Origin of the sequence: Mycobacterium sp. (assembly GCF_046091765.1) — a bacterium.
Lineage (GTDB): Bacteria > Actinomycetota > Actinomycetes > Mycobacteriales > Mycobacteriaceae > Mycobacterium.
The window spans coordinates 1-55,909 of record NZ_JBJTCF010000116.1 but is presented as its reverse complement, the minus strand read 5'-3'; the positions used below and the strand labels follow the sequence as shown (position 1 = coordinate 55,909).

55 protein-coding genes, 1 tRNA gene and 1 pseudogene (1 of these 57 cut by a window edge) are annotated in these 55,909 nt (G+C 69.1%); 27 read left to right on the top strand and 30 right to left on the bottom strand.

Features of this window, described 5'->3' with window-relative positions:
- The 3 genes in view from ACKOB8_RS13235 to cobC are tightly spaced (each overlapping or abutting the next) and all read right to left on the bottom strand, a layout consistent with a single transcriptional unit that may run on beyond the window.
- Positions 1–67, bottom strand: the beginning of a protein-coding gene (locus ACKOB8_RS13235) for a zinc ribbon domain-containing protein (protein WP_526377954.1). Its footprint begins 662 nt before the window's first position; the window shows 67 of its 729 coding nt (coding positions 1–67); it begins with the start codon at positions 65–67; its stop codon lies off the left edge, out of view.
- The gene (locus ACKOB8_RS13230; protein ID WP_526377952.1) at positions 57–893 is read right to left on the bottom strand and encodes a Nif3-like dinuclear metal center hexameric protein; all 837 of its coding nucleotides are present in this window, start codon (positions 891–893) and stop codon (positions 57–59) included. The genes ACKOB8_RS13235 and ACKOB8_RS13230 overlap by 11 nt, the downstream gene beginning before the upstream one ends.
- Positions 890–1,852 (bottom strand): Rv2231c family histidinol phosphate aminotransferase CobC, encoded by a 963-nt coding sequence (gene cobC, locus ACKOB8_RS13225; RefSeq protein WP_526377976.1) that lies wholly within the window; start codon positions 1,850–1,852, stop codon positions 890–892. The genes ACKOB8_RS13230 and cobC overlap by 4 nt, the downstream gene beginning before the upstream one ends.
- Positions 1,853–2,025: 173 nt before the next feature.
- On the opposite strand from cobC, the gene ACKOB8_RS13220 reads away from it, so the two are divergent.
- Genes ACKOB8_RS13220 through ACKOB8_RS13210 form a run of 3 tightly spaced genes read left to right on the top strand, consistent with a single transcriptional unit; the run spans position 2,026 to position 3,990 of the window.
- On the top strand, positions 2,026–2,685 hold the full coding sequence (locus ACKOB8_RS13220) for an HAD-IA family hydrolase (RefSeq protein ID WP_526377974.1): 660 nt from the start codon (positions 2,026–2,028) through the stop codon (positions 2,683–2,685).
- Positions 2,678–3,163 carry a low molecular weight protein-tyrosine-phosphatase gene (locus ACKOB8_RS13215; protein WP_526377950.1) on the top strand — a complete coding sequence of 162 codons (486 nt, stop codon included), beginning with the start codon at positions 2,678–2,680 and terminating at the stop codon, positions 3,161–3,163. The genes ACKOB8_RS13220 and ACKOB8_RS13215 overlap by 8 nt, the downstream gene beginning before the upstream one ends.
- Positions 3,163–3,990 carry an SURF1 family cytochrome oxidase biogenesis protein gene (locus tag ACKOB8_RS13210; RefSeq protein ID WP_526377948.1) on the top strand — a complete coding sequence of 276 codons (828 nt, stop codon included), beginning with the start codon at positions 3,163–3,165 and terminating at the stop codon, positions 3,988–3,990. The genes ACKOB8_RS13215 and ACKOB8_RS13210 overlap by 1 nt, the downstream gene beginning before the upstream one ends.
- Here ACKOB8_RS13210 and ACKOB8_RS13205 read toward each other — a convergent pair.
- The gene (locus ACKOB8_RS13205; protein ID WP_526377946.1) at positions 3,944–4,909 is read right to left on the bottom strand and encodes a cobalamin biosynthesis protein; all 966 of its coding nucleotides are present in this window, start codon (positions 4,907–4,909) and stop codon (positions 3,944–3,946) included. The two genes, ACKOB8_RS13210 and ACKOB8_RS13205, sit on opposite strands and share 47 nt — an antisense overlap.
- Before the next feature lie 86 nt (positions 4,910–4,995).
- Between ACKOB8_RS13205 and ACKOB8_RS13200 the strand changes: the two genes are divergently transcribed.
- The 3 genes from ACKOB8_RS13200 to ACKOB8_RS13190 all read left to right on the top strand — a co-directional run bounded on the left by ACKOB8_RS13200 (position 4,996) and on the right by ACKOB8_RS13190 (position 8,362).
- Positions 4,996–5,199, top strand: coding sequence for a hypothetical protein (locus tag ACKOB8_RS13200; protein WP_526377944.1), 204 nt, complete (start codon positions 4,996–4,998; stop codon positions 5,197–5,199).
- 69 nt (positions 5,200–5,268) lie between these two features.
- Complete coding sequence (locus ACKOB8_RS13195; protein WP_526377942.1) at positions 5,269–7,884, top strand: helix-turn-helix transcriptional regulator; 2,616 nt, start codon at positions 5,269–5,271, stop codon at positions 7,882–7,884.
- A gap of 145 nt (positions 7,885–8,029) precedes the next feature.
- Entirely contained in the window at positions 8,030–8,362 is a 333-nt protein-coding gene (locus tag ACKOB8_RS13190) for a helix-turn-helix transcriptional regulator (RefSeq protein ID WP_526377939.1), read from the top strand.
- 7 nt (positions 8,363–8,369) lie between these two features.
- On the opposite strand, the gene purU is transcribed toward ACKOB8_RS13190, so the two are convergent.
- From purU to ACKOB8_RS13165, 5 genes are all read right to left on the bottom strand, one after another.
- Positions 8,370–9,275, bottom strand: coding sequence for a formyltetrahydrofolate deformylase (gene purU, locus ACKOB8_RS13185; protein ID WP_526377937.1), 906 nt, complete (start codon positions 9,273–9,275; stop codon positions 8,370–8,372).
- A gap of 83 nt (positions 9,276–9,358) precedes the next feature.
- Positions 9,359–9,430 (bottom strand) — tRNA-Val (locus tag ACKOB8_RS13180).
- A 19-nt stretch (positions 9,431–9,449) separates the two neighbouring features.
- Positions 9,450–9,914 (bottom strand): peroxiredoxin, encoded by a 465-nt coding sequence (locus tag ACKOB8_RS13175; RefSeq protein ID WP_526377935.1) that lies wholly within the window; start codon positions 9,912–9,914, stop codon positions 9,450–9,452.
- Entirely contained in the window at positions 9,911–10,342 is a 432-nt protein-coding gene (locus tag ACKOB8_RS13170; protein WP_526377933.1) for a DUF3052 family protein, read from the bottom strand. The genes ACKOB8_RS13175 and ACKOB8_RS13170 overlap by 4 nt, the downstream gene beginning before the upstream one ends.
- A gap of 74 nt (positions 10,343–10,416) precedes the next feature.
- Positions 10,417–10,983 (bottom strand): Rv2240c family protein, encoded by a 567-nt coding sequence (locus tag ACKOB8_RS13165; RefSeq protein WP_526377972.1) that lies wholly within the window; start codon positions 10,981–10,983, stop codon positions 10,417–10,419.
- A 155-nt stretch (positions 10,984–11,138) separates the two neighbouring features.
- Between ACKOB8_RS13165 and aceE the strand changes: the two genes are divergently transcribed.
- A complete protein-coding gene (aceE, locus tag ACKOB8_RS13160; RefSeq protein ID WP_526377931.1) occupies positions 11,139–13,928 on the top strand; it encodes a pyruvate dehydrogenase (acetyl-transferring), homodimeric type in 2,790 nt (929 codons plus the stop codon).
- Here the strand turns inward: aceE and ACKOB8_RS13155 are convergent.
- Positions 13,908–15,263: an HNH endonuclease signature motif containing protein gene (locus tag ACKOB8_RS13155; protein WP_526377929.1), complete on the bottom strand. Its 1,356-nt coding sequence runs from the start codon at positions 15,261–15,263 to the stop codon at positions 13,908–13,910. The genes aceE and ACKOB8_RS13155 overlap by 21 nt on opposite strands.
- Before the next feature lie 94 nt (positions 15,264–15,357).
- On the opposite strand from ACKOB8_RS13155, the gene ACKOB8_RS13150 reads away from it, so the two are divergent.
- The 6 genes from ACKOB8_RS13150 to ACKOB8_RS13125 all read left to right on the top strand — a co-directional run bounded on the left by ACKOB8_RS13150 (position 15,358) and on the right by ACKOB8_RS13125 (position 22,112).
- Positions 15,358–16,695 (top strand): PucR family transcriptional regulator, encoded by a 1,338-nt coding sequence (locus tag ACKOB8_RS13150; protein WP_526377927.1) that lies wholly within the window; start codon positions 15,358–15,360, stop codon positions 16,693–16,695.
- 79 nt (positions 16,696–16,774) lie between these two features.
- Positions 16,775–17,692, top strand: coding sequence for an ACP S-malonyltransferase (locus tag ACKOB8_RS13145; protein ID WP_526377925.1), 918 nt, complete (start codon positions 16,775–16,777; stop codon positions 17,690–17,692).
- Positions 17,693–17,798: 106 nt separating this feature from the next.
- Positions 17,799–18,101, top strand: a complete 303-nt coding sequence (gene acpM, locus ACKOB8_RS13140) for a meromycolate extension acyl carrier protein AcpM (protein ID WP_526248589.1) — start codon at positions 17,799–17,801, stop codon at positions 18,099–18,101.
- Positions 18,098–19,348 carry a 3-oxoacyl-ACP synthase KasA gene (gene kasA / locus ACKOB8_RS13135; RefSeq protein ID WP_526377923.1) on the top strand — a complete coding sequence of 417 codons (1,251 nt, stop codon included), beginning with the start codon at positions 18,098–18,100 and terminating at the stop codon, positions 19,346–19,348. The genes acpM and kasA overlap by 4 nt, the downstream gene beginning before the upstream one ends.
- A gap of 57 nt (positions 19,349–19,405) precedes the next feature.
- Positions 19,406–20,659, top strand: a complete 1,254-nt coding sequence (kasB, locus tag ACKOB8_RS13130; RefSeq protein WP_526377921.1) for a 3-oxoacyl-ACP synthase KasB — start codon at positions 19,406–19,408, stop codon at positions 20,657–20,659.
- Positions 20,660–20,678: 19 nt separating this feature from the next.
- The gene (locus ACKOB8_RS13125; protein WP_526377919.1) at positions 20,679–22,112 is read left to right on the top strand and encodes an acyl-CoA carboxylase subunit beta; all 1,434 of its coding nucleotides are present in this window, start codon (positions 20,679–20,681) and stop codon (positions 22,110–22,112) included.
- A gap of 22 nt (positions 22,113–22,134) precedes the next feature.
- Here the strand turns inward: ACKOB8_RS13125 and ACKOB8_RS13120 are convergent, their stop codons facing one another.
- Complete coding sequence (locus ACKOB8_RS13120) at positions 22,135–23,688, bottom strand: glycerol-3-phosphate dehydrogenase/oxidase (RefSeq protein ID WP_526377917.1); 1,554 nt, start codon at positions 23,686–23,688, stop codon at positions 22,135–22,137.
- Positions 23,689–23,813: 125 nt separating this feature from the next.
- Here ACKOB8_RS13120 and ACKOB8_RS13115 point away from each other — a divergent pair, with 125 nt between their 5' ends.
- On the top strand, positions 23,814–25,391 hold the full coding sequence (locus tag ACKOB8_RS13115; RefSeq protein WP_526377970.1) for an FAD-binding oxidoreductase: 1,578 nt from the start codon (positions 23,814–23,816) through the stop codon (positions 25,389–25,391).
- A complete protein-coding gene (locus ACKOB8_RS13110; RefSeq protein ID WP_526377915.1) occupies positions 25,388–26,311 on the top strand; it encodes a diacylglycerol kinase in 924 nt (307 codons plus the stop codon). Before ACKOB8_RS13115 ends, ACKOB8_RS13110 begins: the two co-directional genes overlap by 4 nt.
- Here ACKOB8_RS13110 and ACKOB8_RS13105 read toward each other — a convergent pair.
- The 3 genes from ACKOB8_RS13105 to ACKOB8_RS13095 all read right to left on the bottom strand — a co-directional run bounded on the left by ACKOB8_RS13105 (position 26,283) and on the right by ACKOB8_RS13095 (position 29,045).
- On the bottom strand, positions 26,283–27,539 hold the full coding sequence (locus ACKOB8_RS13105) for a DUF192 domain-containing protein (protein WP_526377913.1): 1,257 nt from the start codon (positions 27,537–27,539) through the stop codon (positions 26,283–26,285). The two genes, ACKOB8_RS13110 and ACKOB8_RS13105, sit on opposite strands and share 29 nt — an antisense overlap.
- Positions 27,540–27,603: 64 nt before the next feature.
- Entirely contained in the window at positions 27,604–28,116 is a 513-nt protein-coding gene (locus ACKOB8_RS13100; RefSeq protein ID WP_526377911.1) for a DUF3145 family protein, read from the bottom strand.
- A 104-nt stretch (positions 28,117–28,220) separates the two neighbouring features.
- The gene (locus ACKOB8_RS13095; protein ID WP_526377909.1) at positions 28,221–29,045 is read right to left on the bottom strand and encodes a serine hydrolase domain-containing protein; all 825 of its coding nucleotides are present in this window, start codon (positions 29,043–29,045) and stop codon (positions 28,221–28,223) included.
- A 33-nt stretch (positions 29,046–29,078) separates the two neighbouring features.
- Here ACKOB8_RS13095 and ACKOB8_RS13090 point away from each other — a divergent pair, with 33 nt between their 5' ends.
- Positions 29,079–30,164, top strand: coding sequence for an S-(hydroxymethyl)mycothiol dehydrogenase (locus tag ACKOB8_RS13090; protein WP_526377907.1), 1,086 nt, complete (start codon positions 29,079–29,081; stop codon positions 30,162–30,164).
- The gene (locus ACKOB8_RS13085) at positions 30,164–30,799 is read left to right on the top strand and encodes an MBL fold metallo-hydrolase (protein WP_526377905.1); all 636 of its coding nucleotides are present in this window, start codon (positions 30,164–30,166) and stop codon (positions 30,797–30,799) included. Before ACKOB8_RS13090 ends, ACKOB8_RS13085 begins: the two co-directional genes overlap by 1 nt.
- 14 nt (positions 30,800–30,813) lie before the next feature.
- On the opposite strand, the gene ACKOB8_RS13080 is transcribed toward ACKOB8_RS13085, so the two are convergent.
- Both ACKOB8_RS13080 and ACKOB8_RS13075 read right to left on the bottom strand, forming a co-directional pair.
- The gene (locus ACKOB8_RS13080; protein ID WP_526377903.1) at positions 30,814–31,971 is read right to left on the bottom strand and encodes a zinc-binding dehydrogenase; all 1,158 of its coding nucleotides are present in this window, start codon (positions 31,969–31,971) and stop codon (positions 30,814–30,816) included.
- A gap of 18 nt (positions 31,972–31,989) precedes the next feature.
- Complete coding sequence (locus ACKOB8_RS13075) at positions 31,990–32,697, bottom strand: SHOCT domain-containing protein (RefSeq protein ID WP_526377901.1); 708 nt, start codon at positions 32,695–32,697, stop codon at positions 31,990–31,992.
- Positions 32,698–32,788: 91 nt separating this feature from the next.
- Between ACKOB8_RS13075 and ACKOB8_RS13070 the strand changes: the two genes are divergently transcribed.
- The gene (locus ACKOB8_RS13070) at positions 32,789–33,025 is read left to right on the top strand and encodes a DUF1049 domain-containing protein (protein ID WP_526377899.1); all 237 of its coding nucleotides are present in this window, start codon (positions 32,789–32,791) and stop codon (positions 33,023–33,025) included.
- Between the two features lie 9 nt (positions 33,026–33,034).
- Here ACKOB8_RS13070 and ACKOB8_RS13065 read toward each other — a convergent pair whose 3' ends face one another.
- The 8 genes from ACKOB8_RS13065 to crtI are packed head-to-tail and all read right to left on the bottom strand — an operon-like array spanning position 33,035 to position 40,558.
- On the bottom strand, positions 33,035–34,063 hold the full coding sequence (locus ACKOB8_RS13065) for an NAD(P)H-dependent amine dehydrogenase family protein (protein WP_526377968.1): 1,029 nt from the start codon (positions 34,061–34,063) through the stop codon (positions 33,035–33,037).
- A 52-nt stretch (positions 34,064–34,115) separates the two neighbouring features.
- Positions 34,116–35,114, bottom strand: a complete 999-nt coding sequence (locus ACKOB8_RS13060) for a DUF5914 domain-containing protein (protein WP_526377897.1) — start codon at positions 35,112–35,114, stop codon at positions 34,116–34,118.
- Positions 35,114–36,676 (bottom strand): FAD-dependent oxidoreductase, encoded by a 1,563-nt coding sequence (locus ACKOB8_RS13055; RefSeq protein WP_526377895.1) that lies wholly within the window; start codon positions 36,674–36,676, stop codon positions 35,114–35,116. Before ACKOB8_RS13055 ends, ACKOB8_RS13060 begins: the two co-directional genes overlap by 1 nt.
- Entirely contained in the window at positions 36,673–37,398 is a 726-nt protein-coding gene (locus ACKOB8_RS13050; RefSeq protein ID WP_526377893.1) for a class I SAM-dependent methyltransferase, read from the bottom strand. The genes ACKOB8_RS13055 and ACKOB8_RS13050 overlap by 4 nt, the downstream gene beginning before the upstream one ends.
- The gene (locus ACKOB8_RS13045; RefSeq protein ID WP_526377891.1) at positions 37,398–37,736 is read right to left on the bottom strand and encodes a lycopene cyclase domain-containing protein; all 339 of its coding nucleotides are present in this window, start codon (positions 37,734–37,736) and stop codon (positions 37,398–37,400) included. Before ACKOB8_RS13045 ends, ACKOB8_RS13050 begins: the two co-directional genes overlap by 1 nt.
- A complete protein-coding gene (locus ACKOB8_RS13040; protein ID WP_526377966.1) occupies positions 37,733–38,080 on the bottom strand; it encodes a lycopene cyclase domain-containing protein in 348 nt (115 codons plus the stop codon). Before ACKOB8_RS13040 ends, ACKOB8_RS13045 begins: the two co-directional genes overlap by 4 nt.
- A 19-nt stretch (positions 38,081–38,099) precedes the next feature.
- Positions 38,100–39,038, bottom strand: a complete 939-nt coding sequence (locus ACKOB8_RS13035; RefSeq protein ID WP_526377889.1) for a phytoene/squalene synthase family protein — start codon at positions 39,036–39,038, stop codon at positions 38,100–38,102.
- Positions 39,035–40,558: a phytoene desaturase family protein gene (gene crtI / locus ACKOB8_RS13030; RefSeq protein ID WP_526377887.1), complete on the bottom strand. Its 1,524-nt coding sequence runs from the start codon at positions 40,556–40,558 to the stop codon at positions 39,035–39,037. Before crtI ends, ACKOB8_RS13035 begins: the two co-directional genes overlap by 4 nt.
- Before the next feature lie 197 nt (positions 40,559–40,755).
- Between crtI and ACKOB8_RS13025 the strand changes: the two genes are divergently transcribed.
- Positions 40,756–41,496, top strand: coding sequence for an SDR family NAD(P)-dependent oxidoreductase (locus ACKOB8_RS13025; RefSeq protein ID WP_526377885.1), 741 nt, complete (start codon positions 40,756–40,758; stop codon positions 41,494–41,496).
- On the opposite strand, the gene ACKOB8_RS13020 is transcribed toward ACKOB8_RS13025, so the two are convergent.
- Positions 41,493–41,963, bottom strand: a complete 471-nt coding sequence (locus ACKOB8_RS13020) for an SRPBCC family protein (protein WP_526377883.1) — start codon at positions 41,961–41,963, stop codon at positions 41,493–41,495. The genes ACKOB8_RS13025 and ACKOB8_RS13020 overlap by 4 nt on opposite strands.
- A gap of 20 nt (positions 41,964–41,983) precedes the next feature.
- Entirely contained in the window at positions 41,984–42,346 is a 363-nt protein-coding gene (locus ACKOB8_RS13015) for a DUF732 domain-containing protein (protein WP_526377881.1), read from the bottom strand.
- An 82-nt stretch (positions 42,347–42,428) separates the two neighbouring features.
- Between ACKOB8_RS13015 and ACKOB8_RS13010 the strand changes: the two genes are divergently transcribed.
- The 5 genes from ACKOB8_RS13010 (at position 42,429) to ACKOB8_RS12990 (ending at position 49,189) form a co-directional block, all read left to right on the top strand.
- Positions 42,429–45,389, top strand: coding sequence for an MMPL/RND family transporter (locus ACKOB8_RS13010; RefSeq protein WP_526377879.1), 2,961 nt, complete (start codon positions 42,429–42,431; stop codon positions 45,387–45,389).
- Positions 45,386–45,817 carry a DUF5078 domain-containing protein gene (locus ACKOB8_RS13005; protein ID WP_526377877.1) on the top strand — a complete coding sequence of 144 codons (432 nt, stop codon included), beginning with the start codon at positions 45,386–45,388 and terminating at the stop codon, positions 45,815–45,817. Before ACKOB8_RS13010 ends, ACKOB8_RS13005 begins: the two co-directional genes overlap by 4 nt.
- Positions 45,814–46,215, top strand: coding sequence for a nuclear transport factor 2 family protein (locus ACKOB8_RS13000; RefSeq protein ID WP_526377875.1), 402 nt, complete (start codon positions 45,814–45,816; stop codon positions 46,213–46,215). The genes ACKOB8_RS13005 and ACKOB8_RS13000 overlap by 4 nt, the downstream gene beginning before the upstream one ends.
- 162 nt (positions 46,216–46,377) lie before the next feature.
- Positions 46,378–47,991 carry a DUF4185 domain-containing protein gene (locus ACKOB8_RS12995; RefSeq protein ID WP_526377873.1) on the top strand — a complete coding sequence of 538 codons (1,614 nt, stop codon included), beginning with the start codon at positions 46,378–46,380 and terminating at the stop codon, positions 47,989–47,991.
- A 10-nt stretch (positions 47,992–48,001) separates the two neighbouring features.
- A complete protein-coding gene (locus ACKOB8_RS12990) occupies positions 48,002–49,189 on the top strand; it encodes an esterase-like activity of phytase family protein (RefSeq protein ID WP_526377871.1) in 1,188 nt (395 codons plus the stop codon).
- A 2-nt stretch (positions 49,190–49,191) separates the two neighbouring features.
- Here the strand turns inward: ACKOB8_RS12990 and ACKOB8_RS12985 are convergent.
- Both ACKOB8_RS12985 and cax read right to left on the bottom strand, forming a co-directional pair.
- Positions 49,192–49,929, bottom strand: a pseudogene (locus tag ACKOB8_RS12985) (GmrSD restriction endonuclease domain-containing protein); the annotation flags it as partial.
- Positions 49,895–51,040: a calcium/proton exchanger gene (gene cax, locus ACKOB8_RS12980; RefSeq protein ID WP_526377869.1), complete on the bottom strand. Its 1,146-nt coding sequence runs from the start codon at positions 51,038–51,040 to the stop codon at positions 49,895–49,897. The gene cax and the pseudogene ACKOB8_RS12985, both read right to left, overlap by 35 nt.
- A 104-nt stretch (positions 51,041–51,144) precedes the next feature.
- On the opposite strand from cax, the gene ACKOB8_RS12975 reads away from it, so the two are divergent.
- On the top strand, positions 51,145–52,209 hold the full coding sequence (locus ACKOB8_RS12975; RefSeq protein ID WP_526377867.1) for a TIGR03617 family F420-dependent LLM class oxidoreductase: 1,065 nt from the start codon (positions 51,145–51,147) through the stop codon (positions 52,207–52,209).
- On the opposite strand, the gene ACKOB8_RS12970 is transcribed toward ACKOB8_RS12975, so the two are convergent.
- Positions 52,137–52,835, bottom strand: a complete 699-nt coding sequence (locus tag ACKOB8_RS12970) for a mycothiol-dependent nitroreductase Rv2466c family protein (RefSeq protein WP_526377964.1) — start codon at positions 52,833–52,835, stop codon at positions 52,137–52,139. The two genes, ACKOB8_RS12975 and ACKOB8_RS12970, sit on opposite strands and share 73 nt — an antisense overlap.
- A gap of 128 nt (positions 52,836–52,963) precedes the next feature.
- Here ACKOB8_RS12970 and ACKOB8_RS12965 point away from each other — a divergent pair, with 128 nt between their 5' ends.
- Positions 52,964–54,199 carry a cation:proton antiporter gene (locus ACKOB8_RS12965; RefSeq protein ID WP_526377865.1) on the top strand — a complete coding sequence of 412 codons (1,236 nt, stop codon included), beginning with the start codon at positions 52,964–52,966 and terminating at the stop codon, positions 54,197–54,199.
- Here ACKOB8_RS12965 and ACKOB8_RS12960 read toward each other — a convergent pair.
- Entirely contained in the window at positions 54,181–55,137 is a 957-nt protein-coding gene (locus ACKOB8_RS12960; RefSeq protein ID WP_526377863.1) for an ornithine cyclodeaminase family protein, read from the bottom strand. The two genes, ACKOB8_RS12965 and ACKOB8_RS12960, sit on opposite strands and share 19 nt — an antisense overlap.
- Before the next feature lie 111 nt (positions 55,138–55,248).
- On the opposite strand from ACKOB8_RS12960, the gene ACKOB8_RS12955 reads away from it, so the two are divergent.
- The coding region (locus tag ACKOB8_RS12955; RefSeq protein WP_526377861.1) for a cadherin-like domain-containing protein at positions 55,249–55,909 on the top strand (661 nt) is incomplete at its 3' end.

Here is a 55,909-nt window from a genome sequence, read left to right as displayed (position 1 = left end):
GCGACAGCTCAGCGTCGACATCGGCCAACTCCAGCAGCCGGCGTTGCAAAGCCGCGTCAGCTTTCATCACTGCTCCCGGTGACGGCCAGGTTCCACGGATCGGTGCGCAGCGGGCTGACGGTGACCGCCAATGCATCACCGAACCGCGCCCGCAGCAATGCCGCGGCCTGGGTGCACCAGGGGAACTCACTGGCCCAGTGGGCGACGTCGATCAGTCCCACCGCGCTGGCCCGACGGTGCTCGTCGGCAGGATGGTGACGGAGGTCGGCGGTGAGGTAGGCCTGCACGTCGGCGCTCTCAACGGTGGACAGCAGCGAGTCGCCCGCACCGCCGCACACCGCGACCCGCGAAACCGGGCGGTCCGGGTCACCCGCCGCCCGCACGCCCCACGCGGTTGCCGGCAGTGCGGCGGCCACGCGGGCGACGAGATCGGCGAATCGCTCCGGGCGGGGCAGCGAACCGATGCGGCCGATGCCGCAACCGGCGGGCATCGAAGCGCCGCGGTCGGAGGCCGAGTCGAGCACCTCCTCGACGGTGAGTCCCACCGCCTCGGCCAGGGCGTCGGACACGCCGGGGTTCGCCGCATCGGCGTTGGTGTGCGCGGTGAACAGCGCCGCGCCGCTGCGAATCAATCGGTGCACGAGCATCCCTTTCGGATAGTCGGCAGCCACCGAATGCACGCCCCGCAGCAGCAGTGGGTGGTGCGAGAGCAGCAGCCCGCCCCGGCCCACGGCGTCCACGACCTCGGCGGTGGCGTCCACGGCGACCGTCACCGACTCGATCGGCTCGGCGGGGTCTCCGCACACCAGCCCGACCGCGTCCCAGTCGCTGGCCAGGTTCGGCGGGTAGGCCTCATCGAGTACGTCGATGACGTCGGCCAGTCGCACGCTCACCGAAGCCCCTCGGCGATCGCCTCCACGAGCACCGGCCACTCCGGCCGTACCGCGGCACGAAGGTAATCGGGTCCAAGACCCACGAAGGTGTCGCAGCGGCGGATGGCGATTCCGCCGGCCGCGAGCCGTTTGCGCATCAGCGGGGCGTCGGGAACGCCGAACAGCACGAACGGCGCCGTACCGTCGACGACCTCAAGACCCAGCCCGCGCAGGGCGTCGGCCATCCGGGTGCGCTCGGCCGCCAGCACCGCGGCGTCGGCAGCGGCCTCGGCGATCGCGGCGGGCTCGCAGCAGGCGGTGATCGCCTCCAGTTGCAACGTGCCCAGCGGCCAGTGCCCGCGTCCCGCCGCCAGACGGGCCAGGACGTCGGGGGCGCCCAGCGCGTAGCCGACCCGCAGGCCCGCCAGCGACCAGGTCTTGGTCAGACTGCGCAGCACCAGGACATCGGGCAGTCCCAGCCCGGCCAGCGACTCCGGTTCGCCCGGCACCGCGTCGGCGAACGCCTCGTCCACGACGACCAGCCGTCCGGGCCGCCGCAGGGAGAGGATCTCCCGCCGGTCGTGCAGCACGCCGGTGGGGTTCGTCGGGTTGCCCACCACCACCAGGTCGGCCGCCTCGGGAATCACAGCGTCACCCAGACCAAACGGCGGCGGCAGCACCGCGTGGTGGGTCGGCACTCCCGCGGCCTGCAGCACCGCCTCGGGTTCGGTGAACGCCGGCGCGACCAGGACGGCCAGTCGCGCATCCAACCGCGGCAGCAAAGCGAACCCCTCCGAGGCGCCGGCCAGCAGCAGCACCCGGTCCTCGCCGACCGCGTGCCGGCGAGCCACCGCCGACACCGCGGCGTGTTCGTCGGCGGCTGCCGGGTAGGACGCCAGATCCGGCAGCCGATGGGCCAGTCGCGCGAGCAGCCAGGGCGGCGGTTGGGACCGGCGGACGTTGACGGCGAAGTCGAGCATCCCCGGCAGCACGGCCTGGTCGCCGTGATAGCGCGAACCGGGGCGCGGCGTCCCGCTCTCCTGCTGCCCAGTCACGACTAGCACAGTAGTGCGCGGCGGTCGGCCGGGCCTGCGGGTGGCCTTGGTTGCGAACCGATGTTGACACCACAGCTGACGCCGGTGCTAACAATGGTCTGGTGGCCCGCCCCGAGTTGGTGATCTTCGACCTCGACGGAACCCTGACCGATTCCGCCGAGGGCATCGTCGCCAGTTTCCGCCACGCGCTGGCTGCGATCGGCGCCGAAGCCCCCGACGGCGACCTGGCCGACCGCATCGTGGGGCCCCCGATGCACAGCACCCTGGCGGCCATGGGGCTCGGGGCACGCGCCGACGAGGCGATTGCGGCGTACCGGTCGGACTACTCCGAGCGGGGCTGGGCGATGAACGCCCTCTACGACGGCGTAGCCGAGTTGCTCGGCGATCTGCGCTTGGCCGGGGTCCGGCTTGCGGTGGCGACCTCCAAGGCCGAACCCACCGCGCGCCGCATCCTCGACCACTTCGCCCTCGCCCAGCACTTCGAGGTCATCGCCGGAGCCAACCTCGACGGATCCCGCGCGACCAAGGCCGAGGTCCTCGGGCACGCCCTCAACCAGTTACAGCCACTACCCGACGGCATCGTCATGGTCGGCGATCGGGCCCACGACGTGCAGGGTGCCGCCGCGCACGGCATCGCCACCATCGTGGTCGGCTGGGGGTACGGCCGCACGGACTTCGACGACGCCGCGCCCGCCGCACCCCCGCCAATCACGCACGTGCGGACCGTCGCTGATCTCCGGGAGGCACTCGGTGTCTGACGCGACGCTGCATGTGACGTTCGTGTGCTCGGGCAACATCTGCCGATCGCCGATGGCCGAGAAGATGTTCGCCCATCAGATCAGCCAGCGCGGTCTGGCGGAGCGGGTGCGGGTCAGCAGCGCCGGCACCGCCGACTGGCACGCCGGCGCGGCCGCCGACGACCGCGCGGCCCGGGTGCTGCGCGAGCGCGGGTATCCCGACGCCCACCGGGCCGCCCGGGTCGACCGCGACCACCTGGGTGCCGACCTGGTGGTCGCCCTGGGCCGCAACCACTTCCGGATGCTCGCCCAGTGGGGCGTCCCGGCCGAGCGGTTGCGCATGCTGCGGTCGTTCGACCCGCGGACCGGCGAACCCGCACCCGATGTCGAGGACCCCTACTATGGCGACCACACAGACTTCGAGGAGGTGTGCGCCGTCATCGAAGCCGCGCTGCCGGGACTGCACGCCTGGGTCAGCGAACGATTGGCAGCAGACTGATGCGCAGGTGGAGTTTCCTGCTGCGGCCCGGCTGGCTGGCGCTGGCGCTGCTGGTGGTGACCTTCGCCTACCTGTGCCTGACCGTTCTCGCCCCGTGGCAGCTCGGCAAGAACACCGCGACGTCCCGGGAGAACCGGCAGATCCAGGCCGCGCTTGTTCTCGACCCCGTTCCGGTGACAACCTATCTGCCGCAACAGGACTCGTCCGCTCCCGACGCACAGTGGCGGCAGGTCACCGCGAGCGGCCGGTATCTTCCCGACGCGCAGGTACTGGCGCGCCTGCGCGTCGTCGACGGTGCGCCCGCCTACGAGGTTCTCACCCCGTTCGCGGTGCAGGGTGGCCCGACCGTTCTGGTCAATCGCGGCTACGTACGACCCGAGCAGGGCACCGCGGTGCCCGATATTCCCCCGCCGCCGAACACGCCGGTGACGATCACCGCGCGGCTGCGTGACTCAGAGACGGCACCACCGCAGAACAGGACGCCGTTACGCGAGGGTGGCTATCGCCAGGTCTACGCCATCGACACCGGGCAGATCGCCGGACTGACGGGCACCGCACTGACGGGTTCCTACCTGCAACTGGTTGAGAACCAACCCGGCGGCCTGACCGTGCCGCGCCTGCCCAAACTCGACGCCGGCCCCTTCCTGTCCTACGGCATCCAATGGATCGCGTTCGGCATCGTGGCTCCGATCGGTCTGGGCTACCTGATCTTCGCCGAGATCCGGATGCGGCGGCGGGAGGCGGCCGCGCGGGCGAAGTTCGCCGAATCCGCCGCGCCACTCACCGTCGAGGAGAAGCTCGCCGACCGCTACGGCCGACGGAGCTGATCGCCACGGCCGTCGTGGCCGACGCGACCTGAACGGCGCGCGACAGCCGCACCGCGCGACGCAGGTCGTCGACGTCCGGCCGGCGCCCCTCACCCAGGGAGGGCCGGATCTCCAATTCGTGGCGATACTGGGTCGGGCCGCCGAGCTGCACGCCGAGTGCGCCGGCGAACGCGGCTTCGGTGACTCCGGCGTTCGGACTGGGATGACGGGAGGCATCGCGCCGCCACGCGCGCAGCGCTGCGGCGACCGAGCCGCCGGCCAACGGCGCACACAGCGCCACCAGGACCGCCGTCACCCGCGCCGCCGCATAGTTGGCAATGTCGTCGAGTCTGGCTGCGGCCCAGCCGAACCGGAGGTAGCGCGGCGACCGGTGGCCGATCATGGCGTCGAGGGTGTTGATGCCGCGATAGGCCAACACCGCCGGGACTCCCCCGACCGCCGCCCACAGCAGTGGCGCCACGTGCGCATCGGAGGTGTTCTCGGCGACCGATTCCACTGCGGCCCGGGTGAGACCGGGACCATCGAGCGCGGCCGGGTCCCGCCCGCACAGCGCGGGCAGTACACCGCGCGCACCGTCAAGGTCGCCGGCGTCGAGCAGATCCGCCATCGCCGACCCGGTGCGCGCCAGCGTGGTTCCGCCCAGCGCCGTCCACGTCGCGGCCGCGATGATCGCCGCGCGGGGGATCCCCCGGCGCGCCCGTCGCTGCGCCAGCACTCCCCCACCGGCCAGACCGGAAACCAGCACGGCGGTGTACAGCACACCCACACCGCGGTTATCGCGGTAGACACGTTGCTCCAGACCAGCCGCGAGCGCACCGAAGCCGGCCACCGGGTGACCGCGGCGGGGATCGGCGAACACCACGTCGGCGAGGTAGCCGAGGAGAATCCCGGCGGGCCCCGGCCGTCGGAGCGCGGACACCCCGGCAGCCTGCCACACCCGGCCGCTCGATTTTCGGGTAGTCGGCTACCTAGGACCCCGCGTCGGTTGCCGCCGAAGATGAAGGCATGGACCTGACGGACGACCGCGTTGACGCTCACGAGGCCGCCTTGCGCCGGCTACCCGAAACACATTCACTGCTGCTGCGACTACGGCAGGCGGGTGTCGCCGATCCGCTGATCTGCGACTACCTGCACATCGAACCGGAGGGGCTGCACACCCTGCTCGAGGTGGCCGAGCGGAAACTGGCCACCGAACTGGCCCGAGGCTGACCGGCCGGTCCGGATTTCGGAGTCCTGGTTCGGGCCTCCTGCCCGCCGGACAGCCCCTAAAATTTCCCCGTGGGGGACTGGCCACTGATAGGTCGCACCGAGGAGATGAAGGTCGTCGCCGAGGCCCTGGCCGACGGCGGGACCTCCGGCTCCGACGGTGCCGGAATCGTGATCGCCGGTCGCGCCGGCGTCGGCAAGACCCGACTGGCCCGCGAGGCGGTCGAGGCGGCGGAGAGTCGCGGCTGGCTCGTCCGCTCCGTGTCGGGAACCGCGGCCGCGCAGGGGGTCCCGCTGGGCGCGTTCGCGCAGTGGATGGACACGATCGACGCCAACCCGGTCAATGTGGTGGCGGCGGGGATCGCCGCCCTCACCGCCGCGCCCGACCACACCCCGGTGCTGATCTCCGTCGACGACGCCCATCTGCTCGACGAGCTCTCCGCGTTCGTGCTGCACCAACTGGTGCGGCGGCGCGCGGCGGTGGTGGTGGCCACGATTCGCTCCGGCCAGCCCGCGCCCGAGACGGTCACCGCGCTGTGGAAGGACGGCCATCTGCGTCGCCTTGACCTTCAGCCGCTGTCGCGACCCCAGAGCGACACGCTTCTCGACGCCGCGCTCGACGGTGCGCTGGGCTCGGATTCCGCCGCCCGCATGTGGGATCTCACCCGCGGCAACGTGCTTTTCCTGCGCGCGCTGGTCCGCCAGGAACTGCAGTCGGGCCGGCTCGCCGAAGTGGACGGCTCCTGGCGCTGGACGGGCGAGATGGATGCCTCCCCCACCCTGGTGGATCTGGTCGACCTCTACATCGGAGCGGCTCCCGAACCCGTGCTGGAGGTTCTCGACCTGGTGGTCGCCGCCGAGCCTCTCGAGTTCGCCCACCTTCGCGCCCTCGCCGATGCCGACGCCATCGAAGAGGCGGAGCGCCGCGAGTTGATCTCGGTGTCGGACACCTCAGCCGACGGTGTGGTGCGCGTCGCCCATCCGCTCTACGGCGAGGCCCGCCGCGCCCACACCGGTCCGGTGCGGGCCGCCCGGCTGCACGGTCGCGTCGCGTCGGCGATGAACCCCGCCGCGAGCACCGGCGGCCGCCCGCCCGACCCGGTCAGGCTCGCCCTGCTGTGGGCGGACTCGGATCTGCCGGGTGATGCCGGGGTGTTCCTGCCGGGCGCGCAAACGGCGTTCCTGCGCCTTGACCTACCCCTGACCCATCGGCTTGCCGAGGCGGCCGTGGCCGCCGGCGCGGGTGCGGAGGCCGAAGTCCTGCTCGGGATCTCACTGGCCCGGCTCGGCAGGGCCGACGCGGCCGAGCAGGTGATCGACTCGATCGCGACCGACCCCGCGCTGGGCTGGCTGACCGCGACGATTCGGGCGGCGAACATGCTGTTCACCCGCCGCCAGCCGGAGGCGTCCTGGGCGATTCTCGAGGACGCCCTGGCGACCGCCCCGGCCGCGGAGCGCCCGTCGCTGCTGGCCTTCCGAGTGGTGCAGCTGGCGTTCGCCGCTCGACCGGCCGAGGCCGCAGCTCTGGCCGAGACGATCGACCACGACCAGGTGACGGCGTTTCCGGCGACGGTCCTGACCAGCGGGACGACCCTGGCAGCGGGCGATCTGGGCCGCCTGGAGGCGGCCACCACCGCCGCCGCGGAGGGCACCCGGCTGGCGGCCGCTTCGCCGCATGCCGCGTTCCAGGCCGTCGGCCTGAACCTGCTCTACGCGGACGCACTGGTCATGGCCGGCCGCATCGCCGACGCGCTCGCCCTGGCCGGCCACGTCAACGAGCAGTGGGCCGACATCCCCCGGATTCCGACCACCGTCGCCACCGCGATCGACGGAATCGCCGCGCTGGCACACGGCGATGTGCGCGTGGCCCGGGATCGGCTGCGGACGGCGATCGCCGAGAACGAGTTCCGCCAGGACACCAGCGGTCTGGCCTACATGTTGTGGGTGCCCTACACCGAGGCGCTGGCCCGTGGCGGTCAGACCGAGGACGCGGTGGCGGCGCTGGAAACCACGCAGCACAACAGCCACCCCTCCTACCCGTTCCTGGAATCCGCCCGGCTGCGCGCGGCCGCCTGGGTCGCGGCGTCCCGCGGCCGCACGTCCGAGGCTCTCGCGCTGGCCCGGGAGGCCGCGGAGTTCGCCCGCGCCCACGGACAGCACGCGCGCGAGGTGATTTGCCTGCAGACCGCCCTGCAGTTCGGCGACACCCACAGCGCCGACCGGCTGGGCGAACTGGCCGACATCGTCGAGGGGCCGCGCGCCGAACTGGTGGCCCGCTGGGCTGCCCAGCTGGGCGCCCACGACGGCGACGCTCTGCTGGGCATTTCGGCCGAGCTGGAGGAGCTCGGTGACCGGATCGCGGCCGCCGACGCGTCGGCCCAGGCGGCGCTGGCCTTCGAGCGCGACGGCCGCCGGGGGGCGCGGCTGACCGCCTGCGGGCGGGCGACCCGGCTGATCGACGACTGCGCGGCGACGACCCCGGCAACTCAGACGGTTGCCACGCCCCTACCGTTGAGCAGCAGGGAACGTGAGATCGCTGTCCTCGTCAGCGAAGGTATGTCCAACAAACAGATCGCCGATGCCCTCACCATGTCGGTGCGCACCGTCGAGGGCCACATCTACCGCGCCTGCAACAAACTGGGCACCGCCAACCGAACCGAACTGGGCCGCCTGGTCGCGCAGTTCTGAGCGGCGGAAATCGAGTAGTGGACTACGCAGTGCCACAGCCCGGCCCGCTGCCACGCTGAGCATCATGCGCACCGTGTTGTCGGAACCCGTCGCTACCGTTGCCGACGGGGAGGAATCAACGATGACCGAAAATTCGGATGGCCAAGTGGGAGCACGACCGGCGGTCCCGGAGGCCTGGCCGGAATATCTCCGGCGGATCAGCGGAGGCCAGACCCAGGCGCAAATCGCCGCGCGGATCGGGATCGGGCGGCTCTCGGTGTGCAACTGGCTGCACGGCAAGACCCACCCGAAGGCCGAGACCGTGATCGCGGTGGCCCGGGTCTACGGGCGCCCACCGGTGGAGGCGCTGCTGGCGGCGTCCTACCTGCAGGCCGACGAGATCGACCAGCCCGTCGAGGTCCGGGCGTCACTTCGCGAGGTCGCCGACTCCGATCTTGCGACCGAGGTGCGCCGCCGGCTCACCGAAACGCCGGGGTGAGTCGGGCTCAGAAAACGACGGTCTGATTGCCGTCGCGGATGATCCGGTCCTCGCAGTGCCACTGCACCGCGCGGGACAGCACCGCGCGTTCGACGTCGGCACCCAGGCGGACCAGGTCCTCGACGCTGTGCCGGTGGTCGACGCGCACCACGTCCTGCTCGATGATCGGACCCTCGTCGAGGTCCGCGGTGACGTAGTGGGCGGTCGCGCCGACGAGTTTGACCCCCCGCTCCTTGGCGCGGCGGTAGGGCGCCGCCCCGATGAAGGCGGGCAGGAACGAGTGGTGGATGTTGATCAGCGGACAGCCCACCTCGCCGAGGAACGTCGGCGTCAGGATCTGCATGTAGCGGGCGAGCACCACCAGGTCGACATTGCCGCGCAACAGATCGAGCTGGCGCTGCTCGGCCTGCTCGCGGATGTCCTTGGTGGCCGGGATGTGGATGAACGGCACACCGAAGGGGCGGACCTGATCGGCCAGATCGGCGTGGTTGGCGATCACCATCACCACCGACATGTCCAGTTCGCCGCGCCGGTTGCGCCACAGCAGATCCAGCAGGCAGTGGTCCTCGATCGAGGCCATCAGGGCGACCCGCTTGGGTTTGGCCGCCTCGGTCAGCCGGAAGTCGATGCCGAACGGCTCGGCCACCCGCGTGGTGAACTCGCGTTCCAGATCGGCCCGGGCGGCCGCCAGCCCCGGCAGGTGAAAGATCGTGCGCTGCATGAAGACCCCACCGGTCTGCTGGGTGGAGTGCTGGTCGAGCGAAACGATGTTGGCCCCGGCATCGGCGAGGAACGAGGTGATCGCCGCGACCAGCCCGGGCCGGTCGGCACAGCGCAACAGCAGCCGCCCGATGTCCTTGACCGGCAGGGCGGCGTGCCCGCGGGGGTACTCGCCCTCAGCTGGCCCGGGCATCACACAGTCCTTATCCGGTCTGTCGGTGGGTGTTGCGGGTCGACTCTAGCAAACACCGGGGCACGCGCCGTCCCGCACTTCGGTGGGCGCGGAGGGTATCGAACCCCCGACCGCTGGTGTGTAAAACCAGAGCTCTACCACTGAGCTACACGCCCGTCGCCCGCGCAGGTTACCTCAGGACTTCAGGGCGGCCAGCGCCTCGGTCCACAGCTGCTGATCGCGCGGTTCGCCGGGTCCCTTGCACTCGGCGAACCGGATCACCCCGGAGCGGTCGATGACGAAGGTGCCGCGGTTGGCGAAGCCGGCGTCGGGGTTGAACACCCCGTAGGCCTGCGCGACCGCACCGTGCGGCCAGAAGTCGGCCAGCACCGGGAAGGTGAACCCGCTCTGGGTCGCCCAGATCTTGTGGGTGGGCGACGGCCCGACCGACACGGCCAGGGTCGCGGTGTCGCCGTTGTCGAAGTCGGGCAGGTTATCGCGCACCTGGTCGAGCTCACCCTGACAGATGCCGGTGAAGGCCAGCGGGAAGAACACCAGCAGGACGTTCTTCTTGCCGCGGAAGTCGCTGAGGGTCACCGGCTGGCCGTTTTGGTCTTTGAGCGTGAAGTCGGGCGCCGCACTGCCGACCGCAGCGGTCATGACCGCCTCCCGGCCGCTTTGGATTTCGGCTGCACCAGCCGGCTCGCGCTCCAGTCACCCAGATTCGCCGACGACGTCTGCATCAGACCGGCCGTCGGTGCGGACTCGGCGATCTCGGCGGGCAGCACATGGCCCGGCTTGCCCGTCTTGGGCGTCAGCACCCAGATGAACCCGTCCTCGGCCAGTGGGGCGATCGCGTCCATCAACCGGTCCACCAGATCGCCGTCCCCATCGCGCCACCACAGCAGCACCACGTCGATGACGTCGTCGGCGTCCTCGTCGAGCAGTTCACCGCCGCATACCTCCTCGACGTCGGCCCGGATGTCGTCGTCGGTGTCGTCGTCCCAGCCCAGTTCCTGCACGATCTGGTCCCTCTGGATACCCAGCCGCTGGGCGTAGTTGCGCCCACCCTCACCCGCGGCGACCACAGTCGTCGGCCTCCCTTCCTTCTCGTGGGCCTATCGTCGCACGAATCGGCCGGTCTTTCTCCGCGCGGTGCCAGCTATCGGTACGTCGCGTCGCATAGCCGCAAAGCTTCCGACCTGGCGTCGTTCAGATCGCTGATGATGCTGTTGAACTCCGACGGCGGCGCCTCGTTGACGATCGCGTCGGCTGTCGCGTAGGCGCCGTTGACCCAGCCGAACAGCGCGTCCTTGAGTTCCTCCGGGACGACGTCGCTGACGTCGCTCTCGACGGCTCCGGCGCTGTTGTTCAGCGCGTCGACGGCGGGCCCCTCGGTGGAGGCCACGTCGCCGCCCTCGTCGTTGAACGCGGAGACGTAGGCGTTCACGGCGTCGATCGCCTCGGCGCTGGTGGCCGACAAAGTGTCGCAGGCCGACAGCACCGCCTGGGCGGTCAGCGAGGCCTGGCGCTCGGACTCCCGCGCGCTCGAGCTCGCCGCCGCCTGGGACGACGAAACCGACATCGAGCTGCGGTAGGCGGGACCCTCTCCGGCCCTGACGGTCGCGTCGCCGCCCGTGACGCTGGTGCACCCCAGCACACCCATCGCCACCGCGGCAGAGCCGCCGACGAGCAGTCCGCCGACGCGCGCCCTCGACGCCCTTGCCATCAGCACAGACGCAGACGTTACCCGGTGGGGCCCGGGTTTTGCTCGGCGCATGAATTTCACCCAGCGCTCTTCGGCACTCTCCGTCCTGACCGGCCCGAGTGCGGCACGATAGGAGCCGACCCGCAATTCCTGCCCCAGCCGCGAGGAGCCCGAAGGTGACGACCCAGTTCGCCAGCCAAGACCGGACCCAAGGCTCAGGCGGCCCCCACGAATCCGACCGGGTGCGCGTCATCCGTGAGGGCGTCGCCTCCTACCTGCCGGATATCGATCCCGAAGAGACCGCCGAGTGGCTGCAGTCTTTCGACGACCTGCTGTCCCGCTCCGGCCCGGCCCGGGCCCGGTATCTGATGCTGCGGATGCTGGAACGGGCCGGCGAGCAGCGGGTGGCGATACCGGCGTTGACCTCGACCGACTACGTCAACACCATTCCGACCGAGCTGGAGCCGTGGTTCCCCGGCGACGAGGAGGTCGAACGCCGCTACCGGCGCTGGATCCGGTGGAACGCCGCCATCATGGTGCACCGCGCACAGCGTCCCGGCGTCGGCGTCGGCGGGCACATCTCCACCTACGCCTCGTCGGCCTCCCTCTACGAGGTGGGCTTCAATCACTTCTTCCGCGGCAAGTCCCACCCCGGCGGGGGCGACCAGGTGTTCTTCCAGGGGCACGCCTCGCCGGGGATTTACGCCCGGGCCTTCCTGGAGGGCCGGCTCAGCGCCGACCAGCTCGACGGCTTCCGCCAGGAGCACAGTCATCCCGGCGGGGGCCTGCCGTCCTATCCGCATCCGCGGCTGATGCCGCACTTCTGGGAGTTCCCGACGGTGTCGATGGGGCTGGGCCCGATGAACGCCATCTATCAGGCGCGGTTCAATCACTACCTGCACGACCGGGGCATCAAGGACACCTCCGACCAGCACGTGTGGGCGTTCCTCGGCGACGGCGAGATGGACGAGCCGGAGAGCCGCGGGCTGGCCCACGTGGCGGCGCTGGAGGGGCTGGACAACCTCACCTTCGTGGTCAACTGCAACCTGCAGCGCCTCGACGGGCCGGTGCGCGGCAACGGCAAGATCATCCAGGAGCTGGAGTCGTTCTTCCGGGGAGCCGGCTGGAACGTGATCAAGGTCGTCTGGGGTCGAGAATGGGACGCCCTGCTGCACGCCGACAAAGACGGCGCGCTGGTGAACCTGATGAACTCCACCCCCGACGGCGACTTCCAGACCTACAAGGCCAACGACGGCGCCTACGTCCGGGAGCACTTCTTCGGCCGGGATCCGCGCACCAAGGCGCTCGTGCAGAACATGAGCGACAGCCAGATCTGGAACCTCAAGCGAGGAGGCCACGACTACCGCAAGGTCTACGCCGCCTTCCGCGCCGCCATGGAGCACAAGGGCCAACCGACGGTGATCCTGGCCAAGACCATCAAGGGCTACACCCTCGGATCGCACTTCCAGGGCCGCAACGCCACCCACCAGATGAAGAAGCTTGCACTGCAGGATCTCAAGGACTTCCGCGAAGAGATGCGGATCCCGATCAGCGACGCCGAACTGGAGAGCAACCCCTACCTGCCGCCGTACTACCATCCCGGCCCCGAGGCGCCGGAGATCCGCTACCTGCTCGACCGGCGCACCGCGCTGGGCGGGTTCGTCCCGGCCCGCCGCACCACGTCGCGGCCGTTGACACTGCCACCGCGTGAGGTCTACCAGGCCCTCAAGCAGGGTTCGGGTCAGCAGGAGGTCGCCACGACGATGGCGTGCGTGCGGGTGTTCAAGGAGCTGTTGCGCGACAAGAACATCGGTTCGCGCATCGTGCCGATCATCCCCGACGAAGCGCGCACCTTCGGGATGGACTCCTGGTTTCCGACGCTGAAGATCTACAACCGCAACGGACAGCTCTACACGGCAGTGGATGCACAGCTGATGCTGGCCTACAAGGAAAGCGAGACCGGCCAGATCCTCCACGAAGGCATCAACGAGGCGGGCTCGGCGGCCTGCTTCACCGCCGTCGGCTCGTCCTACGCGACGCACGACGAGCCGATGATCCCGCTCTACATCTTCTACTCGATGTTCGGTTTCCAGCGCACCGGCGACAGCTTCTGGGCGGCCGCCGACCAGATGGCGCGCGGGTTCGTGCTGGGCGCGACCGCGGGGCGCACCACCCTGACCGGGGAGGGCCTCCAGCACGCCGACGGTCACTCGCTGCTGCTGGCGTCGACCAATCCCGCCGTGGTGACCTACGACCCCGCGTTCGCCTACGAGATCGCCTACATCGTGGAGAGCGGCCTGAACCGGATGTTCGGTGCGGATCCCGAGAACGTCTTCTTCTACGTGACGATCTACAACGAGCCCTATCCCCAACCGCCGGAGCCGGAGAATCTCGATGTCGAGAGCCTGCTTCGCGGTCTCTACCGCTACCGGGCCGCCAGCGCCAAGCGCAGCAACACCGCCCAGATTCTGGCCTCCGGGGTGGCGATGCCCGAAGCGCTCCGCGCCGCCGACCTGTTGTCCGAGCACTGGGACGTTGCCGCCGACGTGTGGTCGGTGACCAGCTGGGGCGAGCTGCGCCGCGACGGCCTGGCCGCCGACCGCCAGGCCCTGCGCCACCCGGATCGTCCGGCACCGGTGCCCTACGTGACCCAAACCCTCGCCAAGGCGGCCGGCCCGACGGTGGCGGTGTCGGACTGGATGCGTTCGGTCCCCGAGCAGATCCGGCCGTGGGTGCCGGGCAGCTACGTGACGCTGGGCACCGACGGGTTCGGCTTCTCCGACACACGGCCCGCCGCCCGGCGCTACTTCAACACCGACGCCGAATCGGTGGCGGTGGCCGTCCTCGAGGCGTTGGCCCGGGACGGCGAGATCGACCCCGCGGTGCCGGTCGCCGCGGCCAGGGAGTACCGGATCGACGATGTGATGGCCGCCCCGGAGCAGACCTCAGACCCCGGGGTCGCGTAGCACGGCTCGGTCGGCGCGGTGGTAACTGTTGACGCCGCCGATCAGCGGCAGACCCGGCGGCGGTAGCCATGCGGTGGTGCCGTCCTGGTGTTTTCGGGTCAGCCAGCCGCCGTGGGTGATGAAGCGGTTGTGCGGCCCGCAGGCGAGGGCGAGGTCATCGATGTCGGTGACTCCCCCGTCGGCCCAGTCACGCTCGGCGTGGTGAACCTGACACCCGTAGCCGGGCACCGTGCACCCCGGGAACGTGCATCCGCGGTCCCGCTCGTGCAACACGATGCGCTGGTCGGCACTGGCGATGCGCTTGGTCCGGCCCAGCCACAGCGAACGGCCCGACACCCCGTCGAACACGGTCAGGTAGTGATAGCTGTGGCTGGCCATCCGCACCAGGTCGGACATCGGCAGCAGGGTCCCGCCGGCGGTGGTCGCCACCCCGCTCACGGCCTGCAGGTCGCGCAGATCCGCCGAGACGATCACCGTCACGGGCAGGCCCCGATGGCGACCGAGTTTCGGGTTCCCCAGCAGACTGCGCGCCAGTGCGGAGAGCGCATCATGCTGGCGCTGGAGGACGCTGCGGCAGTCGGCGTCGATGCGGGCCTGGCTGGGCTCACCATCGACCAGCGGAGTCTGGTCGGCCGGGTTGCAGCGTCCGGGAGCGGCGAACTTGGCGAACAACGCGTCAAGCTCGGCGCGCAGCGCCGGGGTGGCGCACAGCCGGCCGACGCTCATCCCGTCGGATCGCTGAGGCCCCCAGGAGAACCCGCGGCGCAGTGCCCGGTCCGCGTCGCTGAACACGCCGTCCGGGTTGAGGACCAGGGCCAGCCGCTCGGCCAGCTTGGCCAGCTGGTCGGGGCGCAGTTGCTGGGCCTGCTCGGCCAGGAACGCCTCGGCCTTCTCCCGTTCGCACACCGCGGTGACCATGGGCAGCTCGGCCAGGAAGCGCTGAATGACCCGGACGTGCTCGACGTCACGCTCCCCACCGCGCCATGCCGCCGCGGTGGCGGGCTGACGCGGCGGCAACGGCTCACCCGTCAGCGCCCGACGCGCGGCCAGGGGCTCAGCCTGGTTCAGCCGCCGGCGAGCCTCGGCCGGGGTGATGCGCAACCAATCCGCGAGCACTTTGTGCGCCGCGCCGCCGACCTCGGCGACCGGCCGGCGCTGGACTTCCAGGGCGACGTCCGCGCGCCACACGCTCTGGCGCCGGACCAGCCGCTCCATCCGCCCGGCAAGCCGGACCAGGTCGCCGGCGGGCAGCCCGGCGAGGTCGACCTCAAACAACGCATCGAGTGCGGCGTCGATCTCGCCGAGCAGCGCCGGCGCGGTATCAGTCGAAAACATGTTCGAATAATATCGCCGCGGTCCGACAGGAAACCGTCGCAGCAGGCCGTCACCCGTTGTGAGCCGGCGCCAAAAAGAGGCGTACTTTTTAGCTGTGAGCGACAAGCCGCGACCCGAACCGACGCGCACCAGCCTGCAGTTGCTCGACGACGTCCCCGAGGCGACCCTTCGCCGGATCAAGCAGTACTCCGGCCGGCTGGCCACCGAAGCCGTGCATGTCATGGCCGACCGGCTGCCGTTCTTCCCCGGTCTCGAGGCGTCCCAGCGGGCCAGCGTGCAACTGGTCGTGCAAGCCGCGGTGGTCAACTTCGTCGAGTGGATGCGCGACCCGTCCAGTCAGGTCGGCTACACCGCGCAGGCCTTCGAACTGGTCCCCCAGGATCTGACCCGCAAGATCGCGCTGGCCCAGACCGTCGACATGGTCCGGGTGACGATGGAGTTCTTCGAGGAAGTGGTTCCGCTGCTCGCGCGGACCGACGAGCAGCTGACCGCACTGACCGTGGGCATCCTGCGCTACAGCCGCGACCTGGCCTTCGCCGCCGCGACCGCCTATGCCGACGCGGCCGAGGCCCGCGGTTCCTGGGACAGCCGGATGGAGGCCAGCGTGGTCGACGCCGTCGTGCGCGGCGACACCGGACCGGAGCTGCTCTCCCGCGCTGCCGCGCTGAACTGGGACACCACCGCGCAGACCACCGTCGTGGTGGGTACCCCGCCGCCCGGCCGCGAGGAACTCGCCGGAGAGGACGTGCGCGCCATCGCGGCCCGCCACGACCGAGCAGCGCTGGCCGACGTCCACGGCACCTGGCTGATCGCCATCATCTCGGGTCCGCTGGCGCCCACCGAACGGTTCTTCAACGACCTCCTCGGCGCCTTCGCCGGCGACCCGGTCGTGATCGGGCCGACGGCGCCCATGCTGACCGCGGCCCACCTCAGCGCCGCCGAGGCGCTCGCCGGAATGAACGCCGTCGCGGGCTGGAGTGGCGCGCCGCGGCCGGTCCCGGCCCGGGAACTGCTGCCGGAACGCGCCCTGCTGGGTGACGTCACGGCGGTGGCCGCCCTGTACAACGAGATCACCCGGCCACTCATGGACGCAGGACCCGCGCTTTCGGAAACGCTCGACGCCTATTTGGACAGCGGCGGTGCCATCGAAGCGTGCGCCCGCAAACTGTTCGTTCATCCAAATACGGTCCGCTACCGACTCAAGCGAATCGCCGACTTCACGGGTCGGGATCCGACCGTCCCCCGCGACGCGTACGTCCTGCGGGTCGCCACCACGGTCGGACGCCTCGGTTACCCCGCCCCAACCCAGAGCACGCCAAACGTTGCCCTTGGGCCGGTTTCCCCACCCCTGGTGGGCGACGGGCGCCCGGCCGCGCCGGAGAGCAAATCGCAGAACAATATCGGAGATGTCGCTTCCCGAGCGCTTTTGTAGGTTTCCCACAAAAACATAAGACAAGGTTCATAATCTCGTACACCTCTTCAATTGGCGTTCACAATGTTTTCTTAGAGACGTGCTTGCCATCCTCGCGCCCGGACAGGGTTCGCAGACCCCCGGGATGCTGGATGCCTGGCTGGAGTTGCCCGGCGCCGCCGACCAGATCGCCCGGTGGTCGACGATCAGCGGTCTGGATCTGGCCCGCCTGGGGACCACCGCCACCGCCGAGGAGATCACCGACACCGCCGTCACCCAGCCACTGGTCGTCGCGACGACCCTGCTGGCCCATGCCGAACTCGTCCGACGCGCCCTTCCGGCCGTCGCCGACACCGGGAATCTCGTCGTGGCCGGTCACTCGGTCGGCGAGATCGCGGCCTATGCCATCGCCGGCGTGATCTCCCCCGACGACGCCGTCACACTCGCTGCGGTTCGCGGCGCCGAGATGGCCAAGGCCTGCGCCCTGGAACCGACCGGAATGTCAGCCGTCCTCGGCGGCGAGGAAGCCGACGTTCTGGCCCGGCTCGAAACCCTCGAGCTGATCGCCGCCAACCGCAACGCCGCGGGACAGATCGTGGCAGCCGGATCGCTCGCCGCGCTGGAGAAGCTCGCCGAGGACCCGCCGGAGAAGGCACGGGTGCGCCAGCTCGCCACCGCCGGGGCCTTCCACACCCACTACATGTCGTCGGCGCTGGACGGCTACGCCGCAGCCGCCGCGGCAGTCGACACCGCCGAGCCCACGATCACGCTGCTGTCCAACGCCGACGGAAAGCCGGTGACCTCGGCGGCAGACGCGATGGCCAAACTGATCGCGCAGCTGACCCGCCCGGTCCGCTGGGACCTGTGCACCGAAACGACGCGCGGACTCGGCACCACGGCGGTTCTCGAGTTCCCGCCGGCGGGTGCGCTGAGCGGCATAGCCAAGCGCGAGCTTCGGGGGATTGCGATCCACGCCATCAAGACCCCCGCGGATTTCGACGCGGTCAGCACAACTTAATACGCATCACAAGGTTTACGGCAACACCACAGACGCATCGCAAAACACAGCGACGTGAAACACCGAAGAAGTGCACAAGCACTCCTGATTACGGAAGGAACCACCCGTGCCCGCTAGTGAAGCAGAAATCATCGCCGGCCTCGCCGAGATCATCGAGGAGGTCACCGGTATCGAGCCTTCCGAGGTGACCCCCGAGAAGTCTTTCGTCGACGATCTGGATATCGACTCGCTGTCGATGGTGGAGATCGCGGTGCAGACCGAGGACAAGTACGGCGTGAAGATTCCCGACGAGGATCTGGCCGGCCTGCGCACCGTCGGTGACGTGGTCGCCTACATCCAGAAGCTCGAGGAGGAGAACCCCGAGGCCGCAGCCGCTCTGCGCGAGAAGTTTGCTTCGGAGAACAAGTGACCAGGCCTTCCACTGCTAACGGGGGTTTCCCCAGCGTCGTGGTGACCGCCGTCGAGGCGACCACAGCACTCGGGGCCGACATCGACAGCACGTGGAAGGCCCTGCTGGCCGGTGAAAGCGGCATCCGGGTACTCGAGGACGATTTCGTCACCAAGTGGGACCTGCCGGTGAAGATCGGCGGACACCTCGTCGACCCGATCGACGACCACATGGATCGGCTGGCGATGCGCCGGATGTCCTACGTCCAGCGGATGTCGAAGTATCTCGGCAGACGCATGTGGGATGCCGCCGGTGCGCCCGAGGTCGACCCGGACCGCTTCACGGTCGTGATCGGCACCGGCCTGGGCGGCGGTGAGAAGATCGTCGAGACCTACGACCTGATGAACGAGGGCGGCCCCCGCAAGGTGTCGCCGCTGGCCGTCCAGATGATCATGCCCAACGGCGCGGCGGCGGTCGTCGGTCTCGACCTCGGTGCCCGGGCCGGGGTGATCACCCCGGTCTCGGCATGTTCGTCGGGTTCGGAGGCGATCGCGCACGCCTGGCGTCAGATCGTGATGGGCGACGCCGACATCGCGGTGTGCGGCGGGGTCGAAGGCATGATCGAGGCGCTGCCGATCGCGGCCTTCTCGATGATGCGCGCCATGTCGACCCGCAACGACGATCCGGCAACGGCCTCGCGGCCGTTCGACAAGGACCGGGACGGGTTCGTCTTCGGCGAAGCCGGTGCGCTGATGATCATCGAGACCGAGGAGCACGCCAAGGCTCGCGGAGCCACGCCACTGGCACGGCTGATGGGGGCCGGGATCACCTCGGACGCCTTCCACATGGTTGCGCCCGCCGCCGACGGCGTACGCGCCGGGCGGGCCATGACGCGGGCGATGGAACAGGCGGGGCTGTCCGCCAAGGACATCAACCACGTCAACGCCCACGCCACGGCTACTCCCATCGGCGACACGGCGGAAGCCAACGCCATCCGGGTCGCCGGCGTCGAACACGCGGCGGTCTACGCGCCGAAGTCGGCGCTGGGGCACTCGATCGGTGCGGTCGGGGCGCTGGAGTCGATCCTGACGGTGTTGTCGTTGCGCGACGGGGTCATCCCGCCGACGCTGAACTACCAGACACCGGACCCGGAAATCGACCTCGACGTCGTGGCCGGCGAGGCCCGGTACGGCGATTACCAGTACGCGATCAACAACTCCTTCGGCTTCGGCGGCCACAACGTGGCGCTGACCTTCGGGCGCTACTGAGACCGCTACTGAGACCGCTACTGAGACCGCTACCGAGAAAGGTCATTACCAGCACCAATGGCAGCGCTGACAACGGGCAACGGTCTTCCCGACGTGGTCGTCACCGGCGTGGCGATGACGACGTCGCTGGCGATTGACGCCGAGAACACCTGGAAAAAGCTGCTCGACGGTCAGAGCGGGATCCGAAAGCTCGAGGACCCGTTCGTCGAGGAGTACGACCTGCCGGTCCGCATCGGCGGTCACCTGCTGGAGGACTTCGAGTCCGACCTCGATCGGGTCGAGAAGCGCCGACTGTCCTATCTGCAGAAGATGTCGACGGTCGTCGGCCGTCGGGTGTGGCAGAACGCCGGCTCGCCGGAGGTCGACACTCGCCGCCTGATGGTCTCGATCGGCACCGGGATGGGCTCCTCGGAGGAACTGGTCTTCGCCTACGACGGGATGCGCGCCAAGGGACTGCGCGCCGTTTCGCCGCTGGTCGTCCAGATGTACATGCCCAACGGCCCCGCCGCGGTGGTCGGGCTCGACCTGAAGGCCAAGGCCGGCGTCTGCACTCCGGTCTCCGCGTGCGCGTCGGGCTCGGAGGCGATCGCCCTGGCGTGGCGCCAGATTGCTTACGGCGAGGCTGACATCGCTGTCTGCGGTGGCGTCGAGACCAAGATCGAGGCGGTGCCGATCGCCGGCTTCGCCCAGATGCGCATCGTGCTGTCCAACACCAATGACGATCCCGCCGGGGCCTGCCGGCCGTTCGACCGGGACCGCAACGGCTTCGTGTTCGGTGAGGGCGCGGCACTGATGGTCATCGAGACCGAGGAGCATGCCAAGGCCCGCGGCGCCAACATCCTGGCGCGCATCATGGGAGCGTCGGTCACCTCCGACGGCCACCACCTGGTGGCCCCTGACCCCAACGGCGAGCAGGCCGGCCAGGCGATCACCCGCGCCGTCCAACTGGCCGGACTCGCACCGACCGACATCGACCACATCAACGCCCACGCGACGGGCACCCAGGTCGGTGATGTCGCGGAGGGCAAGGCGATCAACAACGCGATGGGTGCACACCGCCCCGCGGTCTACGCGCCCAAGTCTGCGCTGGGGCACTCGGTGGGCGCGGTCGGCGCAGTGGAGTCGATCCTGACCGTGATGGCGCTACGCGAGGGAGTCATCCCACCGACCCTGAACCTGCGCAACCTGGACCCCGAGATCGACCTCGACGTCGTCGCCGGGGAGCCGCGCACAGGCAACTTCGAGTACGCAGTCAACAACTCATTCGGGTTCGGCGGACACAACGTCGCGATCGCTTTCGGAAAATACTGACGGACGCAAGGAGATTCAGATGACGATCATGGCCCCCACAGCGGTGGGCGAATCGCTTGATCCTCGCGATCCGCTGCGCCGTCTGCGCGCCTTCTTCGACGACGACAGCGTCGAGCTCCTGCACGAGCGGGACCGCTCCGGGGTCCTCGCCGCCGCCGGTACCGTCAACGGTCTTCGCACGGTCGCTTTCTGCACCGACGGCACGGTGATGGGCGGCGCGATGGGCATCGAGGGCTGCGGTCACATCGTCGACGCCTATGACACCGCCATCGCAGAGCAGAGCCCCATCGTGGGCATCTGGCATTCCGGCGGGGCCCGACTCGCCGAGGGGGTTCGCGCGCTGCACGGGGTGGGTCTGGTGTTCGAGGCGATGATCCGTGCCTCGGGACACATCCCCCAGATCTCGGTGGTCGTCGGATTCGCCGCCGGCGGCGCCGCCTACGGTCCGGCTCTGACCGACGTGATCGTCATGGCCCCCGAGAGCAGGGTCTTCGTGACCGGACCCGACGTCGTGCGCAGCGTCACCGGTGAAGACGTCGACATGGCAAGTCTCGGCGGTCCGGACACCCATCACAAGAAGTCCGGGGTCTGCCACATCGTCGCCGACGACGAACCCGACGCCTACGCCCGTGGCCGGCGACTGGTCGGACTGTTCTGCCAGCAGGGTCATTTCGACCGCGGCAAGGCCGAAGCCGGCGACCTCGATCTGCACGCACTGCTGCCGGAGTCGTCGCGGCGGGCCTATGACGTCCATCCACTGGTCGACGCCCTGCTCGACGCGCAGAGTGACGGATCTTCCTCGTTCGAGGAGTTCCAGGCCAAGTGGGCGCCGTCGATGGTCGTCGGCCTGGGCCGGCTCTCGGGCAGGTCGGTCGGGGTGCTCGCCAACAACCCGCTGCGCCTCGGCGGCTGCCTCAACTCCGAGAGTGCGGAGAAGGCGGCGCGCTTCGTGCGGCTGTGCGACGCCTTCGGCATCCCGCTTGTGGTCATCGTCGACGTTCCCGGTTATCTGCCGGGTGTCGACCAGGAGTGGGGCGGGGTCGTCCGGCGCGGAGCGAAACTGCTGCACGCCTTCGGCGAGTCCACGGTCCCCCGCGTCACCCTGGTGACTCGCAAGATCTACGGCGGGGCCTACATCGCGATGAATTCCCGGTCACTGGGTGCGACAAAGGTTTTCGCGTGGCCGGATGCCGAAGTGGCGGTCATGGGAGCCAAGGCGGCGGTGGGCATTCTGCACAAGAAGAAACTGGCCGCCGCCGCCGAGCACGAGCGGGAGGCCTTGCACGAGGAGTTGGCGGCCGAGCACGAGCGTCTCGCGGGCGGAGTCGACAGCGCGATCGAGATCGGGGTGGTGGACGAGAAGATCGACCCGGCCCACACCCGCAGCAAGCTCACCGAGGCTCTCGCCGAGGCGCCCGCCCGCCGCGGCCGGCACAAGAACATCCCGCTCTGATCAGAGACTCACGAGAGCGGACTCAAGGAGCCCGGACCAGGAACTCCTCGGCGACATCCGCAGCCCGCTGCCGGTCGGCGTCGACCAAACCGATACGGGTGCGCCGGTCGAGGATGTCATCAGCGTCCAGCGCACCCTCGTGGGTGACCGCGAACTCGAATTCGGCCCGGGTGACGTCGATGCCCTCGGCCACCGGATCGGAGGGCCGCGCACACCGCGCCGCGGTGATCACGTCAGCCGACTCCGCCCCGTACCGCGCCACCAGTGACTGCCGAAGGCCGTCCCCACCTCGGCGGGCGCCGGCATCGGTCCACGCGCCCACCAGGGGCAGATTGCGGGTCCGGCAGGGTGCGGCGGTCAGGCCCCGGGCGGCGAGGGCGCGGTCGAGGACGTCCTCGGCCATGAAGCGGTACTCGGTCAGTTTGCCCCCGACGACACTGAACAGGCCCGAACCCGATTCGAGCACGGCGTGGTCGCGCGACAGATCGGCGGTGCGACCATCTTCGCCGGTGTCGATCAAAGGCCGTAACCCCGCGTAGGCGCCGGTGACATCGGCGGCGGTCAGCCCGACCTGCAGGGCGGTGTTCACCGTGTCGAGCAGGAAGGCGATCTCGGCCGGGGTCGGCTCCGGGACGTCGGGAATCGGGCCGGGCGCCTCCTCGTCGGTCAGCCCGAGATAGACGCGACCCAGCTGTTCGGGCATCGCGAAGACGAACCGGTTGAGCTCTCCCGGTATCGGGATGGTCAGCGCTGCGGTCGGGTTGCCGAACGACGCGGCATCGAAGACCAGATGGGTCCCCCGGCTGGGGCGCAGCGTGATCGACGTGTCGACCTCGCCCGCCCACACTCCGGTCGCGTTGATCACTGCCCGGGCGCTGACGCTCAGCGTCTCCCCGCTCAGCTCGTCGGTGAGCTCCACCGAGGTCCCGGTGGCCGACGTCGCCGAGACCCGGGTCAGGATCGTGGCCCCGTACCGGGCGGCCGTCCGGGCCACCGCCACCACAAGCCGGGCGTCGTCGATGAGCTGACCGTCATAGGCCAGCAGGGCTCCGTCCAGACCGTCGCGGCGAACCGAGGGAACCATCGCGGCGGCACGCCGGGCGTCGATGCGGCGCGACCGCGGCAGCACCGACGGCTTGGTCCCGGCCAGGGCACGAAGCGCATCGCCGGCTGCGAACCCGACGCGCACCAGAGCGCGCTGTCCGCGGCTCATCGCCGGCAGCAGCGGAACGAGCTGGGGCATGGCGTGCACCAGATGCGGAGCGGTGCGGGTCATCAGGATCCCGCGTTCCAGGGCGCTGCGCCGGGCAATGCCGACATTGCCGCTGGCCAGATACCGCAACCCGCCGTGGACGAGTTTGGAACTCCACCGGCTGGTGCCGAACGCCAGGTCATGCTTCTCGGCCAGCACCACCGACAGGCCACGGCTGGCGGCGTCCAGGGCGATTCCGGCTCCGGTGATCCCGCCGCCGATCACCACCAGGTCGGTCCGGCCGCCCTCGGCCAGCCTGGCCAGGTCCCGGCGGCGCCGGGCCGCGTTCAGTGCGGTCTCGGGGGCGGGGGTGGCTTCGCTCATGGGCTCACGTGTCCGTTGGAGGGGCGAGACGGTCTTCGATTGAATCACATGAGCGCGCCCCCTGGCCGGACGCGATACTTTGACGCATGGCCGATCACACCGCTCCCGACAGCCTGCTGCCACCGATGGCCTGGAACGCCTGGGGTGATCCCGGCCTGGCCAAGCCGCTCTCGGCGGGTATCCGTGCGCTGCTCGAACACGCGCTGGGGCTTCCCGGTGCGAGCGAGTCCCCACCGGCCATCGGGGATGTCCGGGTCACGCCCTCAGAGCTTTCCGATGAGCACCGCGAAGCACTGAGCAGGATCGTGGGGTCCGGGTTCCTGCGGACCGACGACCGCGACCGGTTGCTGCACGCCGGCGGCAAGTCCACCCCGGACCTGTTGCGCCGCCGCGAGATTCACCAGGAGGCGCCCGACGCCGTCCTGCTGCCGGGCAGCGAAGACGAGGTCGCCGCGGTGCTGGACTACTGCTCACGGCATGGCATCGCGGTCGTGCCCTTCGGGGGTGGCACCAGCGTGGTCGGCGGGCTGGACCCGATCCGCGACGGCTTCGCCGCGGTGGTGACCCTGGACCTGCGCCGCTTCGACGAACTGCATCGGCTCGATGAGATCTCCGGCGAGGCCGAACTCGGCGCGGGGGTCTCGGGGCCGGAGGCCGAACGGCTCCTCGGTGAGCGCGGCTTCTCCCTCGGGCACTTTCCGCAGAGTTTCCGTTTCGCCAGCATCGGCGGTTTCGCCGCCACTCGGTCATCGGGCCAGGACTCCGCGGGCTACGGGCGATTCAACGACATGGTCCGCGGACTGCGGGTCATCACGCCCGTCGGGATGATCGACCTCGGCCGCGCACCCGCCTCAGCCGCCGGACCCGACCTGCGCGAGCTGTTCGTCGGCTCCGAGGGCGTCTTCGGAGTCATCACCCGGGTGCGGGTCCGCGTGCACCCGGTGCCGCAGAGCGTGCGCTACGAAGCGTGGTCCTTCCCCGACTTCGAGACCGGGGCGGCCGCTCTGCGGGCAGTCACCCAGGCCGGTACCGGGCCGACCGTGCTCAGGCTGTCCGACGAGGCCGAGACCGGGGTGAACCTGGCCACCACCGACAGCATCGGCGAGCAGAGCATCACCGGTGGATGTCTGGCCATCACGGTCTTCGAGGGCTCCCCCGCACACACCGCCAGCCGGCAGTCCGAGACCAGCGCGATGCTGGCGTCCCACGGCGGCACCTCGCTGGGCGAGGGCCCGGCGCGGGCCTGGGAGCACGGTCGCTTCGACGCGCCCTACCTGCGTGACTCGCTGCTCTCCGCCGGAGTGCTGTGCGAGACCCTGGAAACCGCGACGAACTGGTCGAACATCGCCGCGCTCAAGACGGCGGTGACCGGGGCCCTGATCTCAGCGCTGACCGAGAGCGGCACCGCCGCCCTGGTGATGTGCCACATCTCCCATGTCTACCCGACCGGCGCCTCGCTGTACTTCACCGTCGTCGCCGGACAGCGCGGCGACGTGCGAGCGCAATGGCAGGCAGCCAAAACTGCGGCCTGCGAGGCCATCGTCGCCGCCGGCGGCACCATCACCCACCACCACGCGGTCGGGGCAGATCATCGTCCGTGGATGACCGCGGAGATCGGCGAGGTGGGCGTGCAGGTGCTGCGCGCAGTCAAGCAGGCCCTCGATCCGGCGGGAATCCTCAACCCGGGCAAATTGATTCCGTGAACCGGGTGACGGTTCTGACCAACCCGATGGCCGGCCACGGCAACGCTCCGCACGCCGCCGAGAAGGCCCTGGCGCGCTTCCAGGAGATCGGCATCGACGTCACCGCGATCGTCGGTCGCGACCCGGCTCACGCCCGCGAACTCGCCGGGCAGGCGGTGGCCGACGGCACCGACGCACTCGTCGTCGTCGGCGGCGACGGTGTGATCCGGCTGGCCCTGCAAGTCCTCGCGGGCAGGGACACTCCGCTGGGCATCGTTCCGGCCGGCACCGGCAACGACCACGCCCGCGAGTACGCGATCCCCACCGCCGATCCGGAGGCGGCCGTCGACCTCATCGCCGCAGGGCACACCAGGACCGTCGACCTCGGCCGCATCGAGGGATCCGACGGGACCGCCTCCTGGTTCGGCACCGTCGCGGCGACGGGTTTCGACTCGCTGGTCAGCGACCGGGTCAACCGCATGCGCTGGCCGCACGGGAGGATGCGCTACAACCTGGCGATCGTGGCCGAACTGTCCCGGTTGCGACTGCTGCCCTTCCGGCTGGTGTTCGACGGCGAACGCGAACTGGTCACCGACCTGACCCTGGCCGCGTTCGGCAACACCCGCAGCTACGGCGGCGGCATGCGGATCTGCCCCGACGCCGATCCCGCCGACGGTCTGCTTGATGTCACCATGGTGCACACCGCCTCGCGCGCCAAGCTGATCCGGCTGTTCCCCACCGTGTTCACCGGAACCCACGTCGCCCTCGACGAGGTCAGCACCGATCGGGCCCGGACCGTCACCGTGGACTCCCCGGGAATCAACGCCTACGCAGACGGCGACTACGTCTGCCCGCTGCCCGCCGAGATCTCAGCCGTCGCAGGCGCTCTGCGCATTCTCGCCGGGCAGCCGCTCAGACCGTCGCCGCCGCCTGCGAACTGAGGCCGACGCCGAAGGGTTCGATGGTGACTCGCACACCCGGTGCGAGGCCGAGTTCGCCGGCGCGCCCCGACCTCAGTTCGATCACGGCGTCCACGGGCTGAAACAGCGGGCCGTAGTACTGGCAGGGCTGAGACAGGCAGGGCTGCACTCCCGCATAGACGGTCTTGACCTCGCCTGCGAGCAGGAACACCATGTCCAGCGCCGACGGGGCCTGCCACATCCAGAACAGCGGGGTCTGGGCCTGGGCGTAGGTGAACAGCATGCCCCGGTCCGCGGCCAACGGCGGGCGCGCCATCAGCCCGCGCGCCTGCTGTTCGCGGGTGCTCGCCACCTCCAGTCCGATCACCTCGGAGCCGACCCGCAGTTGGGCGGTGATCGGCAGGTACTGCGGTTCGGGCAGTCGCAGGGCCGGACTGATCGCCACTTTGATCCGCACGGACGCCTGCCCGCCGTAGCCGTCACTGACGGTCGCGGTGAACGTGTCGAGTTTGTCGGCCGGCAGTCCGGTCTGGGCCGCGGCGTTGCGCGCGTCGGCTGTCGGGGTGTAGGAGAACACTCCGGAAAGAGCGTCCATCGTGATGGTGCCCTTGGCGGTGGCGGCAGGCGCGGAGAAGCTCAGTGGATCCTTGTCGGCGTCGGTGGCGCCGACCCTGCCGCTGACCACGCCGGTGACCGCGTCCGGGGTGCCGACGGTGTTCCTGGTGAATCGGGGAACCGTGTTGCGCGGAGTGATCGGCACGGTGACGTTTGCGCTGGCGTACGCCCCGCCGACATCGGTCACGGTCACCGTCACGGTGTCGCTGGTGGCCGAGGGACCCGCCCCCTCCTTGGCCGCGGCGTGCCGCGCGGCGGACGTGGGGGTGTAGGTGAACGCGCCCCCGGCGGTGATCGCGACCCGCCCCAGGCCGGACGCCGACGCGGAGTAGGCCAACCTGCCCCGCTCGGGGTCCGACGCGGTCACCGTGCCGTTCAGCGCTCCCGTCGACGCATTGGGGGCGCGGGCCGACACGGAGGAGATCACCGGCGGCTGATTGGCCGGGACCGCCGCGGCGACGCGGCGGGCGGCGGGCGCAGATCGCTGGGCCGTCGCCGCGTCGCGACTGGCGGCGGGCGGGTCGGGTGAGTCAGCCGGACTGGCCGAGGCCACCCCGGCGCCGAGCAACCAGAGCACGCCGAACCCGGCTGCCGCGGCTGCCCCACATCCCCCGACGCCCAGATAGGCACGCACCGTCGAACTCCCCTGTTTGCTGGACCCGTCGATCATTGCAGATCGGCGGGCGCGGGGAAACCGGCTAGCCCACGCCCCGGCTCAGCCAGCTGACCTCGCCGCTGTCACCGCCGTCGCGGAACGGCTCGAGGGCCTCGTCCCACGCCGTGCCCAGCGCGGTGTCGAGGCCTGCGGCCAGGGTGTCGACACCGGTGGCCATCAGGGCGCGCAGGCGCATCTCCCCGACCATCACGTCGCCGTTGGCGCTCATCGGGCCGCTCCACAGGCCCAGTTGCGGGGTATGGCAGAACCGCTGGCCGTCGACTCCGGAACTCGGGTCCTCGGTGACCTCGAAACGCAGCACGGTCCACGATCGCAACGCGCTGGCCAGTCGCCCGCCGGTGCCCACCGGGCCGACCCAGTTGGTCACCGCGCGCAACTGACCCGGCATGGCCGGCTGCGGGGTCCACTTCAGGTTTGCCCCTGCACCGAGGGTCGACGACAGGGCCCACTCGACGTGCGGGCATACCGCCGCAGGCGAGGCGTGGACGTACACCACGCCGGTCGTCGCGTCGGCGAACTGATTCGACGCAGGCATTCCTTGCTCCTTCGGTCCAGGGACGTCTTCCCCAACGACCTGGTAAAACCGAAGTTGCAGCTGTGCCGTGCGTTTCTATTGTGCCCCCTGATACCCCTGTTGCGCTAGTGCCCGGCGAAGTCTCTTAGAACTTCGTCAGAGATCGCCGGCCACAGCGAGGTGGCCCACTCGCCGAACTCCCGGTCGGTCAGCACGACCAGGCCCAGCTCACGGGCTGGATCGACCCACAGGAAGGTGCCGGACTGGCCGAAGTGGCCATAGGTGGCCGGCGAGTTTGCCAGACCCGTCCAGTGCGGGGACTTGGCAGCCCGGATCTCGAAGCCCAGGCCCCAGTCGTTGGGGCGTTGCATGCCGAAGCCCGGGAGCACCCCGGGCAGACCCGGGAACTGCACGCTGGTGGCCTCGGCGTGCATCTGCGCCGACACCGTTCGTGGCCGGAGCAGGTCGGTCACGAACGTCGCCAGGTCGGACACCGTCGAAACCGCGCCGTACCCGGCGGCGGCGGCATCGCCGTCGAGTCGGGACGCCGACATTCCCAGCGGCGTGAAGACCGCCTCGGTCAGATAGGAGCCGAACTCGATGCCGGACTGCGCCGCGATCACCTCGGCAAGCACCCGGAAGCCGTAGTTGGAGTAGACCCGCCGCGATCCGGGCTGAGCCAGTAGTTCGCCGGAGTTCATCGCGTATCCGGCGGTGTGCGCCAACAGATGCCGCACGGTGGAACCGGGCGGACCCGCCGGGGTGTCGAGTTCCACCACCTGCTCCTCGACGGCGATCTGGGCCGCACGTGCCGCCAGCGGCTTGGTCACCGATGCCAACGGGTAGCGCCCGCCGGTGTCGCCGCGCGCGGCGAGAATCCCCTCCGGACCGACCACCGCGGCCGACACGGCGGTCACCGGCCAGTCGGCAAGCAGGTCCAGAGCGGGCATCGTGGTCAACCTATCCCGGCTAGGGTCTGACCCATGAGTCAAACGGTGCGCGGGGTGATCTCCCGCAGTAGAGGCAAGCCGGTCGAACTGGTCGACGTCGTGATCCCCGACCCCGGCCCGGCGGAGGTGATCGTCGCGATCCAGGCCTGCGGCGTGTGCCATACCGACCTCACCTACCGCGAGGGCGGCATCAACGACGAGTTTCCGTTCCTGCTCGGCCACGAGGCGGCCGGGATCGTCGAGACCATCGGCGAGGGGGTCACCCGGGTGGTACCGGGTGATTTCGTGATCCTCAACTGGCGCGCGGTCTGTGGGCAATGCCGCGCGTGCCGGCGCGGCCGGCCGTGGTACTGCTTTGACACCTTCAACGCCGCGCAGAAGATGACCCTGGCCGACGGTACCGAGCTGACACCTGCGCTGGGAATCGGCGCCTTCGCCGACAAGACACTCGTGCACGAAGGTCAGTGCACCAAAGTCGATGCGCAGGCCGATCCGGCCGTCGCCGGACTGCTGGGCTGTGGGGTGATGGCCGGTCTTGGCGCAGCCGTCAACACCGGCGCCGTCAGCCGCGACGACTCGGTGACGGTGATCGGTTGCGGCGGGGTCGGCGACGCCGCCATCGCCGGCGCGAAACTCGTCGGCGCACGGCAGATCATCGCCGTCGACACCGACGACACCAAGCTGGCGTGGGCGCGTGAGTTCGGCGCCACCCACACCGTCAACGCCCGCGATCACGACGTCGTGGAGACGATCCAGGAATTGACCGGCGGATTCGGAACCGACGTCGTGATCGACGCCGTGGGCCGGCCGGAGACCTGGAAGCAGGCGTTCTACGGCCGCGACCTCGCCGGCACCGTCGTCCTGGTCGGAGTCCCGACGCCGGACATGACACTGGAGATGCCGTTGGTGGACTTCTTCTCCCGCGGTGGCTCGCTGAAGTCCTCCTGGTACGGCGACTGTCTGCCCGAGCGCGATTTCCCCACCTACATCGACCTCTACCGGCAGGGCCGGCTGCCGCTGGAGAAGTTCGTCTCCGAGCGCATCGGGCTGGACGGGGTCGAGGAGGCGTTCCACAGAATGCACTCCGGCGAGGTCCTGCGCTCGGTAGTGGTGTGGTGATGGCGGACCCTCGGCACGGCATCACCCGCGTGGTGACCCACGGCACCTTCGAGCTCGACGGCGGAAGCTGGGAGGTCGACAACAACATCTGGCTGGTCGGCGACGACTCGGAGGTCCTCGTCATCGACGCCGCACACGACGCGAAGGCGATCGAGGACGCGGTCGCCGGTCGCCATGTGGTCGCGGTGGTGTGCACGCACGGACACAACGACCACATCACCGTCGCGCCGCAGCTGGCGCAGGATCTCGACGCGCCGGTGTTGCTCAACCCGGCGGACACCATGCTGTGGGAGATGACGCACGGCGGGAAGACTTTCCGGTCCCTGCAGGACGGCCAGGTGCTCGAAGCCGGCGGAATCGAGCTGCGCGCCATCGCGACCCCGGGCCACTCCCCCGGATCAACCTGCCTCTACGCACCCCAACTGGGAGCGCTGTTCTCCGGGGACACGCTGTTCCACGGCGGCCCGGGCGCCACGGGCCGGTCGTTCTCCGACTTCCCGACGATCCTGGCGTCGATCAAAGACAAGCTCGGCGTTCTGCCGCCCGAGACCGAGGTCCACACCGGCCACGGCGACTCGACCACCATCGGCGCGGAGTTGGTGAATTACGACGAGTGGGTGGCCCGAGGGCACTAGCCCGCTCGGGGGGACTAGGGCGATACCGCCGAGCTGCGCGGGTCGATCAGGATCTTCGCGTGCTTCTCCGGATCACCCAGTGCCTCGAAGGCCGCGGTCACACCGCCCAGACCGACCGTACCGGTGACCAGCGCGGAGACGTCGACCTTCCCGTCGGCCAGCATCCGCAGGCTGTCGTGGAACTCCAGCGGGGTGTAGCCGAACACGAAGCGCAGATCCAGTTCCTTGCCGATGGCCATCGTGGGCCGGAACTGGTCGGTACCCATGCACACCCCGACGACCACGACCCGGGCGTTCAGCGGCGCGGCGGCCATCACCCCGTCGATCATGCCGGGCACGCCGACGCACTCGAAGATCACCGGTCGCTTCGGCGACGCCGCGCCCAGGGCGTCCGCTGCGCGGTAGACGTGCGACCAGCCGGGCAACCGGCGAAGCTTGCCCATCGAGGACAGTGCCAGCTCATAGAGCGTGGGCGCCTCGGTGATCGTCCCCTTGCCGACGACATAGTCGTAGGGTGACTCGACCCCCGGGTCGACGACCACGTCCGCGCCGCAGCGCCGGGCCAGCTCACGGCGCCCCGGCGAGAAGTCGCTGGCGACGATGGTGGCGACGCCGAGGGCCTTGAGCTGGCAGATCACCGCCAGCCCGACCGGGCCGCAGCCGATCACCAGGGCGGTGTCCTTCTTGGCGACCTCGCTGCGGCGTACGGCGTGCAGGGCCACCGCCATCGGCTCGGTCAGGGCGGCGGTCTGGGCGGAAAGCCCGTTAGGCACCGGGAAGGTCAGCGACGCCTCGACCAGCACCCGTTCGGCGTACCCGCCCGGCGCCAGCGGCGAGAGTCCGGTCAGGTGGGTGCCGCCGCGGGCTCGCACCAGCGGGAAGGCGACGACGGTCATCCCCTCGCGCAGGTTCTTCGGGCTCCTGGTTCCCCGCTCGGTGATCACCCCGGCGAATTCGTGGCCCAGCACCGTCGGGGTGTCGGCGCGCATGAAGTCCGGGTAGCCCATCGTGGCCATCACGTCGGTGAGTTCATCCGCATGGTCCTTGGCGTGCAGGTCGGATCCGCAGATGCCGCAGGCCCGCACGTCGAGAACGAGCTGGCCGTCGGCGGGGCGGGGGTCGGGCAGATCGACGACGGACAGGGTCCCGCGCTCGCAGCTGACAGCCTTCATAGCTGGCAGTCTAGGTCCTCAGCGGCCGTCCAGGATCCGGCGCTTCTCCTCCTCGAACTCCCGCTCGGTGAGGGCACCCGAATCGCGAAGCGCGGCAATTGTCTTGAGCTGCTCCAGCCGGACACCCTGATCGGTCGGGGTGTAGGGGTCAGCCGGCGGAGCGGAGTCCGCGGGAGCCCCGCTCGGGCCGGATCGGCTGCGCTTGCGGCGGAACCACCACACGGCGATGACCAGATCGACGCTGATGATCGACAGCGCGACGAACACCCACATCAGGCCGGTGATGCGCGTGTCGGCCCCGCTGCCGAGAGCCAGCCGGGGATCGACGTAGCCGCTGACCGGCCCGTCGACACTGATGCGGTAGCGGCCCTCGGCGGGGACCTGCATCACCCACACCCGACGGTGGGCATCGTCATTGACCGACACGGTCGCGCCGAGATCCTCGGTCACCTCCGGATCGGCGCCACCCTCCGGCGGGGTGATGCTCATCCTCAGCGGGGGCACGGTCAGACCGCGTCCGCCGTAATTCTTGATGTGGAAACTGGCGAGCACCTCGCCGGCCGGCAACCCGATGGTTCCCGAACCCGGGATCGGCACCTCGCCGTAGGCGCCGTACCTGTCACCGAAGACACCGGCCACCGCCGTCGTGATCAGACCGCCGACCGAGAACACCGCGACAATGCTCAGCACGAGCATCACGATGCGGGAGGCGCCGCGCGGTTTCATGTGCCGCATTCTGGCACGGCCCCGGGCGCGCCACCCCGTCGAGAACGAACTCGCCGATTAAGGTCCCGTGAGATCACCCGAGGAGGTCTCCATGTCTGCTGACGAGCCCGGCCGGCCCGCCGGAAGTCGTGTCACCCGGTTCGCTCTGCGCCACTGGGCGGCGGTCGCCCTGGTCGCTGTGACAGCCGTCTTCATCGGCCAGAACCGGGACCGACAGCAGGTGCGGATCCTGTGGATCACCGTGGAGTCGCCGGTCTGGCTGCTGCTGACCGCGATGCTGGTGATCGGCGTGATCGTGGGGCTGTTGCTGCGTCGCGGCCGACGATAGCGTCGCGGCTCAGCGGATCGTGCCGCGACCCGGGATCAGCGGCAGATCCAGCGGCGTGACCCAGCCCGGCGCCAAGTCGTTGACCGCGGGCACCGCGTTGAGCGCGCGCAGCCCCGTCGCCAGGCAACCGGCAGTGGCGGGGTCGCGCCGCGAACCGTCGGTGAAGCGGAACGCGGTCTCCTGGAAGATGCTCGGGGTGCCTTCGATGTCGACTCGGTAGACGTCGTCGCGCTCGCCGGACGGCCAGTCCGGCGCGGCGTCATGGCCGATGCGGTTGACGTGCTCGAGCTGGATGCGGGTCTCGCCCTGAAACACCCCGTTGATGGTGAAGCGCACCGCGGCCACCCGGCCGGGTTCGATGGCCCCCTTGACGGTCTGGCGCCGCACCGGGGTGACCCACTTGTCCCAGGTGGTCGTGATCTGATCGAGTTCGATCCCGGCGGCTGCGGCGATCATCGGCACGGTCGCACCCCAGGCGAACACCAGAATGTCGGAGTTCTCCAAAAGCGGGCGGTATTCCGGCTCGCGGCCGATCCCCATCTCGAACTCGTAGTCACCCTCGTAGTTGGTGTAGTCGAGCAATTCGGAGGCACGCACCCGGCGGACTTCCGAACACAGACCCATCAGCGTCATCGGGAACAGGTCGTTGGCGAATCCGGGGTCGATGCCGGTGGTGAAACAGGACGCACCACCGGCCTCGCAGGCGGCGGTGATGGGCTCGATCCAGTTCGGCGGGTTCAGGTGCATCTTGGGCCACACCCACGGGGTCATCGCCGTGGAGCAGACGTCGATACCGGCTCGCAGGAACCGGCCGATCAGGTCGATGTTGGCGTCGGCGTGAGCGGCGGTGGGTCCGTAGTGCACCAGCGCATCGGGCTTGCAGGCGATCAGCGCGTCGACGTCGTCGGTGGCGATGACGCCGGAGGGCTCGGCCAGGCCGCAGATCTCCGCCGCGTCGAGACCGACCTTGTCCGGATTGTGCACACCAACCCCGACGAGGGTGAACTCGGGATGGCGGAGGATCTCGGGGATCACCATCCGGCCGACAAATCCCGTTCCGTAGACGACGACACGCTTAGGATCGGACACCTCAGCGCCCTCCCCTGGTGCGCAGCAGGTATCGGCGCTCGGCGTAGACGAGGTCGTCACGCCACAGGCGTGCGGCGGCGATCCTCATCAGCGGCTGGATCAGCGGGGCGGCACGCAGGAACTGACGGAAGCCGTCACGGTCGGATTGGGCGATCACCGCCTCGATGACCGCGGTCCGCGGCCGGCCGTCCGCGCCCGGCCCCAGCGGAGTGGCGTGGGTCTCCACCACGCTGCCCTCCCCCTCGCCGTCGACGATTTGCATGACGACGGTGCGCGGCTCGGGCACGGTGAACTCGGCGATCACGGGCACGCCGAGGCGTCCCATGTGGAAGGTGACCGCCGTCTGAAATCTGTCGGACTGCTCGTCGGCGTCGACCGGCGGCGCACTGAGCACCTTGAGCTGGGCGAACGAGTACGGGTGGAACCACGCCCCGTGCCAGGGGTCCAGCCGGTTGGCGATCACGTCTTCGGGCTCGCAGACGCCGTCGAGCCGGGTGACCGCCGCCAGTCGCCGACCGGCGGGCCGGACCGGAAGGACCGGGGCATCCAGCGGATCCTCACCGCCGACTTTGTCCAGCCGCACCCACACCAGAACACCGTCATCGTGACCGGGCAACGGCTTCCAGCCGAACTCACGGCCACCGTCCAGACGTAACCCGTGCCAGGGACAGATCAACCCGCCGCAGTCGACCGTGCCGGTGGCCAAGTCGGCTCCCAGGTGCGGACAGGAGCGCGGACCGACACGCAGGCCGCCGCCGGTGTCACGCCAGGCGACGATCTCGACACCGGCGACGGTCGCGCCGAACGGGCGGTCTTTGCGTACGTCGGTGCTGGCCGCGAAGACGTACCAGTTACCGCTTCGACGGCGCTGTCCGCGCCGCAGAGCGGCGTCGATGATCGCCGGTTCGGCCTGATGGAAGGTGGGTTGCTGGTGTGACCAGGGAATCTTCGGAAGCACCTGCAGGGGATTGTGTTCGTCCACCCACGCCCACAGACCCATCAGCGCGCTCCTCTCCCGGCCAGCCGTCGCAGTACCGGCGACCGCCCACGCACCGGCACTGTGTGGAGTGTGTGTCCGGCGATCCCCCAGCCGGCCAGCAGCCGGTTAGCCGCCGACCATCCGGTGGTCGCGGCCCGTTCCATCAGAGCCACCGGCAAGTCGATGCGGATGCAGTCTCCAGCGAGCACCAGACCCGGCACCGGGGTGTCGATCGTCGGCCGCTGGGCGAAGGAGCCCGGCGAGAACAGCGGGAAGTCCTGTTTGTACTGGACGCGTTCGGCAACGATGCCGGCGCGCGCGGTCTCCGGATAGATCTCATGGAGCCGGTCGAGCATCTTCCCGCGCAGGCCCTCGAACGGCGGCAGCTCGTTGACATCGTAGGCATGAACCTCGAGCACCGACCCGCCCCGGGCCCGGGCCCACTGGGCGGCCTCACTCTCGTAGTTGCTGACCACGCTGACATTGTCGATCGGCTCCAGCCCTCCGGTGCCCAGAAACGGCGCCCGGTCCGCAGCCACCGGTGCGTCGAGCCAGAGCCGCTGCACCACGAACGGTGGCGCCACCTGCAGGGCGGCCACCCGTTGCCGCCAGCTGCGGTCACCGATCTCCGGCGAATCGGCAATGATGCGCTGCAGACCCGGCACATTGGCAGCCAGGACGACGCCGTCGGCGTCGATGACCCCGCCGTCATCGGATCGCACCCGAAACCTGCCCGTCCCCGCGGGTTCGATCGACTCGACCGATACCCCGGTGCGGAACTGCACGCCCAGTCCCCGCAGATAGTCCCCCAGCGGATTCCACAGCGCGGTGTCGAAGTTCGACGCCGCGACGTCGAAGGTCAGCCCCTCACTGGAACCCAGGAAGTAGATGTGGAACATCGCCGCCAGCTCGGCCGCCGATAGCTGCTCGGGTGATGCGAAGAAGCTGCGGGCGAAGACTTCGAACGCCAGGTGGCGGGCGGCGGCGGGGACGTTGATATCCGTCAGAAGGGCGTCGGAGTCTTTGTCGTCAAGCAGGTCGTAGATCCCGGGAATGCTGACCGCGAGAAGCGGGGCCACGTATTTCATCCGCACCCTGAGCAGATCCCGCACCCGGAAGGTGGGACTGCGCATCGCGAAGAAGGCGGCGTTCCAGGGCGGAGTCTTCGGCAACCCGCGGAAGGTGTCGCGGCGGCCCTGACCATCGAGCAGCGGATAGTCCTCGACCGCCCGCAGCCCCGAGAGCGACGGGTCACTGCGGCGAAGCAGTGCCCGCAGGTTGTAGTACTGCCGGAAGAAGGCGTGGAAGCCGCGGTTGTTGGCCAGCTCGGTACCGGCCAGGGGGCCGCTCTCGACGCGTTCGGTCCAGCCGGCCACCCGGCCGCCGAGACTGTCCTCGCGTTCGATCACGTCGACCGTGATGCCGCGCTCGATGAGACCGGCCGCCGCGGCAAGCCCGGCGATGCCCGCTCCGACCACGACGACGTGCGGCGGCGCGCCAGGAAGAGCACTGGCGTGGGGAAGGCCGGCCGGGGCGGGGTGGACGACCCTGCGCGGGTCGGTCTTCGCTGTGACCCGCGTCATCGGGGCGCGTCCCCGAGGAAGGTGTGCACGATATTGCGCTGCCACCCGGGCATGGTCTCGCTGTGCACCCCGGTGAATCCGGCCGCGACCAGACGCCGCTGGAACGCCGCAGCCCCGTCGAAGGTGTTCACGCTGCTCCAGAGATGCCGGTAGAGCGTGACGTCGCGGGTCTGCCACCACCCGGCCGGCATGATGATGCCCCAGCACACCGCGTTCCACACCGCTGTCGCCGCCTTCGAGTCACGAACCGAGTATTCATGGATCGCCAGTATGCCGCCAGGTCGGAGCACCTCGCGGAACCGGCGCAACTGGGCGTCGGGCTCGGCCACGTTGCGCAGCAGGTAGGCGGCGAGGATCCCGTCGAACGGGCCGTCGACACCGGCCTCGGCGAGGTCCTCGACGGCGGAGTGCACGAACCGCACCGAGTCCGGCCAGGACTTCGCGGCGGCGCGCTCCAGCATGCCCGCGGACGCGTCGACGGCGACGATCTCAGCGTGCGGCGCCGCCTCCAGCAGGGCTGCCGTCGAGGCGCCGGTCCCGCATCCGGCGTCGAGCAGACGAAGACCCCGCCCGCCGCCGGCCAGCCTCATCCGCCGGGCGGAGATTCGCAGGTGGTCGTGATAGCCGGGGTTGGCTCCGACGAGCCGGTCGTAGGCCTGGGCACCGACGTCGAACGCCGCCGGGACGGCAGCCCTGGGCAGTCCCCCGGGACCCGGACGCACTAGGAATCTCCGCTCGACGCGACCGCGGCCGACCGCTTCTGGCCCTGCTTCTCCCAGAGCATCAGCACGGCGGTCACCAGAGCCCAGCCGAAGAGAAAATCCTCGACCGGGATGTCCCACGGGAAGCGCAGGCCCGAGGTGTGCTGCTCGTTGTAGATGACGATCGGCGCGGAAAGCTTGGTCAGCCAGCCATCGACGGGGATCTGGAACCCCAGCACGATCACCATGGAAATCCAGTAGGTCCGTTTGCGGAACAGACCGGTGTGCAGGAATCGCTCCATCACGCAGACCACGACGACCGCGACGATCGCCGGCAGCGTGTAGCCCAAACCGATCATGGGCTGCTCCGCTGAACCGGCCGGTCGCGTTTTCGCCGGGATGCCCCCAATATCGCGCTGACGGCCGAGTACGTGAGCAGGCCGCACAGCGGGATGACGATGAAGAACAGCAGTTCCTCCAACGGCATGAAGGGCACGTCGATTCCGCTGACGTAACGCGGGTTGTAGCGCCAGACCCCGGCGACGATCGCCACGACGTCCCAGATCAGAAAGACGACCAGCACCGGCGTCAGCGCACGCAGCAGCCGCAGCGGCTGGCGGTAGACGCCGTCGCCGAAGAATTCCAGCGGCAGGGTGACCAGTAGGCACCCGCCCAGCACGAGCAGGTACTGCCACTTGTCCATTGCGTCCACCCCGACCACCCTAGGCGGAGCCGGGCGCCCGCCTGACACGCCTGGCCCGGATCAGTCCGGTCGCGAAAACGTGCAGGCGCCGGCCGACCCCGACCTTGGCCCGCGTGCTGAACACCTCGAAGTCGATGGCCTCGATGCGGTCGAGGATCTCCGAGTACAGGGTGAATGCGGCGGTCACGCAGGGCCGTGACTGCGGGGCCAGCATCGCGATTCCCTTGTGCGCTTGGCGGTAGATCCGCCGAGTGATCTCGTGCTGAGCAGCGAGGGCCTGGCGGACCCGGGGGTCGGTGCGCCGGTTGGTCTGACACCAGGTCAACAGGTCGCGATCCACCCCGAAGGCAGCAAGTTCGTCGGCGGGCAGGTAGACGCGATTGCGCTGGAGATCCTCGCTGATGTCGCGCAGGAAGTTGGTCAGCTGGAACGCCTGCCCCAGCGCCTCGGCGTAGGGCTCGGCGTCACCGACCGGCCCGACCGTGCCGAGGATCGGCAGCATCTGCAATCCGATCACCTCGGCGGATCCCCGCATGTAGCGGTTGAGCGCGGGACGGTCGGGATAGTCGGTCACGCTCAGGTCCATGCGCATCGAGGTCAGGAAGTCGTCGAACAAGTTCAGCGGTATCCGGTAGGTGCGTGCGGTGTGCAGCACGGCGGGCAGGACCGGCTCCCCGGAATCGGCGTCGGCGCCCTCGAAGAACTTCGCGGCCAGTGCGCTGAGTCGGGCCTCGCGTTCGGCCGTCGTGGCCTGCGAGTGCAGGTCGTCGAGGATGTCGTCGGCGTAGCGGGCGAATCCGTACAGGGCGTGCACCGCCGGGCGCTGGGAGGGCGCCAGCAGGCGGGTGGCCAGGAAGTAGGTCCGCCCGTGCTGGGCGTTGAGCCTGCGGCAATACCGGTAGGACTCACGTAGCCGGGCGTCGCTGATCCCGGCCGCGTCGAGTTCGGTATTGATCACGCCCCGACCTGCCTCGTGCCGAGGACGGTGCGGGCCGACTGCGGCCCGACCCCGGTGACCCGGTCAGCCGCCAGGCGGCCCGACAACAGCGCGGTCGGAACCCCGACGCCGGGCACGGTCGAGGACCCGGCCAGCACCGCGTTGTCCACACCCCGAACCAGATTGGACGGCCGGAACGGGCCGGTCTGGGCGAAGGTGTGGGCGAGAGCGAACGGCGTGCCGGCCAGCATGCCCTGACGCGCCCAGTCGGCGGGCGTCACGACGTCGAGGATGTCAGCACCCCGATCCAGCCCGGGAAGCAGTCTCTCGGCCGCGGTGGCCAGCACCTGTTCGGCGTACGCGTCGCCGTCGGCGGCCCAGTTGACCTTGCCCGACTCGAGGTTGGGCGCCGGCGCCAGCACGTAGAGCAGGTCGCGGCCGGGGGGAGCCAGCGTCGGGTCTCCCGCGGTGGGCACGGTGACCAGCAGGGACGGATCGGTCATCAGGATGCCGTCGCCGATGATCTCATCGAAGGTCTTCGCCCACTGGCGGCCGAAGCTGATGTTGTGGTGCAGCAGCGCTGACCCGACGGCCGGCACGCCGACGTGCATGACAACGGCCGACGGCGCGGGCCGGACCTTGACCGGTCGGCGCGGACTGCGGCCGAGCAGCTGATAGGTCAGCGGCAGCTCAGTCGTGAGAACCACGGCGTCGCAGGCGATCCGGTCACCGGAGTCGGTGCGTACCGCGGTGACGCGCGAACCGGACCGCTCGAGGCCCGTCACCGATGTGCGGTAGCGGAACTGCACACCGGCCGCGGTCGCGGCGGCCGCGATCGCCTCGGGCACCGCCCGCATGCCTCCGCGCGGGAAGTACACGCCCGCCACGGTGTCCATGTAGGCGATCACCGCGTACGCGGCCAGCGCCCGCTGCGGCGGGACGCCCGCGTAGAGGGCCTGGAAGGTGAAGATCCGCAGCAGCCGCTCGTCGGTGATGAAACGGCGGACCATTCGCTCCCAGCCGCGGAACCCTCCGATGGCAGCCAGCTTGGCCAGCTGCGGGGTGAGCAGCGACAGGGGTGAGGAGAAGTTGGCCGCGATGAAGCCGTCGAACTCCAGTCGGTACAACTCGGTCAGCCAGTCGCGCAACCGCAGATAGCCGGCGGCCTGATCGGGACCGGCGAAGTCCTCGATCGCCGCCGTCATGGCCGCGGCGTCAGAGCGAACATCGAGATGGCTGCCGTCGGCGAACGAGGCGCGGTAGGCGGGGTCGACCTTCATCAACTCGAGGTAGTCGCCCATGTTCGCGCCGACGGCGTTGAAGGACTCCTCGATGATGTCGGGCATGGTGAGGACGGTCGGGCCGGTGTCGATCCGATAGCCGCGGATGTCCGCCTGGCCCATCCGGCCGCCCGGGAATCCGTAACGCTCCACCACGGTGACCGCCCGGCCGCGCCCGGCCAGATGCGTCGCCGCCGCGAGTCCGGAAAGCCCCGCACCCACCACCACGACATGGTCGGTGGGGCCCGGGAGGCTCCGCATCATCGGCTCCGCATCTGTTGGACGTACTGCCGCCAGGTCACCGGCATACTCTCGGCCGGGACTGCTACGTGTGCCTCTATTCAAGCCGACGACCGGCCGGGGTGCCCGAGGGGGCGGGTCTTGGTCACCCACGCGTAATGATTGGTCCACCCGTGTGGCCCCCTGGCGCAACGGACGCGACGACGAGAGGCGATGTGATGGACGAACTGGCCGGCAAAGTGGCGCTGGTGACCGGGGCCTCCTCGGGTCTCGGGGCCGCCGTCGCACAGGAGTTCGCCCGGCGCGGGGCGGCGGTTTTCGGCATCGCCCGCGACGCCGACCGGATGGCCGCGGTGTTCGAGGCGGTTCCGGGCGGATCCTTCGGGTCGTTCGACATCACCAGCCCGGCGGCGTGCCGGGACGCGGTCGCGTCGTGTGTCCGGCATTTCGGCAGGCTCGACGTCCTGGTCAACGCGGCGGGTTTCCACCAGATGCGGCACTTCGCCGAGGTGACCGACGACGACTGGGCCTACGACCTCGCGGCCAACCTGACCGGTCCGTTCCTGCTCAGCCGCGCCGCCCTCCCGCAACTGCTGGAGGCGGGCGGCAACATCGTCAACGTCGCCTCGATCGCCGGACTGGAGGGCGAGGTCTACTCGGCCGGCTACTGCGCCGCCAAGCACGGGCTGATCGGACTGACCCGGGCCCTGGCCGTGGAGTTCACCAAGGAACGCCTGCGGGTCAACGCGGTGTGCCCCGGCGGGATGCTGACGCCGCAGGTGACCGACTTCGCCGCACCGCCCGATGCCGACTTCTCGCTCATCATGCGCATCGCCGCACCGCGCGGACTGATGAACCCTGCCGACGTGGCCGCGGTGATCGCGTTTCTGGCCAGCGACCGGGCCGCCGCCGTACACGGCGCGATCTACACCGTGGACTGCGGCAAGACCGCCGGCTAATCGCCGCGCCGGCCGGCCCCGAGCGTCTCGAAATGCCGCCTGACACCGGCCAGCATCACCAGATGCGCGCCGACCGCCCGCCGGGTGACGACGCCCAGCACGGGGCGCGGGGCGCTGATGCGCAGATACTCCTTGAGCCGGGTGCCGGCCGGGATCGGCTCGAAGGCGATGACAGCCTCCAGGCGCACCGTGGGAACCGGATGCGCCTCGGCGGTCACCGCCCCGGCGACCGGAACCCGCAGGCTGACGGTGTAGCGCAGCGGGACGGTGAGGAACCCCCAGCTGATCGGATCCGAAACGCGTAGCTCCCGGTCGCCGGTCCCGTCCGCCTCGGTGCGCGCAACCGCGCGCAGCGACACCTGCGGGTGCAGGGTCGCGATGTTGGCCGGATCGACGCAGTACTCCCGAACGGCATCAGGTGGGGCCGGCACGCTCTCGGACAGGGTGCGTTCGGCGTGGCCGATCACCTACCGTGACCTGCCCTGACCTACTGGGTTGCCGCGCGCTGCAGCACACCCACCTGATCCGGGCAGTAGGTGCCGATGGCGGCCCCCAGGAACTGGATGGCCTGCTCCGACGTGGTCCCCCGGGCGAGGTTGCGCGAGATGAAGGTCGATGAGGCGTACGCGTCCCCGTCCAGGCCCCGGGCCAGGCGCTTGCAGGTGATCTTGCCCAGCCACGCGTTGTAGTCCCGCGGGCCGTAGATGCCGAAGCCGTGCAGCTGGTCGGCGAAGGCGGTGTCCGGGTCGGCCTGCGCCGGAGCAGCCGACACAAACACCGACACGGGCACCGCCGCAAGCGCGGCGACCAGGGCCGCTGCGCGCGCCGCGGTTCTGCTGCGGGAGGTCATGGGCGTGATTGTAGGCCGATCGCTGCCGATAGGTTAAGTAGGCTAACCTCTTGGTCAGAGTGTCCACCGTCGGGGAAAGTCCATGCGAAGACTGACGAGGCGCGCGACTCCGCCGCTGGGCGTCGCCACGCCGGTGACCGAGAACACCGCGCGCAATCGCCACGTCGGCGCCCATCCGGCAATCCCGAGGTTCATCCGGCTTTTCTCGGTGCCGATTCTGCTGTTCTGGCTCGCCCTGGTGGTGATCGTCAACGTCGCGATTCCCCAGCTGGAGATCGTCGGTCAGCAGCACTCGGTGTCGCTGGCCCCCGACGACGCACCGTCACTGCAGGCTATGAAGCAGGTCGGCCAGGTGTTCGACGAATTCGACTCCAACAGCTCGGCCATGATCCTGCTGGAGGGCGACAAGCCGCTGGGTGCCGAAGCACACGAGTACTACGACCGGCTGATCACCAAACTCCGGGCGGACACCCGCCACGTCCAGCACATCCAGGATTTCTGGGGCGATCCGCTGACCGCCTCGGGCGCCCAGAGCGCCGACGGCAAGGCGGCCTACGTCCAGATCTACCTCGCGGGCAACCAGGGCGAGTCCTTGGCCGGCGAGTCGGTCCAATCGGTCCGTGACACCGTCGCCAGCCTGCCCGCCCCGGCCGGTGTCACCGTCTACGTCACCGGTCCCGCCGCGATGACCTACGACCAGCAGCACGCCGGCGACAAAGGCGTCCACCTGATCACAGCGGTGACCATCGTCGTCATCTTCGCCATGCTCATGCTGGTCTACCGCTCGATCGTCACCACGATGCTCGTGCTGGTGACGGTCTTCATCCAATTGGCCGCCGCGCGGGGAATCGTCGCCTTCCTCGGGCACTACAACCTCATCGGTCTGTCGACCTTCGCGGTGAACCTGCTGACCACGATGGCGATCGCCGCCGCCACCGACTACGCGATCTTCATTCTCGGCCGCTATCACGAGGCTCGATTGGCCGGCGAAGACCGGGAAACCGCGTTCTACACCATGTACCACGGCACCGCGCACGTCATCCTCGGGTCGGGCCTGACGATTGCCGGCGCGACCTTCTGCCTGCACTTCACCCGGCTGCCGTACTTCGCCAGTCTCGGTATTCCGCTGGCGGTCGGCATGCTCGTGGCGGTCGTTGCTGCCCTGACCATGGCGCCTGCGCTGCTGACCGTCGCCAGTCACTTCGGACTTTTCGAGCCGAAGCGCTTGATGAAGACCCGCGGCTGGCGTCGGGTGGGCACGGCCGTCGTGCGCTGGCCCGGCCCGATCCTGATCGGGTCCACCGCGCTGGCCCTGGTCGGACTGCTCGCCCTGCCCACCTACGTCACCAGCTACAACGACCGGGCCTACCTACCCGCGGACATCCCGGCCAACGTCGGCTACGCGGCCGCGGACCGGCATTTCCCGCAGGCCCGGCTGAACCCTGAACTGCTGCTCATCGAGACCGACCAGGATCTGCGTAACTCAGCGGACATGCTCGTGATCGACAAGATCGCCAAGAATGTCTTCCGCATCCCCGGTGTCGGTCGGGTGCAGGCGATCACCCGACCAGAGGGAACCCCGATCGAGCACACGTCGATCCCGTTCATCATCAGCATGTCCGGCGCAACCCAGACGCTCAACATGTCCTACATGCAGGACCGCATGAAAGACATGCTGAAAATGGGCGACGAGATGCAGACGACGATCAACCTGATGGAAAAGATGTACGGGCTCATGCAAGAGCTGACAGGTACGACCCACAACATGGTCACCAAGACCAAGGAAATGGTCGCCACCACCCAGGAGTTGCGCGACAGCATCGCGAATTTCGACGACTTCTTCCGCCCGATTCGTAATTACTTCTATTGGGAACCGCACTGTTTCGACATTCCCGTCTGCTTCGCCCTGCGTTCGGTGTTCGACAGCATCGACGGGATCGACATGCTCAGCGACGACCTCGGGGCCGTGGTCGTCGATATGAACAGACTCGACGAGCTGATGCCGCAGATGCTCACGGTGATGCCACCGATGATCGCGAACATGAAGACCATGCGGACCATGATGCTGACGATGCAGTCCACCATGGGCGGCCTGCAGGACCAGATGCAGGCGATGCAGGAAAACGCGAACGCGATGGGCAAAGCCTTCGACGCGTCGAAGAACGACGACTCGTTCTACCTTCCGCCTGAGGTCTTCGAGAACGAGGAGTTCAAGCGGGGGATGAAGATGTTCATCTCGCCGGATGGGAAATCAGCGCGGTTCATCATCTCCCACGAACGGGACCCGACCTCGCCGGAGGGCCTTGCCCTGATCGACAAGATCAAGAACGCCGCCTTCGAGGCGATCAAGGGGACACCACTGGAGGGTTCGAAGGTGTACCTCGGCGGCACGGCGTCGGCCTACAAAGACATGCAGCACGGCGCAAACTATGACCTGCTGATCGCCGGGCTGGCATCCCTGTGTCTGATTTTCATCATCATGCTGATCCTGACCCGAAGCGTGATCGCCGCCGCCGTCATCGTCGGAACCGTTGCGCTTTCGCTGGGCACCTCCTTCGGTCTCTCCGTGCTCATCTGGCAGCACATCTTCAACATCCCGCTGCACTGGATGGTGCTCGCGATGTCGGTCATCATCCTGTTGGCGGTCGGCTCGGACTACAACCTGCTTCTGGTTTCCCGGTTCAAGGAGGAAATCCACGCGGGGATCAACACCGGGATCATCCGGTCGATGGCCGGCACCGGCTCGGTGGTGACATCGGCCGGGCTGGTCTTCGCCTTCACGATGGCGTCGATGCTGGTGAGTGATCTTCGGGTCGCCGGTCAGGTGGGCTCCACCATCGCTCTCGGCCTGCTGTTCGACACCCTGGTCGTCAGGTCGTTCATGACCCCGTCCATCGCCGCGCTGTTGGGACGGTGGTTCTGGTGGCCGCAGATCGTCCGGCCCCGGCCGGTGCCCCAGCCCTGGCCCACGCCCGCAGACACCAGACCTCGTGAGTCCGAACAACTGGCGATGAGCGCAAGCGCGCAAGGAGGCCAAGGATGAAACATCGACTCGTGGCACTGGTCATGGCCGGCGCGGCGTTACTGCCGGTGGCCAACGCGCACGCCGATGCCACCGACGACTACCCGATCCCGCGCAGGATGATCCAGACCGGCTGCACGGCCGAGCAGATCATGGCGGCCGCGCGCGACGTCGAACCGATCTACTACGAGCGCTACATGATCGACTACAACAATCATTCGCCCGACATCCAGCAGGCGACCCGGGACAAGATGCACTGGTTCTACTCGCTGACCCCCGAAGCCCGCCGGGCCTACTCCGAGGAAATGGCGACCAACGTCGCCGATCCGCTGACGCTGGCCTGGCCGAATCACGCGAAGCTGTTCTTCAACAACAAGGGTGTCGCCGCCCGGACCACGGACGTCTGCGCGGGCTACCCCCCCGATGACATGTCCGTCTGGGTCTGGTGAGCCAGCCGGCCGACATCCCGCCGGTGATTCAGCGGTGGCTGCGGGTCGTTGACGATGCCGACACCACCGAGCTCGACGCCATTCTGGACGAGGATGCGGTCTTCTACTCGCCGGCGGTTTTCACCCCTCAGCGCGGCAGGGAACTGACCGCGGCCTACCTTCGGGCCGCCGCTCGGATGTTCGCCGGCACCGATTTCCACTACGTCGAGAAGTGGTTCGGGCCGCAGTCGGCGGTGCTGGCATTCTGCGCCACCGTGGACGGGCTCTCGGTGGAGGGAATCGACATGATCCACTGGAACGAGCAGGACCGGATCGTGTCGGTCAAGGTGATGATCCGGCCGTTCAAAGCCCTGCAGACGGTCATCGGCACGATGGCGTCGATGCTTGCCGGACCCTGACCTGCTCAGGTCACGGTCTGGCCGCTGACTGGCCGCTGACTGGCCGCTGACTGGCCCAGTGTGACTGCTGTGAGTAAAGTGATCGGTACCGTGCCGGCCGCGGGGGTTTGCTGGCGATAGCGACACGGCGAGGGCCACACAGCGCAGTGGACGGGAGATGCTATGGGTTCGGTGCGAGGGTTCGCGGTGGCACTGGGTGTGGGCGCGGCGATGGTCACCGGCGGAGCCGTCGCCTGGGCCGACGCCGGGGACACACCCGCCTCCGAGACGGCCGGACCGTCGGCGTCCAGCGGGCCGGACGCCTCCGCGCCGGCGGCCGCCAACCCGGGAACCGCCCCCGCTCGGTCCGCCGGCCGGGCCGCCCGGAGCGCCCCGGTGACCCGAGTGAAGGCGTCACCCCGAGTCGACGACGCGGCGGCGGCCTCCCGGACAGCCTCGCCGCGTGGCTCGTCACCGGAGGCCCCGGTCGAGCTGACGGCAGCGTGGGCGGCGGCGGCCTGGACTCGCCGCGATCAGCCGCGATCCACGCTGCGCTCCTTGGTCCCGCCGATGCCGACTGCCGCGGTCACCCAACCCAACACCTTGTCCTCGAGTCCGATCGGCTGGGTCACCGGCCAGTCGAACAAGGCCTACCCGGGCGCGACGTGGCCGCAGACCAACAACACCAAGAGTTTCGGTGTCTACGGAACCGACCTCGGGATCATGTGGTTCAACGGCGTGAACGACTACACCCAGCTGGCGTTCGGCGACACTTTCAGCGCGCCGAACATGACCGGGGACTGGCGATCCAACGTCCTTCTGCTCAGCGACGACACCAACCTGACCGATGGCCTGACCCTGATCCCCACCGGCTACGCCTACCAATTCATTCCGGCCGCACGCAACGAGGTGTTCTTCATCGGCTCTGAGGTCACCAACATCCCGACCGCCGCCGCCTATGTCAACGGCGAAAACTACGTCAACTACATGTCGGTCAAGTCCTGGGACACCCCGGGACGGTGGACAACCAACTACTCGGCGATCTCGATGTATGACACCGAAGCTCGCAAGTGGGTGCTGCAGCGTTCGACCGTGCGCTCGGCGGGCTGGTTCCGTTCATCGGCCCCCTACGTCGCCGGAGGACAGAACTTCCAGCAGATGGCCTACGTGCTCGAACCGGAGAGCAAAGTGACCCCCGGGGAATCCCGCTACCTGTACGCCTTCGGTACCCCGGCGGGCCGGGCCGGGTCGGCTTTCCTGTCCCGGGTCCCCGAGACCGCCGTCACCGACCTGGCGCAGTACGAGTACTGGGACGGCAAGGCCTGGGTACTCAACAAGCCGGCAGTGGCCGCAGAGGTACTCGGGGATTCCACCCACTCCGCCGGGATACTGGGTTTCATCGTCGACATCGCCAACGACCCGAACTTCTTCGGCGGCTGGTTCGCCGGGCTGACCGGCGCCAAAACCGGCGGCAACGTCAGCGAGATGTCGGTGCAGTACAACGAGTTCCTCGACAAGTACGTCGTTCTCTACGGGAACGGTCTCAACAACGTCGTGCTGCGCACCGCGGACACCCCCGAGGGTCCCTGGTCGAATCCGGTCACCATCGCGACGTCGATTCAGTATCCGGGTCTCTACGCGCCGATGATCCATCCCCTGTCGGGTACCGGCCAACTCGTCGACAACGCCGGCGACCCGGATCGCAACAACCTGTACTGGAACATGTCGCTGTGGGGTAACTACAACGTCGCCCTGATGAAGACCGACCTGAGCCTGCTCAGCGCGACGCTGGTCTGATCACCGGGCCGTGAGCAAGGACCGCTGCCCCCGACGCGGTCTGGGCGCTCTGCTGTTCGGTCTGGGTCTCGGGGCGGCGGTCGCCGCCGCGAGTCCGGCGGCGGCCGACGCCGAGACCGCCACCAGCCCCGCGACCACCCCCGCGACTGCCCGCATCTCACCGGCGCCCGGCCCGGCCGGCGCCGGGCCGAAAGTGGTCAAACCCGCACGCTGGACGTCGCGCGCTCTGCCCGACCGGCGAGCGGCGGTGGCCGCCCGGCCGGGCGTCACGATCACCCGGTCCGGACAAAGTCCCGTCACGCTCAGCAGCGGGCGCACCGGAGCGGCTGAACTCAGCGGCATCACCTACGCCGACGGCACCACCTTCTACGCGGTCGCAGACAACGGCGCGGGCTCGATCTGGCAGCTCTACGCCTCCAATGCCAGGGACGGGCGGATCCGGTCGGCGTTGGTCGACTCGGCAATCCGCGCACCCGCCATCGGTCCCGACGCGGAGGGAATCGCGCTCAATCCGGGCCGGGATCGAGTCTGGATCGCCGAGGAATCCTCATCGACGATCTCCGAGTTCAGCCTGGTCTCCGGCGAGAAAGTCGGCTCCGTCGCGGTCCCGGCGATCTACCGACCGGCGAACGTCCAGGACAACCGGGGCCTGGAGGCGCTGTCCTACGGGGCGGGAACGCTCTGGACGGCCAACGAGGAGGCCCTGCGGCCGGACGGCCCGCTTGCCACGACCGCGGCGGGAAGCTGGGTGAGGCTGCAGGCGTTCAGCGGCCCCGACCTTGCCCCGCACGCCCAATACGGCTACCGCACCGATCCGATTTCGGTGATGTCACCGTTCGTCTCCGTCGAGCGGAGCGGTCTGGTGGACCTGGTGGCACTGCCCGGTGGCGAAGTCCTCGCGCTGGAGCGGGAACTGGGCGGATTCATCCCGCTGTTCCGCTCCCGCATCTATCTGCTCGACTTCGCCGGCGCCACCGACGTCTCCGAGTTGCCGAGCCTCGCCGACGCCGGCTTCACGCCGGTCGCCAAGACCCTGCTGTGGCAGGGCTACTTCGCCTTCATCAACTTCGAGGGCATCACGCTCGCCACCGACCTGAGCGGCTCCCCCCTGCTGATGCTGATCTCCGACGACGGCGGCGGCGAGCTCGGCCAGCGCCAAGTGCTGTCCAGCCTGCTGCTTCGGACTCCGGACGGCTAGGGCGTCGGCGGTGGCGCGCAATCGTCGAGGACCCGCGCGATCGCATCGTGCTCCGCCTGCGTCACCCACAGCCCGTAGGCGAATTTGGTCTCGATGATCCGCGCGACGAAGACGCATCGGTAGGACTTGTTGGGCGGTAGCCACGTCGCCGCGTCGCTGTCACCCTTCTGCTGGTTGACCCACCCGAGGGTGGCCTGAAGGTTGATCGGATCGTTCGCGAAGTTTCGCCGCTGCATCGGATCCCACGCCTGAGCACCCTTCTGCCAAGCGTCCGACAGTGCCACGACATGGTCGATCTGCACCTCGTCGGAGGTGTCCCGACCGCGTTGGAAGCCGACGGTGGTGCCGGTGTAGGGATCGTTGAGGACACCGCGGAGAACCGCGCAACCGTTCGACCCGGGCTTGATCACGACATCGACAAGATCGCGGCGGAGGATGTCGTTTCGGGTGTCGCAGCCGTTTCGACCACCCGGTACAGCGACGTCATCGGTCCAACGTTCACCGAACTGAGCGCGGTCATAGCCGGTCTTGGGCGCCCGTCCCTTGATCAGCAGACCGTCCAGCTTTGCCCGAATATCGGCTGCCGGGTCGGCCACCGCACCCGGCGCGCACAGCACCGAGCCCCACAGCAGCGCCGCGCAGGCGACACCGACGACACGCCCCAATGAACCGAACACTGCCCCTCCCCTGACGGCTGGCGCGCGCCTAGCCCCACCAGAACGATGTGGCGATAGCGGCATAGAGGGCGATCAGTGCCGCACCCTCGAACCAGTTCGATTCTCCGTCGAAGGTGACCAGCACGGCAACCAGCGCTGACATCACCATCGCCGCCAGCAGTAACGGGGAGAGCACCAAATCGAAGCCGGGCTGACCGAGCAGGCCCGCGGCCAGGCAGACAATCGGCGCGACCGTGAGCGCGACCTGGACCGGCGACTGCAGGATCACCTGGACGCCGTAGTCCATCTGGTTCCTGGCGGCCAGCTGGATGCCGACGACGTTTTCGACCGCATTGCCGGCAATGGCCACAATCACCAGACCCGCGAACACCTCATTGATCCCCATCGCATCCATCGCGGGCTGCAGCGCGGCGACGAACCACTCGGAGACGAATGCCGCGGCGATCCCCGCAGCGGCCAACATGCCGATCGCCATCGCCAGCGGCCACTCACCGTGCTGGGCCGCCCTGCTCGCTGCGGCGGCGGAATCGGGACTGGCCGCGATGGGCGACGACCGTTGGGACTGAGCGGAACCCACGGCGTCGGAGCCACCCCTGGACAGGGTCGCCGGCAGCGACAGGACGAAGAGCGCCAGCATGACGACCGACACCACGACCGAGACCGTCCGCTCATGGGACTCGGCAGGTGTGTGCAGCGCTGCGGTCAGCGACGGAATCGCGAGGATGAACACGGCGAGCGTGAGCATCAGTCCCAGGGTTCGCACGTCATCGGCGGCGAAACGCTGCCGGCCGTGCTTGACTCCGCCGACGACGAAGGCCAGGCCCAGAATGAGCAGCACGTTGGCCAGTATCGAGCCGACAAGCGTGGCCTTGACCACGCCGAACAGTCCGGCCTTGAGCGCGAAGAGGATGACGAAAAGCTCCGGGAGATTACCCAGGGCGGACTGCAGCACCCCGGTCGCACTGGGCCCCAGACGATCTCCCAGGGCCTCCACCGAGCGACCGACCAGCGAGGCCAGGGTGGCCAGTGCGACAGCCGCCACCGTGAAGGCGACCACGGCGCCGGCGTGGGCGAAGTGCAGTGCGCCCGCGCCCGCCGCGGCCATCACGGTGACGGTCAGCATGATGCGGTCGCGCCGGGTCAGCAGCGGCAGCGACGGTGCGGTCTCGGCCATCCTCTGCGAACTCCTTGTCAGGCTGGGGTGTGGCCGAGTTTCCCAGAACAGCGGCACTCCTGGAGGTGATTCGAATGCGTAGGCGCGCCGCGTAGTGTTGCGCTGTGCAGGTCGACGCGATGACGGTGCCGCAACCGCTGAGCCAGATCGGTGATCTCTCCCGACAAACCCAGCAGGCCGGTTTCGCCGGATTGCTTTTCACCGAGACGGGCCGCACCGCGTATCTCAGCGCCGCGGTGGCGTCCCAGGCGGCGCCTGGCCTGGCCCTGTCGACCGGTGTCGCGGTTGCCTTCCCGCGCAGCCCGTTCGTCACCGCGGCCACCGCCTGGGAGCTTGCGCAGGCAACCGACGGCCGCTTCCGGTTGGGTTTGGGCACCCAGGTCAGAACGCATGTGGTTCGCCGCTACGGAGTAGCGTTCGATCACCCGGGTCCGCGGTTGCGCGACTACGTACTGGCCGTCAAGGCGTGCTTCACCGCGTTCCGATCCGGAACACTCGATCACCACGGCGAGTTCTACCAACTCGACTTCATCACCCCGCAGTGGAGCCCGGGCGCGATCGACGCCCCCGACCCGAAGATCGATGTCGCCGCCGTCAATCCGTGGATGCTGCGGATGGCCGGCGAGGTGGCCGACGGCGTGCATGTCCACCCGATCGGCGATCCCGGATACCTGCGCCGCCACGTGCTGCCCGGCATTGCCGAGGGTGCGGCCAGAGCCGGGCGTTCGACTTCCGAGATCGACGTCATCGTTCCGGTCATGACGATCGTGGGAGACACCGACGAGGAGCGCCACACCGAACGCGAACTGGTCAGGGCCAGTATGAGCTTCTACGGCAGCACTCCGAATTACGCCTTCATCTGGGACGAAGCCGGTTTCGAGGGAACCACCGCCCGAATCCGGGAACGGCAGAAGGCAGGCGATTTCGCGGGTATGGCGGCGCAGATCAGCGACGAGCACATCGCCGCCTTCGCCACCGAGTCGACCTGGGAGGGACTGCCCGAGGCGCTGATCGACAAGTACGCGGGGGTCGCCGACCGCATCGTGCTCTACGGGGCCCTGTCCAACGCCCTGTCGGCCCCCGAACGCGTCGAGCGCTACGGCGAGGTTGCGTCGAAAGTGATGACCTCGCCCCGATTGATCGAGACCCAGTCCCGCGCCTCGAGGTAGGGGCGGAAGGCGTCGACGATCAGCTGCTCATCGGTGTGCGTCTTCGGCCGCTGGATCTCGTAGAGATACGGGAACTCGGTCCAGGCGATCACGGCATCCCAGAGCCGCAGCGCCGCGGGGCCGGTCGGCGGGTCGATGAGCACCGGACCGAACAGACATTGACCGTCGGGAAAGAACAGTGTCGGGACCCCGTAACCCGCCGCATCGACCACCCGCCGGTGGTCGGCCATGACCTCCTCATTCGTGGTCGGATCGGCGATCGCCGCGTCGACCAGATCGGGGTCGAAGCCCAATTCGCCGAGCAGGTGGCGGGCGACTGACCTCTCGTGCGGCTTGTGGCCCTCCTCGTGCAGCGCCCGGCCGGCGCGCTCGTACCAGGCGTCGACGTCGGACATCGACCCCCGGCGCAGCAGCGCTCCGATGCGCATCATCGACCACCCGTAGGACCATTCCCGCTCCCACGGGTGTTTTTTGCCCTCGACCCGGTTGATCTCCTCGAGGCTGAAGAAGCGCCAATTCACCTGGAGTCCGGTCTGATCGCGGACTTCGCGGATCCACTTCGAGGTTTGGTAGGCATAGGGGCACATCACGTCGAAGTGGAAATCGACGGATTCGGGACGCGACATCACGCCTTCAACCCTAGACCTGCGGACCCTGCGGGCAGCGTGTTGGGCCGAACCACACCGCGACGCCCCGCGACGGTGCACCATGGGCGAGACATTCCCGGCATCGCGACAGACATCCTGGAGTTCCGATGGTCCTTGTTCTGGCGTTCGGCATCGTGTTGCTGATCAGCGTTTCGCTGTCCGGCGTCGCGGCCCGCACGGTGTTCTCCACCGCTCTGCTGTGCCTGTCGATAGGCGCCCTCATCGGTCCCGGCGGACTGGGCTTCATCCCGCTGACCGCCCAGGATGACATCGTCTCCGTCCTCGCCGACATCGCGATGTTCACGGTGCTGTTCACCGACGGTCAGCGCGCCAACATTCGCGCGCTGCGGGACAACTGGCGGCTTTCCGGCCGCGCCCTGGGACTGGGCATGCCGCTGACGATGATCGGCATCGCCATTCCGGCGCACTACCTCGCGCAACTCGACTGGCCCACGTCGCTGTTGCTCGGGGCGATACTCTCGCCCACCGACCCGGTATTCGCCTCAGCGCTGGTGGGACGTCCGGATGTGCCGCTTCGGCTGCGCCGTCTGCTCAACGTCGAATCCGGACTGAACGACGGCCTGGCACTGCCCTTCGTGCTGATCTTCCTCGCCATGGCCAAACATGAGGACTCGCATCTGGGGATCGTCTTGCTGGAACTGCTGCTCGGCGTGGTGATCGGGGCGGCGATCGCCGCGATCGTGGCCCTGGCCTGGCGCAGCCGGTACCTCACCGCAGAACCTCACCTGCAGCCGCTGGGGCCCTTGGCCATCGCGGTGGTGGTCTACGCGGTCTGCCACCTCACCGAGGCCAATCCCTACCTGGCGGCGTTCGCCGCCGGCTCGACGCTGGCCACCATGGATCATGTCGCCGTCGAGCATTTCGAGCCGTTCGGCGATCTTCTCTCCGAGATCACCAAATTCGCCGCGCTGCTGGTGTTCGGGACACTGATCACCCCCGAGCGCATCTCCCACCTGGACTGGTCGGACTGGTTCCTCGCGATCGTGGCAATCATCGTGGTGCGTCCGGCGTCGATGCTCATATCGCTGATCCGAACACCCATGCCGCGAGCGGAACGGCTGACGGCGGCGTGGTTCGGGCCGAAGGGATTCGCATCGGTGGTCTACGGATTGCTTGTGCTGCGAGCCGAGATTCCTGAAGGGGAACGAATCTTCGATCTGATCGCGATCACCATCGCGCTATCGATCGCCCTGCACTCCTCCACCGACGTGCTGATCGCCCGACGACTGCGGGTTGATCCACCCGACCACCTACCGAGCGGTCACGCCGACACGCCCGAGCTGGAAGAGCCAGTGAAGCCGGCTCACGGAAACTCGATGTAGCGGCCCGCCCCGGTCGCGACGGCGCGATCGAGAACCAGCGCACTCAAGGCGACATCGTCCATGGCGATGCCCATATTCAGGAACATCCGCCGCCCGGTGAGGGGCACCTCGTACTTGCCGGCGACGACGGTGGCCAGGTCGACGTCAGGTTTGGGCAGCCCGAAGAAGTACAGGTCGTCGGCGACCGAGCCGTACTGGCCGAGATCGTCGACGCAGTAGACGGCGGCGTTGTGGAAGGCCGGCGGTGCCATCGCGTCGTCGTAGTCGACCGGCAGCAGCAGCGCATCGGGATCGGTGTTGGCGCAATCCACTTTCGGCTCCAGCGGCGCGGTGATCGTGGTGATCACCAGATCGGCGCCGTTGAGCGCATCGGTCGGTGAATCGGCGATCCTGGTGACCCGATCGCCGGCCATCCCGAGCAGCCGCTTGGCCTTGGCCTCGCCGCGGTCATAGGCGGTCACGTGGGTCAGCTCGGGGTGAACCTCGAGCGCGACCTCCAGGTGCCGGCGGCCCTGCACCCCGCAGCCGACGATCGCCAGGTGGCGCGGCTCGCCGGGAACATTGCGCATCGTGACCCCGGAGACACCCGGTGTGCGCATCTCGGTGATCCAGCCGCCGTCGAGCAACGCCACCGGCCGGCCGGTCTCGGCATCGTTCATGATCATCACGCCGTAGATGTAGGGCAGACCCTTGGCATTGTTCTGCTCGTAGCCCGCGACCCATTTCAGACCGATCCGGTCACTTCCGCCCAGATAGGCCGGCATCGCGTGGATGAACGCGTCCTCCCGAGAGCTGACCTTGGGCTTGGGCGGGTTCTGCACCAGCCCCTGGGCCTTCTGCCGGAAGGCGTCCTCGAGCACGTCGACGATTTCCGCCCAGCCCAACCCGAGGCCCTCGAGGTCGGCGCGGTTGAGCACCAGCATCTGATTGTCGGTCATGCAGAGAACCGTAGCGGTGCTCCGGCCGACGCTGTCCTCGACCGCACCGACCGCGCCCTGAGTGTGCCTATGATGGGCTCCGAGCAAACGGTCCACGAGGGGGTGCCCAGCGTGACTTCCCCACCGGCGTGCCGCCGCGGCGCGGGAGTGATCGTCGCCCTTGGCCTGGGTGCCGCGGTATCCGCGAGCCTTCCCGCCACCGCCGCAGCGCTGCCGGTGGACCACACCCCGGGCCAATCAGCGAACACCGATCAGGCCGTCCCGGCCCAGCCCGGTCGCGCCGGCGTCGCGCTTGGCGCGCCGGCCCGGCAGCCGGCTCGCGCGGCCGCCATCCGGGCCGCGCGCCGGACCCCCTCCGCTCCCGCTGCGAATGACACGGCCCCCACCGGCCACGCGGGTATCTCCCGCCGGGCCCCGGTCCCCCCGGCGCGCACCTCGGCTGCCCAGTCGTCGGGGTTGCTCGGTCAGCTGGCGGTGCTGTTGAACAACCAGACCCCCCGGATGAGCCCCACCCAGACCGCGCAAAGTCCCGCCGGGGTGGTCACCGGCGCACTCAACGCCGTCGACCCCGACAGCCCGCAACTGCGCTTCACCGTGACCGCCGAACCCGACCGGGGCAGCGCGGCGGTCACCGCCGACGGCACCTGGACCTACACCCCCGACCCGGCGCTCGCCGCCACCGGGGTCACCGACACCTTCGAGGTCCAGGTCAGCGACGCCCCCAGCGGATTCGCCATCCACGGCCTGCCCGGACTGCTGCACCTGCTCAGCT

What these genes read in the sequence shown, in the direction of transcription:
- cobC (WP_526377976.1), bottom strand. Translation starts at nt 1,852, where the DNA reads ATGCTCGACTTCGCCGTCAACGTCCGCCGGTCCCAACCGCCGCCCTGG.
- ACKOB8_RS13210 (WP_526377948.1), top strand. Translation starts at nt 3,163, where the DNA reads ATGCGCAGGTGGAGTTTCCTGCTGCGGCCCGGCTGGCTGGCGCTGGCG.
- ACKOB8_RS13200 (WP_526377944.1), top strand. Translation starts at nt 4,996, where the DNA reads ATGGACCTGACGGACGACCGCGTTGACGCTCACGAGGCCGCCTTGCGC.
- purU (WP_526377937.1), bottom strand. Translation starts at nt 9,275, where the DNA reads ATGCCCGGGCCAGCTGAGGGCGAGTACCCCCGCGGGCACGCCGCCCTG.
- ACKOB8_RS13175 (WP_526377935.1), bottom strand. Translation starts at nt 9,914, where the DNA reads ATGACCGCTGCGGTCGGCAGTGCGGCGCCCGACTTCACGCTCAAAGAC.
- ACKOB8_RS13165 (WP_526377972.1), bottom strand. Translation starts at nt 10,983, where the DNA reads ATGGCAAGGGCGTCGAGGGCGCGCGTCGGCGGACTGCTCGTCGGCGGC.
- ACKOB8_RS13155 (WP_526377929.1), bottom strand. Translation starts at nt 15,263, where the DNA reads ATGTTTTCGACTGATACCGCGCCGGCGCTGCTCGGCGAGATCGACGCC.
- kasB (WP_526377921.1), top strand. Translation starts at nt 19,406, where the DNA reads ATGGCAGCGCTGACAACGGGCAACGGTCTTCCCGACGTGGTCGTCACC.
- ACKOB8_RS13125 (WP_526377919.1), top strand. Translation starts at nt 20,679, where the DNA reads ATGACGATCATGGCCCCCACAGCGGTGGGCGAATCGCTTGATCCTCGC.
- ACKOB8_RS13120 (WP_526377917.1), bottom strand. Translation starts at nt 23,688, where the DNA reads ATGAGCGAAGCCACCCCCGCCCCCGAGACCGCACTGAACGCGGCCCGG.
- ACKOB8_RS13115 (WP_526377970.1), top strand. Translation starts at nt 23,814, where the DNA reads ATGGCCTGGAACGCCTGGGGTGATCCCGGCCTGGCCAAGCCGCTCTCG.
- ACKOB8_RS13100 (WP_526377911.1), bottom strand. Translation starts at nt 28,116, where the DNA reads ATGCCTGCGTCGAATCAGTTCGCCGACGCGACGACCGGCGTGGTGTAC.
- ACKOB8_RS13095 (WP_526377909.1), bottom strand. Translation starts at nt 29,045, where the DNA reads ATGCCCGCTCTGGACCTGCTTGCCGACTGGCCGGTGACCGCCGTGTCG.
- ACKOB8_RS13090 (WP_526377907.1), top strand. Translation starts at nt 29,079, where the DNA reads ATGAGTCAAACGGTGCGCGGGGTGATCTCCCGCAGTAGAGGCAAGCCG.
- ACKOB8_RS13085 (WP_526377905.1), top strand. Translation starts at nt 30,164, where the DNA reads ATGGCGGACCCTCGGCACGGCATCACCCGCGTGGTGACCCACGGCACC.
- ACKOB8_RS13080 (WP_526377903.1), bottom strand. Translation starts at nt 31,971, where the DNA reads ATGAAGGCTGTCAGCTGCGAGCGCGGGACCCTGTCCGTCGTCGATCTG.
- ACKOB8_RS13075 (WP_526377901.1), bottom strand. Translation starts at nt 32,697, where the DNA reads ATGAAACCGCGCGGCGCCTCCCGCATCGTGATGCTCGTGCTGAGCATT.
- ACKOB8_RS13070 (WP_526377899.1), top strand. Translation starts at nt 32,789, where the DNA reads ATGTCTGCTGACGAGCCCGGCCGGCCCGCCGGAAGTCGTGTCACCCGG.
- ACKOB8_RS13065 (WP_526377968.1), bottom strand. Translation starts at nt 34,063, where the DNA reads ATGGTGATCCCCGAGATCCTCCGCCATCCCGAGTTCACCCTCGTCGGG.
- ACKOB8_RS13060 (WP_526377897.1), bottom strand. Translation starts at nt 35,114, where the DNA reads ATGGGTCTGTGGGCGTGGGTGGACGAACACAATCCCCTGCAGGTGCTT.
- ACKOB8_RS13055 (WP_526377895.1), bottom strand. Translation starts at nt 36,676, where the DNA reads ATGACGCGGGTCACAGCGAAGACCGACCCGCGCAGGGTCGTCCACCCC.
- ACKOB8_RS13045 (WP_526377891.1), bottom strand. Translation starts at nt 37,736, where the DNA reads ATGATCGGTTTGGGCTACACGCTGCCGGCGATCGTCGCGGTCGTCGTG.
- ACKOB8_RS13040 (WP_526377966.1), bottom strand. Translation starts at nt 38,080, where the DNA reads ATGGACAAGTGGCAGTACCTGCTCGTGCTGGGCGGGTGCCTACTGGTC.
- crtI (WP_526377887.1), bottom strand. Translation starts at nt 40,558, where the DNA reads ATGCGGAGCCTCCCGGGCCCCACCGACCATGTCGTGGTGGTGGGTGCG.
- ACKOB8_RS13025 (WP_526377885.1), top strand. Translation starts at nt 40,756, where the DNA reads ATGGACGAACTGGCCGGCAAAGTGGCGCTGGTGACCGGGGCCTCCTCG.
- ACKOB8_RS13015 (WP_526377881.1), bottom strand. Translation starts at nt 42,346, where the DNA reads ATGACCTCCCGCAGCAGAACCGCGGCGCGCGCAGCGGCCCTGGTCGCC.
- ACKOB8_RS13010 (WP_526377879.1), top strand. Translation starts at nt 42,429, where the DNA reads ATGCGAAGACTGACGAGGCGCGCGACTCCGCCGCTGGGCGTCGCCACG.
- ACKOB8_RS13005 (WP_526377877.1), top strand. Translation starts at nt 45,386, where the DNA reads ATGAAACATCGACTCGTGGCACTGGTCATGGCCGGCGCGGCGTTACTG.
- ACKOB8_RS12995 (WP_526377873.1), top strand. Translation starts at nt 46,378, where the DNA reads ATGGGTTCGGTGCGAGGGTTCGCGGTGGCACTGGGTGTGGGCGCGGCG.
- cax (WP_526377869.1), bottom strand. Translation starts at nt 51,040, where the DNA reads ATGGCCGAGACCGCACCGTCGCTGCCGCTGCTGACCCGGCGCGACCGC.
- ACKOB8_RS12970 (WP_526377964.1), bottom strand. Translation starts at nt 52,835, where the DNA reads ATGTCGCGTCCCGAATCCGTCGATTTCCACTTCGACGTGATGTGCCCC.
- ACKOB8_RS12965 (WP_526377865.1), top strand. Translation starts at nt 52,964, where the DNA reads ATGGTCCTTGTTCTGGCGTTCGGCATCGTGTTGCTGATCAGCGTTTCG.
- ACKOB8_RS12960 (WP_526377863.1), bottom strand. Translation starts at nt 55,137, where the DNA reads ATGACCGACAATCAGATGCTGGTGCTCAACCGCGCCGACCTCGAGGGC.